Genomic DNA, 57671 nt, shown 5'->3' with positions numbered 1-57671 from the left:
GACCGGCGCCGGAGCGCACGTTCCGACAATCGCCCCTTGATGCGCGGCACCGTCAGTTCATGGAAGCGCCGGGCCTCAAGAAAATTTATCAGAAGCGGCAATGACGTGACACCGTTGAGGCTGACCGCGCAGGCAATAATGTCTTCATCCTTCGTTGCCGACAGAAGCGCGGCATACCCGCCATATGAGCCCCCCACGGCACATATCCGGCGCGGGTCAGCAACGCCCTTGTCAACCATCCATTCGAGCGCGGTGCGGATATCTGCCTGCATATCATGGCCCCATTCGGCATAACCCGCGCGGCGCCAGCGCTCACCAAACCCGCTTGAACCGCGAAAATTTGGCTGCAGCACACTATAGCCGTTGGCCACCAGCCAGCTTACCAGCGGCTTATACCCATCCGTTACGCGTTTCACCGGTCCGCCGTGGATAAGCACGACTGCGCGACCCGTGCGGCCACCTTCCGGTTCGCTAAGCAGCGCATGCATTACTCCGCGCTGCCTTGGTAAGGGTATCCACACACCGCTGGTGACGGGCCTTGGCAGGGCGTTTTCATCCTCGTCATGGGGGATGGTCGCAAGGGTCTCACTTTCCGCGTCATAAAGGTAATAGCGCGGCGGCGCGTATTTCAGATATTGCCGGTACAAAAGCCGCCTGCCGTCATAGCTCGCAGCTGCCATGGTCAACCCCTCGGCCCCGACCTCAGACGACACAGCAGCCAGCCGCGCGCGGTAAGCATCCTGCCAGATGATTTCTTGCACCTCATCATCGATATAGGACGCGCCCACCGCCATTGCCGTCACCGGATCAAGGATTGCAGACGCAATATCAAACCGGTCGTGCCCCGCGAGCCTACGTATGAAACTTCCGCTTTTAATGTCGTAGCGCCACAAGGCGCGTGTGTCGCCATCCTCGGCCGCAAGCACAAGCGCCGTCGCGCCGCCCGCTTCCACCGCCAGCAGAGAGCGTACAGTGCCGTTGAAATAATCCTCATCGCTGATCTTGCGCCACGCGCCATCCGCTGTGCTGCTAAAGAGAAGCTGACGGCGGCCATCAAAGCCTTCCCCCATCCGCACCTTACCCTCGGGCGACGCCCACCAGCGGATAACCGGCGCCCAACCGCCAATAACCTTTTCACTTTCCCCCGTGACGGCATCCACGCGGTAAACAGCGGGATAGCCCTTTACGCCCGGATCCTCCCACTGCAGCAGTATCTTGGAGGGGTCGTCCGGCAGCGCGCTTAATAGAATAGGCGGCAGCTCATCGGGGCGTGGTCCGGCGCCATCAATCAACGGACGCAGGCGCCCGATGTGGGCGTCATATAACACAAGGCCATTTTCCTTGAGCGAGATCAGCAGGCGCCCGTTCCCCACCCAGGAAATCCATCTAAGGTCGTCGTAAACATAAGGCAGTGTATCTGCGGCCGCGGACCCGGCGTCCACGTTCCAGACAATAAGCTGCGCGGCATCGCCTTTGCGCTGCAGGGCAGACAGGAAGTGACCGTCTGTCGACAGTGACACCGCCGCATACCTCGGCACACGCACCAGTCGTTCCAAAAGGGCAGCATCGCCCACTGCCTGAACATGCCCCAGCGGCATGACCATCATCAATGCATAGAGCCCTATCAATCGTGCAAGACCTGAGATCATGCCCTCATTCTAGCAGGCAAAAAATCCAGTTCAAACATTACACCACCCGATCCCCGACATTTGATGATAGCGCTGCAAGTTTGAAAGCCGCCAGTTTGAAAACAGACAAATACAGGCTAGTTTAATTCATGGACCAATGGTTCCAGTATTCACACTGCAAAACTCATGGGGATGAATTGGGCAGTTTGGGCACGTGGTCAGCGAGGGAGAGAGGGAAGCTTCATGTCCACACAGTGGCAGAACATCAAACCGTCGGACATTCTGACGAGCGAGGAATCGCACCGGCTCAGGCAGCGTTCCGACATGATGGGCGCATGGCTTCTTGCCCACTGCTGGGGCGTCATCGCGGCTTCGGTTGCCCTATACGCCCTGCTACCGAACCTTGTGACCTTTATCGTTTGCGCCATCCTTGTCGGCAGCCGCCAGCTTGGCCTTGCCATCATCATGCACGAAGGCAGCCACGGCATGTTGTTTCGCACACGCTGGATGAATGAGAGGCTGACAAGCTGGTTTGCTGCGTGGCCAATGATTCTGCGCATGCAAAACTATCGCATCCGCCATATGGCGCACCACCGCTTTACCCGCACCGATGCGGACCCCGAGAATTTCCTCTACATCCCGTTCCCGGTTTCAAAAGAAAGCATGATTCGCAAGGTGGTGCGCGACCTATTGGGCATTGTATTCCTGCGCACGCAAGTGGGCATTTTTCGTTTCATTTGGGGCGAGAGGGAAGGCAGAATGGCGAGGCTAAGAGCCTTCTACACCGGCCCCGTCATCTTTTACGCCGTTTTCATCACCGGTTTTGCACTTGCCGGACGGCTGGACCTGTTCCTGCTGTGTTGGCTTATTCCGCTGATGACCACGCAGCAGCTTTTCCTGCGAGTGCGGAACATCGCCGAACATTCCACCATGCCGGACCTGACACACCCGCTGAAGAACAGCCGCACCACCCTTGTGAGTGCATGGGAACGCATGACTTTCGCACCCTATTTCGTAAATTATCATATTGAGCACCACATGCTGCCCTTCGTGCCCTGCTGGCGCCTGCGCGAGGTTCACGACATCATGCTTGAGCGTGGATTTGGGGACGTGATGGAGATAAGACACGGTTACTGGGATGTGCTTAAGCTCAACGCTGCAGCCTGATTTTTCCAGCCTAAATATTTTCGAGGCGACCGACTGCCGTTTCGCAGTGTAGACCTTGCTCTAACACACGGCAGGATAGCCGGACACACCAACAACGGATGTAAACATGTCAAAAACAACAAAGCGGGTGGCACTTGCCCTTGTTATTCTGGTTCTGCTGCCGCTCGGCTACTATGGCTATACCTACGGCAGCGCCTTTGCGCGCATGGCGTCCTATTACGAGCTTGAGCACATCACCGAAAATTACCGGCGCACCAAAGATTTTTTCGACACCACCACCGTGCACGCAGGCGGCAAACCATGGCAGTTCACCTATGACAAGCAACCCATCCCGGACATTTATACTTATGACGGTAAGGAGCGCTCCATCAAAGACCTGATGGTCGAGACCGGCACCACCGGCTTGATTGTGGTGCGTGATAATAAGGTTTTGTTTGAGGAATATTATCAAGGCGAAAGTGCAGACGACCAGCACATCCAGTTTTCCGTCACCAAAAGTTTCATCTCCGCCCTGTTTGGTATCGCGCTTGATAACGGGCAGATTGAAAGCATAAACGATGATGTGACCAAATACCTGCCAGAACTCAAGGGCTCCGGCTATGACGGTGTCAGCCTCAGGGACATCCTGACCATGTCCTCCGGCATCCGTTTCAACGAAGACTATGGCGACCTGACATCAGATGTGAACCGCATGTCCATGGTCATTGGCACCGGTGCCAGCCTTGACGGTTATGCCGCCAGCCTTGAACGAGAGCGCGTCCCCGGCACGTTCAATGATTATGTCAGCGTCAACACCCATGTTCTGGGCATGGTGCTGGTACGCGTGACCGGCAAGTCACTGACCACGCTTCTTGAGGAACAAATCTGGCAACCGGTCGGCATGGAGCATGACGCATATTTCCTGATCGACGGTCACGGCATGGAAGTCGCCATGGGTGGCCTGCAGGCCAGCCTGCGCGACATGGCGCGCATGGGCCGGCTTTACCTGCACAAGGGCAACTGGGAAGGTGAGCAGATCGTACCCGCAGACTGGGTGACCGCCTCGGTCACACCAAGCGCCCCTCACCTTGAGGCGGGCTTTGGCAACCCGAACTCGGAAACACCCTTTGGCTACGGCTATCAGTGGTGGACACCGTCAAACCCGCACGGTGATTTCATGGCCGCAGGCATTTACAGCCAATATATCTATGTTGACCCCACCACCCGCACCATCATCGCCAAAACCAGCGCCAACAAAGGCTATAACGACCCCGCGAACAAGCTGCACATGGACATGATCATTACCGCCTTCCAGGCCATCAGCGCAGCTGTGGGAGAGATGGACGGCCGGCGCGAATTTGCACAGGGCAGGAAATAGGGACGGCGGAATTTTCCTCTTGAGCCTGTAGTAGCTACAGGCTTTACGCTTGTGCGAATCGCCGTACAATTGGCTAAGAGGAGCCACCAATGTCCAACTATGATCTGATCACCTATTATGGCCCGCTGGTGCTGATCGCGCTGGCGCTTGTCTGGGGTTTTGCCCGCATCTGGTACCTGAGCCGCGCCGAGGGGGTGACAGTGCTGGCATTTTTTGGCCGCAAGCGCACAGGACCTGAAGCGGTACTGGCGTTCGTCGCTATCGTGCTTGACCTGTACTTAATTGCGCGGCCGTTTGTGCCAGGGCTCGACCGCTTCGTGATGACCGCGCCCAACCTTTATGCCCACTTTGGCGTGGCCGTCATGGCGGTTGGCATCGCCGTCGCCGTCCTCAGCCAGGTCGACATGGGCAAGGCGTGGCGCATCGGCATACCCTCCGGCGTGGAGGAAAGCCAAAGCCTTGTCACCACCGGGCTGTACCGCTTTTCCCGCAACCCGATTTATGTCGGCATCATGCTGTTTATTATGGGTGCGGTGATCGTCGCCCCCGGGCCGCTTACTCTCCTGTCGCTTATTCTGACATGGGTTTTTACGCAAAAGATTATCGAAGCGGAAGAAGCGTTCCTGTGCGGCGCCTTCGGGCAGGACTTTGAAGCCTACTGCCAGCGCACCCGGCGCTGGATCTGACCGGCCGGGTACAATAAAAAGCCGGAGGCAAACGCGCTCCGGCTTCTGATATGGCGCAATGCCTGGTCGCCTAGTCGATATCAATCTCAACATCGGCGCCACCACCAGTGCGGCAGCCATAAACCAGCTCACCGCCCTTGTCCGTGCGGTCGCGCACAAACAGTGACGCACCCTTGGGGCAACCGAATTTCACCCGTTCACCATCAGGCAGTTTTACTGTCGCACGGCCACCGTCCCAGTCATGCTGGCGCGATGAATAATGGCTGGCATCCTCACCATCAATCGAGATGGAGCAGGCACCAAGGCCAACACTTAAAATGGATAGAATCAGAGCGTCTTTTGCTCGCATTGGGTATCTCCTCAACTGTCGTCGTTTATATTTATAGGTATTTTTATATATCGAATTGATACAAGGGCACGCCCCGCCATGCAAGCCTAAAAAATCAGAAAGCCGCATGAAGGCCCACGCGCCAGAAACGGCGCTGTGCTATGGTCTCCAGACCGTCCGCCGTCAAGGCGGAGACGACCTTGGCATCAAACAGGTTGCGCATATCTGCTAACAGGCTGATGCCATCGCTCAGCCTGTAGCCAACTCTGGCGTCAAAGGTGACGATGCCTGCCAGCTTGCGCGTGTTCAGGTCGTCATCATATTGGCCGGAGGCATACCGCATTGCCGTCACCAGGGTGAGCGGCCCACCCGCATCATAGCCGAGCGAGAGCTTCAGCCCATGCTTTGGTGTCTGCACTGGACGGTTGCCCACAAGTTCAGGCCCGGCATCAAACGCCGTGATGCGCGCGCGGGCATATTGGTAGCGCGCGCCCAAGGTCCAGCCGGGTTGCAGGTCAAGCGTGGCTTCAAGCTCAAAGCCGTCGGTGACGCTCGCGTCGATATTGGCGCGCTGGCGCAAAACGCCGCCCTCGGGCACAAACCCGCCAAGCGGGAAAAAGGCAGGGCCATAACCAATGGTCACATTGCCCACCCCGTCCTGAAGCCAGTTGCGGTAATAGGTTAAGGAGGCGCGGAAGCTATTCAGCGGTTCATAGTCCACGCCAACCTCAAGGCCATAAAGCTTTTCGGGCACCAGATCAGGGTTCGCCTCAGTAATGTCATTCACCACGCGGAAAGGCCGGTAATACTCATTGAGCGTGGGCAGACGCCAACTGCGATATGCTGCTGCACGCAGGTCAATGGCGCCCGTAAGCGGCACCTCCGCACCTAGGCGCGCGGAAGGCTGCCAGCCGCTTTTGGTCGCCACATCATCATCGCGCAACACCGCGCCGGTGGCGATATCGCTACCGGCGCGTAAGCCATTATAGCTGCGCCAGCGGTCCAGCCGAAGAGTGGCTGAAACTTTGGCGCTCCCCAGTTCAAACTCACCCTCACCATATGCGCCCAGCGTCCACTGGTCGCCGCCTGCTGTGCGCGCACGGGTGAACCCGGCGCCCAGATTGCGGAAGCGTTCATTCGTCTCGCCGCTCATGCGGCGGCCATCGACGCCAAATTCAAAAGCTTCAAACTGAAGGCGGGCCAGCATGCCAGCGCCCCACGCGGGCACATCATACTGGTCCAGCACGGCAAGTTCGGTGGTGCGTTCGTCGCGCGCGGATGCAAATACATTGGCGAAATCGCGGGTACGGTAGTAGCTGACCACCTCCCAATTTCCGTCGCCAACGCCGCCAGACAGCGTGAGCGAGGCATCCACCGCCTCCGTTTCATTGGTAGCGAGTGCGAGACCATTTACGCGCTCTTCCCTGAAATAGCGCAACGCACCACGGGCGGACAGGGTGCCAAAATCATGCTCCAGCTTCATGCTGGCGAACGAGGCATCGCTGGTGGCACGCGCATCAACCGCACCACGATCAGCGGACCCCAGCAGATAATCGCCATCCGTTTGAAAATGCCCGCCAGCCAAGGCAAGGTCCGTATCGCCAAGGTCAAGACCCGCCCGGCCCTTGACACTAAAGCTGTCATCCGCCCCAAACCAGCCCTCAACGCCCGCACGCATGCTACGGATAGCGCGGCTGCGAATATCCACCACACCAGCCAGCGCCTGCGCGCCGTAAGCGCCTGCGCTGCCGCCGGACCTGACTGTTATGTCTGCGAGTTCGAATGCATCAAGCGACGACCAGTAAACCCAACCACCAAACGGGTCGCCCATGGGCACACCATCAAGCGTGACAAGCACACGGCCCGCCGCGCTGGCGCCCACACCGCGCATGGAAAGGCCCTGTGTGGTCGGGTGGCCTGTCAGGCTGTCGGCGCGACGGAAAAGCGTAACGCCCGGCACAGACGCAAGTGCCGTATCCAGCCGGAAGCCCGGCGCCGCATCTGCGTCAAGCGTCAGCGTTTTCTGACCAACAGCTTCTGATGGCAGGCGTTTTTCCACAACGGGAATTTCCTGCCAGCCAGCGCTGGCGGGTTCACTGTCCTGCGTGGCTTGCGCGGCGGTCGCGCACATCGTCAGCAGTAACAGCGCCACCGGTATTTTCAAAATGGGTACGGACATAAGATGCAATCAGCGCAATATCTTCATCGGATAGATAATCAAAGGCGGGCATTTCATTGGAAAATTCACTGGTGTCCGAAGGCACGGCAGCACTACCCAGCAGGATCATATCAATCACCCCGCCAATGTCGCCGTTTGCCCGCTCGCTCAGGATCAGCTCGGGCTGCATCATTGGCACACCGCCGCCGTCATACTGGTGGCAGGCCGCGCAGTTGGCTTCATAAAGCGCTTGCCCGGTGCCACCATCGGCGCCCTCATCTTGTGCAGTAACTGCGCAGGACAAGGCAAGGGCGGCCAAGGCCGCCGTCACTTTATTTACCGTCATAAACCACCTTCCACACGCGGCCGCCTGACATCAGGCTGGAGATATAAATCGCGCCGTCCGCACCCTCAGCCAGCCCCGTCGGCCGGTGTTTGGCATTGCGTGGGCTCATGATTGGGCCAGCGCCTGCAAATCCGTCTGCAAACGTAATCCAGTCACTTGCAACAGCGCCGGTCTCATCCATTGGAACAAAGACAACGCGGTACCCGGCCTGCGGTTTTGGTGCGCGGTTCCAAGACCCGTGGAAAGCAATGAAGGCGCCTGTGCGCATGGCCTCAGGCAGCGCATCGGTGCGCGGGAACAACAGATCGTTCGGCGCCCAGTGTGCCGGGAAGGCGATGAGCGGTTCCTGCCCACGCTCAGACGTTTTTTTGCCGTCGCCGCCATATTCCGGCATCACCACCCGACCCTCGATATCCGGGTCCCCATAACTATAGGGCCAGCCAATGTCCGCGCCCTCATCCACCCGGTGGAATTCCTCCGCTGGCAGTTCGGCGCTTTGCTGTTCTGTGTACATTTCAGGGAAAAAACTGTGCAACTGATCGCGCCCGTGCTGCGCGATATAAAGCGCACCCGCGTGCGGATTCCAGTCGATCGCCATCGCGTTGCGGATTCCCGTTGCATAGCGCACACCGTCAGCCTGCGTTTGACCGGGCTTGTTTGCGTCAAAGCGCCAGACGCCACCATATTCTTCCAGAATAGGGCAAGGGTCCATACCGGGCGAGCCCTTGGTACGCATTTTCTCCATACAGGCATTCGACGGCGCGCCAATGTTCACGTAAAGGTGGCCCGCGCCGTCAAAGGTGAAGGGCTTGGCGGAATGCTGGCGCTTGTTGGGGAAACCGTCAACGATAACCTCTGCCAACCCCTCAGGTGCACCGTTGTCGGGCAACGGCCAGCGCACAACGCGCTCATCTTGTGCATAATAAAGGTAGCCGCCATCAATACCCATGCCCGTGCCTGTCATGCCCTTGGCAAATGGCACGGTCTCATCCGCCTTGCCGTCACCGTCGCTGTCATGGAGCGCCACGGCGCCAAAACCATCCTGCGATTTCATCAACGCAACATAGACCCAGCCACTGTCGCTGACCGCCATATGCCGGGCGGCCCCGATGCCGTCGGCAAATACCGTTGCGCGAAAACCCGGCGCCAACTTAACACCGGTATCCTCAGGAATGGCAGCCTCATCAGCCACGCCTTCAATGTCCGCATGCACCGGGGCCGCCAAGGCTGCTCCCGCCATTAAAATCGCCAGAAATTGCCGTTTCATCAACCGTCTCCCAAAAATCTTTGCCTCAGCTATACCCCATGTGCGCCCGCGTGCAAACCAACAAGAAAGTGAACAAGGGACACCTAAGACGTTAGCTAAGCTTTTGTAAAAACGCGTAAATTTTCTATGGTCTTTTATACGCTGTGCCCATAGTCTTGGTTCATAGAGGCTTTAGGCAGCCGTTTGGGGGCGAGAGGAAACGGGGAGTTCGCACCGTTTCAAGCTTTCGCTGTTTAAATTTTTAAACTTGGATTTTTCAGGCAAATGCAAGTTGAACAAACTGAAAATCTTTCGCCTTTTCTGGCGGATCTGACAGACATTCTCGTCGCCTCGGTAGCGGCAGGTGCTTCCATCGGCTTTGTTCCGCCGCTCGCGCGGCAGGTCGCCGAAGACTATTGGCTCAGCGTGCAGGAAGCCGTCAAGGATGGTCGCACCATTCTTTTGTTGGCGACCGAAAACGGCAAGGCGTATGGCAGTGTCCAGCTTGTGCCTTGCAGCAAAGGCAATGCGCATCACCGGGCGGAAGTTCACAAGCTGATGGTTGGCCCACGGTCGCGCCGACACGGCATCGGCCGCCGGCTAATGGCTGCGCTCGAGCATACAGCGTGGGAGAACGGGCGTACACTGCTTATTCTTGATACCCGCCGCAGCGATGTGGCAGACGGGCTATATGGCCGCATGGGCTACACCCGTTTTGGTATCGTACCCGCCTTCACAATTGACACCGACGGCACAAGTCATGATACGTGTTTCTTCTATAAGCACCTGACACCCGCCAAGTGAACTATCCATCACAAGCCTTTACCAAGCGAGAATATAATGCCCTTCAACAGCCCTAATCCCGAGACATATGACCTTTTGATGAACCGTCGCAGCGTTAAGGCGCGCGACATGGTTGGTCCCGGCCCCGGCGAGGGCGAGATAAAAAAGATCCTCGATGCAGCGCTCAGGGTACCCGATCACGGCAAACTGTCCCCGTGGCGATATCTGGTACTTGAAGGCAGCGAACGCGACAAGCTTGGCGACCTGATCGCCCGCGCCTTGGTGGAAGAGAATGAGAGCAGCCCCAAGGTTGCGGAAAAAATGAAAGGCTACGCCACACAAGGCCCTGTGCTGGTGGTTGCCATCTCAAGCACCAATGCGGAAAGCTCCATCCCGGTGTGGGAGCAGGAACTATCCGCCGGGGCTGCCTGCCAGAATATGATCATTGCCGCCACCGCACTTGGTTATGCCAGTTGCTGGCTGACGGGTTGGGCGTCCTACAGCCCCACAGTCAAGGGCGGGCTTGGGCTTGCGCCGCACGAGAATATTGCGGGCTTCATTTTCTTTGGCAATCAGGCTGACGAGCCAAGCGAGCGTCCCCGGCCTGAATTTGACAGCCATGTGACTTGGGGTTTCCCGTCCTGACCTGATAGGCTCATACGCCCAACAACGGTCAGAGGACAATATGCCCCTATCCAAAAGCTATAAAGCCGAGCCAGCCTTTGCCACCCTTGGTGAGGGTTTTGGCGACGAGGTGGAGGCGGCAGACTTCCCCCGCCACACCCTGCGTTACCGCAATGACCACGCTGCAGCAGAGGTGGGGCTTGATAGCCTAAGCGATGAAGAATGGGTTGCACACTGTGCAAGGTTTGAGCAACTGCCAGACAATCTGGCCACCCCGATTGCACAGCGGTATCACGGCCACCAGTTTCAGGTTTATAACCCTGACATCGGTGACGGCCGCGGTTTCCTGTTTGCACAAATGCGCGATAAGACCGGCCGCCTGATGGACCTTGGCACCAAGGGTTCGGGCCGCACACCCCACAGTCGTTCCGGCGATGGGCGGTTAACGCTCAAGGGCGGTGTGCGCGAAATCATGGCGAGCGAAATGCTTGAGGCGCTGGGTACCTACACCAGCCGCACATTCTCAATTGTGGAGACCGGCGAAAGCCTGATGCGGGGGGACGAGCCGTCACCCACCCGTTCCGCCGTAATGGTGCGCCTTACCCACGGCAATATCCGCATAGGCACCTTCCAGCGCCATGCCTATTTCAGCGATACTGATCAACTGAATACGCTGGTGAGATACTGCCTGAAATATTATTACGATACCGAAATTAATGGCAGCGACGCTGACCGCGCCCTTGCATTTCTTGGCATGGTGATGGAGCGCGTGGCGGCACAGGCCGCGGACCTGATGGCGGCGGGTTTTGTACACGGCGTGCTGAATACCGATAATATCAACATCACCGGTGAGATATTCGATTTTGGCCCCTGGCGCTTCCTGCCGCACATGGAGCTTGGCTTCACCGCAGCTTATTTTGATGAGCGTGGCCTCTATGCCTATGGCCGCCAGCCCGATGCGCTGCACTGGAATATCTACCAGCTTGGCGGCGCGCTGGCAGACATCTGTGAAGAACAGGCGCTCAAGGATGTGCTGGAACCTTTCCCGAAGGTGTATCTTTCTGCACTTCGCGCCAAGCTTTTCGCGCGCATGGGCGTGAAACCGAAGGACGACAAACGAGACGATGCCCTGCTCACGGCGGTCAACAATTTCATGCTGCGGGAAAAATTTCCCTATGAGCGTTTCTTCTTTGACTGGTTTGGCGGCGGGCAAAGCGAAAGGCGCGCGGCCAAAAGCCCGGAAGCCACACGCTATGAGGCGGACGCAGAACTGAAAGCCGCCATCACCAGCTATGAGCCAGCGCGGCCCAATGCGCTGAACCACCCATATTTCAGCGGCGTCCCCTGCACCATGCTGATTGAGGAACTGGAAGACATCTGGTCCCATATCGCTGAGCGAGATGACTGGCAGCCCCTCAACGACAAAATCGCCGCCATACGCCAGATGGGCGATGCGCTGGCTAGGTGAGACGCCGGGAGTGAGACGCCGGAAACTGGGCCACGTGGAGCCTGCCATGCCGGAAAGCGCAACACCGGGTTGCCGTAACACACCCTAGTGCCGCCACATATACACCGTATCTTTGACAAACCATTGAGGAGGAAAAGATGCCCGCCCAAAAAATTACCTTCAAAGGCGCGCTTGGCGCTGACCTGGCCGCCAAACTGGATACGCCCGATGGCACCCCGCGTGCCTACGCACTTTTTGCCCACTGTTTTACCTGCGGCAAGGACCTGAACGCCATCAACCGTATTGCAAAGGCGCTAAATGACGACGACATTGCCCTGTTCCGGTTTGATTTCACCGGGCTTGGCCGCTCAAACGGGGATTTTGCCAACACCAATTTTTCATCCAACGTGGCCGACCTGCTGGCGGCGGCTGATTTCATGCGTGATGAGCTTGAAGCCCCGGCCATCATGATGGGCCATAGCCTGGGCGGTGCCGCGACCCTTGTTGCTGCCGGCAAAGTGCCGGAGGTAAAAGCCGTCGCCACCATTGCCGCACCGTTTGACAGTGAAAATGTGCTCAAGCAATTCAGCGACGACCTCGACCGCATTGCCGAACAGGGCGAGGCAACCGTGTCCCTTGCCGGACGCCCGTTCAAGATCAAACACCAGTTTGTCGAGGACGCGCGCGCCCAAAACGTGGAAGCGGCGATCAAGGCCTTGAAAAAGCCGCTACTGGTGATGCACAGCCCGGTGGACGAAACCGTCTCGGTCGACCACGCGCGGCGCATCTTTGTCGCCGCCAAACATCCCAAAAGCTATGTCTCGCTTGACCTTGCCGACCACCTGTTGATGGAGCGCCCGCACGACGGCGTTTATGTTGCGCGTGTGCTGTCGGCCTGGGCCAGCCAGTATCTGGACGACGTCACAAGCTGATTGAAAATTACCGTATTTATTGTATAATGCCTCCCTTACGGGTATGTGCGGTATGGCGCAGCTTTGTACAGAGGTAACGCCGGAGAAATCGCATTGCCCTTATTTGACGGGGGCTTTCATCATGAGAATATTTTGTGCAGCCGCATGCCTGCTTGTCTGCCTGCAGGGCCCCATGGCGCAAGCCTTGGAAAATGAACCCGCGACTGCTGATCTCAACCAGCTTGCCAGCCAGCTTCAACAGCTTAACCCGTCAGACTTGCAGGCACTCCAAAACAAGCTGGCACCGGGGCAGAACACAACAGATATTGCCGCATTGTTGCGAAGCGCACAGAACCAGCCGCCCACTACTGTCTTTCAGCTTCCCGGCGGCCTTCAAGGGGTTTTGAATGGCAAGGCTTTGGAAGCGCTTCTAAAGGAGGCGGCCAAAGCCAAGGACGATCATTTGTCGCTTCAACTCACCCGACCGGAGGACCAATACAAGATACCCACCGTTGGCAACCCGGTCCTACCGACCCTGCCAACCCAGCCCGGCGTGGCGCTTCCCGGTGCTGGCGGGACTAGACTGCCGGCCCAGCGTTGCAACCTGCCGCCATATTGCAAGCATGTCACCATACCCGGTCCGCTTTGCAAATGTCCGGAAGAAGATGAAGACCGTAGCGGAGGCCGCCCCCAATGACACAACTTGATAAAATGATCTTGGCCATAGTGATTGCTTTTTTACTGCCTTTGGCCGCCCACGCTTCTGGGGATAACCCCTATGCCGAGAAAAGTCAGGCGGAGCTGGCCGAAATTGCCAAAGCTCAGGAAGACATTCTGAACGACCTCGCCGCCCAGCTTGATCAGTTGAAGGCCCAGCGGGCGCCAGACCCGGCGGTGCTTGCCGCCGCCAAGGAAGTCGAGATTGCTTACTATAAAGCGCAAACTCAGCAGAACAAAACCATTGCCGCCCTTCTACTGAAGCAGGAAGATATCTTCCTCTATCAGGATATCGCGTCCTATACGCTACTGGTCATGGTCGTTGTCATCACCATGGCGGGTATCGTTTTTTCCGCGAAGGAATTAAACCGGTCAATGGCAGCAGCGCCGCCCGCCGCAAATACAGATTCCACCATAGACAGGGCCACAGACAACATGACCGCAGAAACGGGGCCAAAAAACACAACAGCCCCCCAAGCGATACCAAACAATATCAAGATCGGGTTTTCCGGCATTCAGATCACGTCAGCACTCACGGGCATCACAGTCCTGACCCTTTCGCTGGCATTCCTGTACCTGTTCCTCAAGGAAGTATATCAAATTGAAGCCGTGCGCGTACCCCATATCGAGGATCAGGCGCAAACCGGATAAGCCTTAGCCGTTAGCGACCAATATGTACGGCGCCCCGCTCATGGGCTGGCAGGATATACCGCTCTATGATCTCGGTCGTGCGGGCGTGCATACCGCGTGTATTGTAGGCCGTGGCGGTAATCACCGTCACAAGCTTTAATCCCGGAATAACCACAACCTTGTTGCCGCCGTTACCCGACATATAATAGGCGGCGTGATTTTGACCTGTCGTAGCGCTTTTGAAATCCTGCACCCACCATAGATAGCCGTAGGACTGCCGGTCATTAACAGTGCGCAGCGGTTTGGTTGACCGCGCCACCCAACCCTTGGGCAGAATTCGCCTGCCATTCCAGACACCATCGGCGCGCGCCAATTCTGCCAGTTGCCAAAGATCGCGGCTCCTGAGCCGTAACCCGCCGCCGGTTTGCACTTCGCCCAAAGGCGAGCGAAACCACTCAAACTGCGTGATACCGAGCGGGCGGAAAATGGCGTTCTGGATAAAATCATCCACGGCCAGGCCTGTGGCGCGTTCCAGTACCTGTCCCAGCAGGAACACACCCGCCGTGCAGTAGCGGAAAGAACCAAGCCCCGATGCATCACGCGTGTAATTTGCCTCAGACGGTAAACCCAGCACGAAATCGGTCCAGTTTTCCTGCTCGTGCATTTTGTCTTCATACCCCGCACTGCCACTGTCATTGTCGTCGCAATCAAGTGCCGAGCTCATGGTCAGCAAGTCGCGAACCGAGATTGCGCCTTTCTGCCTGTCCATGCTGTTATGCTTTTCCGGGCTGCCGAAAAACGGGAACACAGCATCGCCCTCGCGCTCAAGCGCGCCCTGATATATCGCCGCCCCCACAGCCATGCCGGTCAGTGTTTTGGTCACCGACCGCGTGTCGTTCAGCACCTGCGGTCCACCTGAGCCAAAATAGTATTCTTCCACAACGTGCCCGTCTTTTGCGATCAACACGCTGGTTATGTCCGGGTAGATGCCCTTGCCGATTGCACGCACCAGTTCATCGGTGGTGCCGTTCGAGGCGTGAACCACCGGTGCGGTGAGGCAGATAATAACCGCTAAAAGACGTGTCATTAAGGGGGCCAAATGGCGAGGCAGGCGCATGTAATTCCTCTCTGGGTCACGAAGCAGGGCACATTTTAATCCACGTCAAGTGCGGCCAAACTATGGTTCCCCAACGGCGGTAAATCCTGAGCAGGGAGCCTACTCCGCTTTTGCCGCGGCGGCAAATATGCCTTCCAGCACCTCAAACGGTAGCATGACCGAGCCGTGCCGACCGGGGTGGTCCTGCACTGGGGCCAGCCGCGCAAGCGCTTCCCATTTTGGCGGGAAATCGGCCTCGCCGGTTTTCACCATATGGCGGAAACGTGCAGCGATGTCCGCCAGTTCATCCTCATTCAGGCCAATGACATGCTGACCGACAATGGCGGATGCCGCCTGCCCCAGCGCACAGGCTTTCACTTCCCAGCCGAAAGTCTTGATCCGCCCCAGCACAAGATGGGCATCGGCGCTGATGCGGCTACCGCAAATGCGGCTGGTCTTTGTCACCGTCACGTCTGCCGCCACCAATCGTTCCTGATGGGGGATGCGCGTGGTCCAGCGCAATATGTCGGTGTTGTAAAGTTCGGTCATGCTTCAGCCTGAACGTTGATCCGGAAAGCCCCCCTGTTCGTAAAACGACAGTGTCAGATTGCCAAGGGACAAAATTGTGATCGTTTTCGAATCTTGCCTTCGTCTTGAAATCCCGCTAATCCTGACCATATCAATCTTTGTTTGTGTGTGGCTCACCCACACCGGTTTACATACTGCCCCGGCGAAATCTCGCCACGAAGGGGTTTCATCCACAGAAAGGAATTCTTGATGGATGCCGTACTTGAAAGGGCCGAAGCTGGCTCTGAACTGAAGGTCATCCCGGATGGTGCTCGCGCGAGTTCCGGTGGCCGCCCAACGCGCGCCGAAGCTGAAGCCGCTGTCCGCACCCTCATTCGCTGGGCCGGGGATGACCCTAGCCGCGAAGGCTTACTCGACACACCAAAACGTGTCGCCAAGGCCTATGAGGAATTTTTCGCCGGCTACAAAGCCGACCCCGAAGAAATTCTCGCCCGCACCTTTGACGAGGTTGCCGGTTACGACGACATGGTGGTGCTGCGCGGCATCCGCGTGGAAAGCCACTGTGAGCACCATATGGTGCCAGTGCAGGGCACCGCGCATGTCGCCTATATGCCAAATGGTAGCGTTGTGGGCATTTCCAAGCTCGCGCGCATCGTGGAAGCTTATGCCCGCCGCCTGCAAACGCAGGAGACAATGACAGCCCAGATCGCTGACGCGATTGAAAAACACCTGGACCCCAAAGGCGTGGCCGTTGTGGTGGATGCCACCCACCAGTGCATGACCTGCCGCGGGGTGAAGCATCACGGTGTTTACACCATTACCCGCCAGTTCCGCGGTTGCTTTAAGGAAGCCGATCAGGAACGTCGTTTCTGGGATTTGATCCGCGGCTAACTTTGCACCCAAGAAACTGTGACTTGATGAAGCGGCGTGATCATATGATGATGCCGCTTCATGTATTTTGAGGAATTGCGTGTGATTAACTTCGCCGACAGAGATGATAAAAAGGCAATCGAGCACGGCCTTGGGTTTGCTCCCAAATTTGACGACCGTGGCCTGATCCCGGTGGTGACGACATGTGCCAAAACCGGCCGCGTGCTGATGCAGGCATGGATGAACGCGGAAGCAATCGCCAAAACGATCGAGACCGGACAAGCGCATTATTTCTCCCGCTCGCGCCAAAGCCTCTGGCACAAGGGCGCAACCTCGGGCGAGTTCCAATTGGTGCGCGACTTCCGCACAGACTGTGACCAGGACAGCCTGTGGCTGGTCGTGGATCAAAAAGGCGGCAAATGCTGCCATGTTGGCCACACTAGCTGCTTTTACCGCAGTATTCCCATTGGTCAAAACCTGGCTGACGGTCAGGCCGTAAAGCTTGTCAGCGATGAAGAATAAACTGCTTTCGCTTTTTGTGGCCCTTGTCCTTTGTGTGCCTGCAGCGTTCGCCCACGATGAGGCAACGATGAGCGCCAAGGAACGGCTACGCAAAATGCGCGAGGCGGGCACCCTGCCGCAAAATGTGGTCACCAGTTTCAACCGTCCAACAGTGGACAGCACCACAGCGCCGTGGCGTTCGGTCGGACGGGTCAATATTGGCGGCAGGGCACACTGCACCGGCAGCCTTGTGGGGGAACGCCTTGTGCTGACCGCCGCGCACTGCCTGTATTCCAAAGCACAGGCGCGTATGGTGGTACCGTCTATCGTGCACTTTGTGGCCGGTTATCACTCCGGCGGGTATGCAGGGCATTCAAAAGTCGCGTCCTATAAGGTCCACCCTGCTTTTGACGGCACCATCGGCGCATCGCACAAAAACCTGCCGTACGACTGGGCGCTGCTGACCCTGCATGACCCCTTGGGCAAAGATCTTGGCTACCTGTCTTTCCCCAGCGACCTTACGCTGGATGAAGACGGTAACGCCCGCAGTACGCTCTATAGCCCCATCGTCACGGTAGCCGGATACCCCGGAGACCGCGCACACCTGCTGTCGCTAGAGCAGGGCTGCAAGGTACAGGCCGTTGCGCAAAAAGGCCACGTGCTGATGACTGACTGCGTTTCGATCAAGGGCGACAGCGGTGGCCCTATTCTGCAAAACACCAAGGACGGCTGGCATATCCTTGGTATCCAGACAGCCAATACCCGCATCAACAACCGTGTTGTCAGCATGGGTGTGTCCGCGCTCGCTTTCTGGCCCAGCTACCGAGATTTACTGCAAGTGCAACAATAAACGCTATATAGTAACATTTTATCGCAGGACTAACACTTTCCGTCGCACGCCGGTTGCGAGGGGTTGTGTCTCGGCTGACTCTGTATTGGCTTCGAGTGAGTTGGTCCTAAAGAGCCCGGCTGCACAAGATGCATGTCGCGACAGCGACACGGTAAAACGAGGTCAACAACGGGGCCTCCGGCTGACTGTCCTCGCCGGGGTTCCTCCTGTCAAGCGACTGCCCCACTCCCCCCGGGTGGGGCATTTTTTCGGCTTCCTGTCTGCCCGGCTAGAACCGTCCCCCATCATAGCGGTGTGCATGTCCCGCAATTATGTGCGCGCGCCCGTCAGTTCCATATAATGTGTGATCGGCTTGGGCGAGCCGGTATAAAACCCTTGCACTTCATCGCCATTCTCCAGCCTCAGCATCGCCAGTTGCGTCTCATTTTCGACACCCTCCGCCAGCACGGGAATATTCAGTCCGTGTGCCAGTCCGATCATGCCCTTGACGATTCCCAGCGACTGGTCGTCGGTTCTGAGATTGGTGATGAAGCTTTTATCGATCTTGATCTTGTCAAACGGGAACTGCCGTAGGTAACTGAGCGAAGAATAGCCAGTACCAAAGTCATCCATCGCCAACAATATGCCTTTATTTTTCAACCGCCTCAGCATACCCAGCGCACGGGTCTCATCTTCAATAAGCACACCTTCGGTAATCTCGACTTCAAGCCGGGACGGGTCAAGGCCGCAGTCTTCCAGTATCGCCTCTATCTTTGCCGGCAGGTCATCGTCCTCAAATTGCACCGGCGACAGGTTGACCGCGATCCGCAGCGGCTTTTCCCATCGCGCCGCCTCCCGGCAGGCTTCGTGGAAAATCCAGTTGCCGACCTCGACAATCAAGCCGCTTTCTTCTGCGAGAGGGATAAACTCGGCCGGGGACACCACCCCTCGCTGTGGATGTTGCCACCGCGCCAAAGCTTCAAAGCCAGCCACAGCGCCGGTTTCAATATCGAATTGCGGTTGATACAGCAGGAATATCTGCCCCCCGGCCAAGGCGTCCGCCAGTTGATACTTCAATTTGCGTCGCTCCTCGAGCGCTCTATCCGCCTCGAGTTCGTAAAATGAAAAAGTTCCGCGTCCAATGGTCTTGGCTTTTTTCATTGCAATTTCCGCCCGTGCCAGCAGGTGGGCTGGCGTGTCTGCATCATCCGGGGCGATCGCTGTCCCGATACAGGCGGTCACGCGAATTTCCTGGCCTGATATGGTGAAAGGCTGCTCCAGCTTCTTACGCAACCGCTCCAGCAACAATTGTGCATTTTCCGACAGCTTCACACATTCCTGCACTATACAGAACTGGTCGGCACCGATGCGTGCCAGCGTCACCATCCCGCGCAGGCTGCCCTGCAATCGCCCGGCGACATATCTGAGCAATTGATCAGCGGAAGCCTGTCCAATCGCTGTATTGAGTTCCTGAAATCCGTCCAGATCCAGATAATGCAACATCACCTTGTGGTCAGCTTCCACAGCGGCCTGCATGGCATGGAGTAAACGGTCCATCATCAGGTGCCTGTTTGCGAGGCCGGTGAGGCGGTCATAATTGGCAAGGTAATTGATACGTTTCTCTGCAGCGCGGCGCTCGCTCAGGTCGCGTACAACAGCAACATTGTGCGCCTCACCCGCCACGACCGCGCATTTGAAATAAAGCTCGGTGGGTATCTCCTCCAGCGTGGCACTGACAAGCGTTGCTTCCTCAAGTTTCGCGCCTGCTTCCGCCAACTGCGTAACATTTTGCCCTGTGGGAAAGTCCCGGAAATACAGCACGAAATTTTCACCCTTGATCTTGCGCAATGGTATGCCGACAAGGCGCAGAAAACTGGCGTTGGCATTGACGATATGGCCACCATGGTCCACGACCACGATGCCCTCGATCGCGGCATCCGCCAAGCTTCTGAGCCGGTCCACCTCAATTGCGCCCCGGCGGGTAAGCCGGAAATCGGTCAGCGCCATCGCCAGACTGCCACTCAGGAGCGCAATGGCCGAAATGGAAACAACAAACCCCATGACTGTGTCTGACACCAGTTTGTCAGGAATGGGCACTGCGGGGTCAAAATGCACCATGGTACCAGCCACGGATATCTGATGCAGCGCAACCATCGCGCTGGCCAGCAAAAGTGTCGCCAGAATTTGCCGGACGCTGTCTTCCGTCTTGTTCATTACCACCATGGCAGCAGCAGAGAGGAGGAGCGCCGAAATCACCGCTACAGCGCTGTAGCCTGGATCGAACGTCAGCTCGCCCTGCATCCGGAGTGTGCCCATTTCGATAAAATGGATAACAACGATACCAACCCCCACGACAAGGCCAGCCGAAAGCCGTCCCCGAAGCGTGCGGTTATAGGTCGACAGCACGAAGCCCGCGCCTACGATCAGGATGCTGAGCGCGCCGGCAACACCACTCATGACCACGCTATGCTTGACGGGTATATTGATGTCCCAGCCCAGCGACGCCACCATATGGGTAGCCCAGATACCGCTGCCCACCGATAGTGCGGCCGTAATCAGCCAGCCCTTACGGTCACGCTCCACGCAAACCCGTGTACGCTGCAGCAGAAAAAGACAGGTCACCGAACAAAAAATCGCAAGAAAAACGGTGAGCACCATAATGCCTGCGTCATGATCGTATATGAAACTGGTGAGAATTCTCTCAATCATGACACTGTCCCAAAGCTTCAACGAGATATGCGATCATATTTTACGAAACATCGTTTGAAAAAACGTTAACCGCCCCGCCTGCCGCCACGCCACTATTAACCAGGGAAGACAATCTTGCAAACGGCGCGTAGAATGTTTTTTACCGTCATAAATGAAGGGAAACATATATGCCGTATGAGAATGCCGTTACTGCCCTTCAGGCCCGCTTCCACGATCAATTGTCCTTGCAGATGCCGGAGCGCCAAGCACACGGCCGGGACGAGGGCGGTCATGAGGGCATGCCGCCCGATGCCGTCCTTCGCGCGCACTCAACCGGCGACGTCGCAGACGCTGTCGCCATATGCTCTCGGTATCGTATGCCGGTGATTCCATTCGGAGCGGGCACTTCGCTTGAGGGGCATGTTTGCGCCCCTCTTGGCGGACTGACAATCGACCTGTCCGCAATGCAGGATATCCTCACGCTGAATGAAACCGATCAAGACGTGAGGGTACAGGCCGGAGTGACACGGCAGGCTCTCAACGCCTACCTCCGCGACAAAGGCCTGTTTTTCCCGGTTGACCCCGGTTCGGAATGCACCCTTGGCGGCATGGCTGCGACACGGGCTTCCGGCACAAACGCTGTGCGCTACGGCACCATGCGTGAGCAGGTTCTGTCCTTGCAGGTCGTCACCACAAGCGGCGAGATTATCGAAACCGGCACCCGGGCACGAAAATCAGCTGCGGGGCTGGACCTGAGCCACCTTTTCGTCGGCTCCGAGGGTACGCTGGGCGTCATCACGGAACTCAGCCTCAAACTGCACGGCATCCCTGAGAAGCAGGCCGCTGGTGTATGCCGCTTCCCCAACCTGAAAGCTGCAACTGATACAGTCATGAACACCATACAAATGGGCATTCCCGTCTCGCGCATTGAACTTCTGGATGAGCTTTCCATTCGTGCAGTGAATGCGCACGCGGGCACAACTCACATCGAAGCCCCGACACTTTTCCTCGAATTTGGCGGAACACCCGCGGGGGTAGACGAACAAATCGCCACTTTTACCGATCTGGCCCTGTCCTGCGGCGGAGCGCACATTGAATTTGCAGATAATCAGGAGAATATCAGCCGCATGTGGCATGCCCGACACAACCTGTACTATGCCACGCTTGCCATGGGGCCGGGCAAGCGGATAGTCACCACCGATGTCTGCGTGCCCATATCCCGCCTTGGTGACTGCATGCTGGAAACCCGCGGCGATCTGCAAAATAGTCCGATCATGGCCACAATGCTGGGCCATGTAGGCGACGGCAACTTCCATACCATCATGCTGGCCGACCCGGACAGCAGGGAGGAAATGGCGGCCATGCAAGCCTTGAACGAGCGTATGGTCCGGCGGGCCATTGAGATGGGCGGCACTTGCACCGGCGAACATGGCATCGGTATGGGCAAGCGCACGTTCCTTGAGTGGGAGAAAGGCCCGGCACTGGCCCTTATGCGACAGATAAAGACGGCGCTTGACCCGCATGGTATCATGAACCCCGGCAAGATGTTGCCTGACTGAAATTCCGGAGAACTGCCCTGCTGCAGGAACTATATATTGCACTGACTTCCGAAGCTGCGGCTGGCGCGCGGCAAGCCGGGCTGGTGCGCGAACTGGCAGGCATTGCCGGCCGCCACAGGCGACAGAAAAAAGCCTGGGCCCCGCATCTGCAGCACACAAAGGAATGTATCAGCGCCCACCTGCATGAGGCAGATGCAAACGAACCTGTGCTTGTACTTGGCGCCGGGCTATGCCTTGACCTGCCGCTGGATGCCCTGAACGCCCACCCTGCTGGCGCCCTGCTGGTTGATGCCGTGCTGCCGCGCCGCAGCAAACGCCTTCTGGCTGGGTACGCTAACATCGAAACCGAATGCGCGGACCTGACCGGCTTTCTTGAGACCTTCACCGCAGCCGAGGACCCTTTTGGCCTGAGGCCGCCGAAAATCGCGCCCATGCCGCTTGCGGGATACGGCCTGGCCGTCAGTTGCAATATTCTCAGCCAGCTACCGCTTGCCTTTGCGGCCAGCCCTCCCCTGAACGATGCAGAACAGGAGCTGACAACCCGGGTGCAAAAGGCCCATGTACGCGCGCTGATGGCCATGGGCTGCCCTGCCCTTCTTATCACGGATTATCAGCGCGTTGAGACACATGGCGACCACAAGCATGTTTTCACCAGTGTTGACCGCGACCTCCTACCCGGTGACCCGCTGGAAGAATGGCAGTGGCACATTGCGCCGACAGGTGAGGCGGAGCGCGGACGTGACATTACCCTGAACGTCGGCGCGTGGCTGTTGGGAAGATAGCCATAAGGGGAGATAGCCCTCAAGCGACAGAACTATATGCACCTGCGTTGTTTTTCCCCATGGCAGGGCCATATCAGGACCGTTATAGTGTGCATCAGAACCCAGGCTGTCAGCACGCCTGCCCAGACCAGATGATTGAGGCTCCATGTTAGAAACCGTGCAAATTCCCGTCCTGTCGGATAATTATATTTACCTGATCCATGAGCCCAAATCGGGCGAAGTGGCGATTGTCGACCCGGCTGTGGAGGTCGAAGTGGTTGAGACACTGGAAGCCCGCGGCTGGACACCGGATTATATCCTGAATACCCATCACCATTATGACCATGTGGGCGCCAACCTTGCACTCAAACAGCGCTATGGCTTAAAGATCATCGGCCCCGCAGCTGAGCGTGACCGCATCCCCGGCCTTGATGTAGCCGTCGCCGAAGGTGACCACGTCCACCTCGGCGACATCGCCGCCGACGTTTATGACGTGCCGGGCCACACCAGCGGCCATATCGCCTATCATTTTGCAGCCGCCCATGCGCTTTTCTGTGGTGACACCATGTTTGCCATGGGCTGCGGGCGCCTGTTTGAAGGCACGCCTGAGCAGATGTGGCAATCATTGTCAAAGCTGATGCGCCTGCCCGACGAAACCCTGATATATTGCGCGCACGAATATACGCTGGCGAATGGCAAGTTCGCCCTGTCGGTGGAGCCGGACAACCCCGCCCTTCAGGCGCGAATGGCGAAGGTGCAGGCCTTGCGCCAAGACGGCAAACCGACCGTGCCCAGCGAACTGGGCACCGAGCGCCAGACAAACCCGTTCCTCAGGCCCATGAGCGACGAGATACAGGACAGGGTCGGGCTGATTGGCGCGCCATGGCCCAAGGTTTTTGCCGAAGTAAGACGCCTTAAAGACAGTTTTTAGCCCGGAACACACCGACACGATAATCCGCGAGGGGGATAAATAAATGAAATACCTGATGACAGTAGGAGCAATAATGGCTGCACTAGTGAACACCGCCGCGTCCGCAGACGAAGACCCGTACCTCTGGCTGGAGGAAGTAGAGGGCGAAAAGGCCCTTGAATGGGTGAAAGAGCGCAACGAGCATTCGTTGGGTATCCTTAAGGAAGACCCTCGCTTTGACGATTTGATGGAACGGTCGCTGAAGGACTATAACGCACAAGACAAGATCGCCTATGGACGCCTTCTTGGTGGTGCCGTGCATAACTTTTGGCAGGATGAAAATAGTGTTCGCGGACTATGGCGCCGCGCCAGCTTAAAATCCTACAAGGCAGGTGAGCCAAAATGGGTCACCCTTCTTGACGTTGACGCGCTGGCAGAAAAAGAAAACGAGAACTGGGTTTATAAAGCGCGAGAGTGCCTCGCCCCGGATTTTGGCCGCTGTCTGGTCAGCCTCTCCCGTGGTGGCGGCGACGCAGTTGTCGTGCGTGAGTTTGACGCGGTCACAAAACAGTTTGTCAGCGGCGGGTTCGAGACCGACGAAGCAAAACAGGGTGTTGTCTGGATTGATGCTGACACCGTGCTGATCGGGACTGATTTTGGCGCCGGCACCATGACCGACAGCGGATACGCCAATCAGGTAAAAGCCTGGAAGCGCAATGAGCCGCTTGCGGTTGCCAAACTGATGCACGAGGGCGACACCTCGGATGTTGGTAGCTTCCCCTTTGCCAGCCACCGCCCAGACGGCAACTATGTTGGTGTCGTGCGTGCGCCGGATTTCTTCACCGAAGTAATTTATGTGCTGGACGGGGAAGAAAAAGCCTGGGACCAGAAGGAAATGCGCAGGCTGGACCTGCCCGAGGCCATCAGTTTCAAGGGTTTCTTCAGTGACATGGTTATCGTGCAACTGCGCAAAGACTGGGAGCTTGGGGCCAAAACCGTTGCCGCCGGGACACTGGTCTCCCTCAAGGTGGCCGATGCCCTCGCCGGGCGCGCAGCATTGAGCGTCAGCGAGATTTTTGTCCCCACAGAGCGCAGTTCAATCGACGAGGTGCAAATCGGCAAAGACCGCATTTTCCTCTCCGTTCTTGATGAAGTCACTGGCCAACTTGTTGCGGCAAAACCCGGACCCAACGGCTGGACTACAAGCAACGTTGGCATGCCGGAAAACGGCGCACTTAACGTCGTCAGCGCAGACGAATGGACCGACACCGCCTTTGTCAATTTTGAGAGCTTCCTGCAACCCGACACCCTGTATACGGTCGAACGGGGCGGCCAGCCGGAGCAGATAGCAAGCCTGCCCGCGCGCTTTGATGCCAGCAACATGGTGACCGAACAGAAGTTCGCCACATCCAGGGATGGCACCAAGGTGCCTTATTTTGTCATTCGCCACAAAGACGTGGAAATGGACGGCACAACCCCAACCATCCTCTACGGTTACGGCGGGTTTGAAATCGCGCTGGCGCCCACCTACCTTTCAGGCCCGGGCAAGCTGTGGCTTGAAGAAGGCGGCGCCTATGTCATCGCCAACATCCGGGGTGGTGGCGAATTTGGCCCCAAATGGCACCAGGCCGCGCTCAAGGAAAACCGGCAACGCGCCTATGACGACTTTATCGCCGTGGGCGAAGACCTCATTGAAACCGGCTTCACCACACCGCGTCATCTGGGTATCCGGGGTGGGTCGAACGGTGGCCTGTTGATGGGCGTGATGACAACCCAGCGTCCTGACCTCTGGAACGCTGTCATCTGTGCCGTGCCGCTTCTGGACATGATGCGTTTTAACAAATTGTTAGCGGGTGCAAGCTGGATGGGCGAATACGGCAACCCGGATGTGCCGGAAGAACGCGACTATATCCTCAAATACTCCCCGTACCAGAATCTGGATGCGGACAAGCAGTATCCGGAGGTCTTCTTCTACACCTCCACCAAGGATGACCGCGTGCACCCTGGCCACGCCCGCAAGATGGCAGCCAAGATGCTCGGCATGGACAAGCCTGTCCTTTATTATGAGAACATCGAAGGTGGCCATTCGGCGGCGGCCAACCTGAAGCAGCGTGCTTACACGGATGCCCTGCAGGTGGTCTATGCACTCAGGCAACTGAAAGACTAATTCATGAGAATAACAGAGACGAAAAGGCGGAAAATTCCGCCTTTTTTTATAAAAAGTTTTCTATGGTCTATTTCAATAAAATTTGTGGTGCCAAACTACCTCACCCGCGCTACCGTCTTTTTCATATAAAAACATTCGAGGAAACACGCCCATGTTAAAATCCCTTTCCGCGCTTGCGCTTGCTGCAAGTCTGGCTCTGCCCGCGAGCTTCGCCGCGCTCGCTGATGAAAAAGTGCCATATTCCGACAAGGCCATGGAGATCCTGCGCACGGCAGTATCCATGCGCACTGCTGAAGGCCACGGCAATGTGCCCAAGCTGGCAGCCTTCCTCGCGGAAGAATTCAGGAAAGGCGGCTTCGCGGAAGAAGATATTCACCTGCTGCCCATGGGCGAGACAGCCGCGCTTGTTGTACGCTACCGCGGGGACGGTTCATCGGGCAAAAAACCGGTGACACTTTCCGCTCATATGGATGTGGTTGATGCTCGCCCTGAAGACTGGGTGCGCGATCCCTTCACCCTGATCGTGGAAGATGGCTACCTCTTTGGTCGCGGTGTGCTTGACAACAAAATGGGCATGACATCCCTCACGACCACCTTCCTGCGCCTCAAGGCTGAAGGCTATGTACCCAAACGCGACCTGATTATCGCTTTTTCCGGCGATGAGGAAACCGGCATGGTCACCACCCAAGCCCTCGCGCGTGATTACCGCAACCTGACAGACGCCGAATTTGTGCTGATCGCAGACGCGGGCGGCGGCGCGCTGGCGGCAGACGGATCGGTCATCAGCTATAACGTGCAGGCAGCAGAGAAAACCTATATCTCGTTCGAGATGACAGCCACCAACCCCGGCGGTCACAGCTCGCGCCCACGCGAAGACAACGCGATTTATGATCTCGCAGCAGCCATCAGCAAAATTCAGGCGTACAAATTTCCCGCACGCGCCAACGAGCTAACCCGCGCCTTCTTCCGTGAGACATCCGCGCTTGTAGATGGTGACCTTAAAAAAGCCATGGCCACATTTGCGGAAAACCCGCAAGACGAATGGGCGGTGAAAACCTTGCGGTCCCGCCCTGAATATGTCGGCACCACCGGCACAACCTGTGTAGCCACCATGCTGGACGCTGGCCACGCGGAAAACGCCCTGCCACAATCCGCCACCGCGACTATCAACTGCCGTATCTTCCCCGGTGTCGGTACGGAAGCAACTATTAACCAGCTTAAGTCAGTGGTCGGTAATGACGCCATCACGTGGAAACCGCTCAAGGACGCGGTCGAAACTGCGGCTTCCCCACTGCGTGATGAAGTGATGGGTGTGGTAGACCGCGCCGTGCACGCCCGTTTCCCGGACGCCAAGATCATCCCCTATATGGAATCCGGCGGTACTGACGGCATGCACTTCCGCTCCGCAGGCATGGACAGCTACGGCATTTCGGGCATTTTCCTCAAGGGTTCCGACATGTTCGCCCATGGCCTCAATGAACGCTTGCCGCTTTCAAGCTTCTACGGCGACCTGGAGCATTGGTACATGGTCGTGAAAGATATTTCTGACGACTGATCCAGCAGCCATCCGGCAGGGTGGAGTATTTCTCCGCCCTGTTTGCCGTATCTGCCTATCTCTCAGCATTCCTGTCTCACGGCATTGCAAGCGTTTAAGGCTTGCCATAGGATGCCGACGGCAAATCCTGACAAAGGATTGCGTTGGCACAAAAGAACGATGCAGCGGGGGTTAGATGCGCACCACTTCCAAACCGGACAACCTGATGGCAAGCCCGTACCTATACCCGTTTGTGGTCAACTGGTGGGCTGACCGGGTTCAGTTAATACAGGTAAGCACCGACTTTTATACTCAGGCTGCTTTTCTTGATCAAAGGGCCTTTGCGGCAGGCACCCCTCAGCATCACTGGGCGCCGATTTCCGAACTCCGCGAACAGGTAGCAAACGCCCCGGCCCGCCCGCTCGGCCTGATCTTTCATATCGGCCACTGCGGCTCTACCCTGATCTCCCGAATGCTGGGCCTCGCGAGCGAGCAGTTTTTCTCCGTGAGGGAACCCCTGCCCCTACGCGATCTGGCCGGCATGTGGCCGGAACGCGACACCTACTGGTCGCCCCGCTCTGCCGATACTTTGCAACAGGACATGGACATGTTTCATGGCCTTTGGGCGCGCACACCCGGCCTGGATCAATTGGCCATCGTGAAAGCCACCAGCTTTTGCAGCCTGCTGGCGGAAGACTGGCTGCAACGTTTCCAAAACGACCGCGCCGTCATGCTCGCCATGGCGCCAGAAATATATCTTGCCACAGTACTGGGGGCAGAAAGCTACGTGCTCGATCTCCTCGGCGCTGCAAAGCAGCGGTTATGCTCATTGCATAGAATAACCGGGGCAGACCTGCCTGCACTGCACAGCTTGTCATCCGGCGAACTGGCAGCTGCCTGCTACCTTGCTGAAATGGTCAACATGGAGCAGGCCGCCAAGGCGGCAATGGGACGAATCCTGCGTGTTGATTTCGATTCCTATCTGAAGGATCGCCCCGCGAAACTTGCTGCAGTAGCACAGCATTTTGGCCGCCCGATCACAGATGATATGCTGGAAAGAATACTGGCAAACCCTGTTTCCAGCCGCTATTCCAAAGCCACCGAGTATGGTTTTTCCGCACAGGAGCGCCGCGATCGCCTGCAGCAATCCCGCACAAAAAATGGTGGAGAGATCAACAAAGGCCTCAGCTTCCTCACAACTTTTGCAAAAACACATGGCGCTGCAAAAGACGCTCTTATCAATTTCGGCTACGCAAAGTAAGCGACGAGGTAAACCCGCCCGTTTTACTCATATGGGCCGGGTGAGATCAGTCAGCATACCACATGCGGGTAAGGTTCTGCCTGATATACTCCAGGCGCACGTGTTCATCTTCTCCGACCTTGGCCGCATTGGCATGCAAAAACTCTGTCAATTCCACCAGAATTTCCCGCTTCTGCGTATCGCGCACCATGCTTTCAATAAAGGTGATGGCCACAAGGCGCGTCCCCTTTGTCACCGGCGCCACATGGTGGAACATGTTGGAGGGATATAAAACTGCGGCGCCCGCCTTTTCCTTGATCTTCAGTTCTTTGTCCGCCATACGCACGACGAGCTCACCGCCTTCATAACTTTCCGGTTCAGAGACAAAAACCGTACAGCTCACGTCAATCCGCAGCGGTGGACTATAAGGGATAATAGCATTATCGACATGTTCGCCGTATTCCATCCCGGCCTCATATTTGCTGAGCATCGGTGGGGCCATGGTTTTGGGGTATGTAAAATCACGGAAATATTCGTTGCGCGACAATCCCTGCTGCACAATCAGGGAGGCCTCCTTGTAACCCGGGTCGCTATGCTTGGGCTGCAGGTTTTTTTTCTTGGAAAACCCTGGGTTGCTGTGACGGCCATCCTCAAATGGCATGCGTGCTGCCAGTTCCCGTAATCGCGCGATTTCGCGTGTGTCCAGAAGGTTTGGGATTACATGGAACATAGGTTCCCCTCTCTTATGATCCATAATCTTTGATGTGCATTTTGCCTAGCACAACGGCGCGGTTGACAGCAAGGGGAGCCAGATGATTTGCCCGCTATGCTCAAATGTATTTATTTCAGATGAGGTAACCGCAGCAGCAGGCAAAACTAATCAAGGACTGGTTTTCCGTTTTCTTTATATCAGACTAGGCTGATTGCCCGGCGCCTTCACCGGTTCCAGTTGCCAGTTGATGGGCGCTTTGCCCTGACTTTCCAGATACTCATTGGCCGTTGAAAACGGCTTTGAACCAAAAAAGCCACGATAGGCGGAGAGGGGCGACGGGTGCGGGCCTTCAAGCACCAGATGGCGGTCACGGTCAATGCCGGCGCCTTTTTTCTGTGCGTGACTGCCCCACAGGATGAAAACAAGCCCGTCATGATGACGGTTCAGTTCGTCAATGATGCGGTCGGTGAACGTCTCCCAGCCCTTTTTCTGATGCGACCCTGCCTTGTGTGCCTCCACGCTCAACACCGCATTCAGCATCAGCACGCCCTGTTTGGCCCAACCTTCCAAGAAACCGTGACCCGGGTGCGTGACACCAAGATCATCTTCCAGTTCCTTGTATATGTTCCGGAGCGACCGCGGCACATCCACCCCGGGCTGGACAGAGAAACTCAGGCCATGCGCCTGCCCGTCATCGTGGTAAGGGTCCTGCCCGATGATAACAACCTTCACCTCTTCCAGCGGCGTAAGATTCAAGGCGTGGAAAAAATTTCCACGGGGCGGGAAAATACGCTTTCCCGATTTTGTTTCTTCTTCAAGGAAGGCAGCCAGCTTTTGCATATAGTCGGCGTCAAACTCGTCTGCGAGCACCTTGTACCAGCTATCACCCAGTGCTACGCCGTTCATTACATCTGCCATAATCGTCTTCCCAAAGCTTGCTCCCGCCTGTTTACACGGCAAACTGTGGCGCGAAAACCACTTTATCCCGGCGTGCCACGCAATTGTGATAATGGCGTTCCCGCACCACACCGCCAGATAAGCCCAGCTAACCGGCGATACGTTTCAGGGCAGATGTTTCAACACCAGCGGAAACACATACAGCCAGTTCTACGACACCCTATATCATGAGAATAGCGTGCCTATTTTCTCTATTAATTAGATTATTATTCCTTAATTTGCTGTTATATATTTTATATAGGGTAAAATTTTCTACTACAGGGATTCAATTCTTCTCGTTTGTTCCTCTCGTCACCGCGCCTTATCTCAGGAAGCATCGAACAGTTTCATTTGCCTGTATGAGGACGCGGTCCTGAGGCACGAGGGCCAAGACCCCGCGAGGAGTTAAATATCATGAGCAGCATTCCGGTTTTCCTGACCGCTGAAAAACACCACATCCTGATCGTCGGTGCCACGGCAGCCGCGATGGCAAAGGTTGGGCTGTTCATGCCAACAGGCGCACGCATCAGCGTCACGGGTAGCGGCGCGCAGGCCGCGCTCAGGGACGCCGGCCTGCTACCGGAAGACACCGGCGCCAAGAATATCGTGGTGCATGACCGCGCCTTCACCGAAGATGACCTCACCGGTAAGACCCTTGTTTACATCGCGCTTGAAGATGACCTAGCGGAAGAACGGGTACTGCGCCTTGCGAACGCTCGCAGACTGCCGGTCAACGTTGTCGACAAACCAGCAAAATCAAATTTCACGACGCCTGCACAGTTTGCGCGCGGGCCCCTGCAAGTAGCCTTTTCCTCGGGCGGCATGGCACCGGTTTTTGTACGCCGCCTTCGTAGCAGCCTTGAGAGACTTCTGCCCCCTTCTCTTGGCGTGCTTGCCTCTGCGGCGGGGTCCGTCCGGTCTCGCGTCAAAACCCTTATTCCAGACGGGACCCGTCGCAGGCTTTTTTGGGATAGACTTTATGATAACGCCGGTTCTTACGCCGACCTTGGCCAAGATGAGGTTGAGCGCCTGATTGTGGATGCCGCGCGCAATCACCGCGTGGGTGCCACAAGCGGGCAGGTCCAGCTTGTGGGCGCTGGCCCCGGCGATCCGGACCTCCTGACCATCAAGGCGCACCGCGCACTGCAACAGGCCGACCTGATTGTTTATGACCGGCTGGTGAGCCGTGATGTGCTGGCGCTGGCGCGCCGCGACGCGGAACTAGTGTTTGTCGGCAAGCGGGAAGGCGACCACGGCATCGGCCAGGATGGCATCAACAAGCTGATCGTGGATGAGGCGCTGAAGGGTCGCCGCGTGGTACGGCTCAAGGGCGGTGACCCGCTGCTGTTCGCCCGTGCAGGGGAAGAACTTGCAGCGCTCAGGCAGCATGACATTCATGTGGAGGTGGTGCCCGGCATCAGTGCCTTTCAAGGCATCGCTGCCACCACCCAGATCCCGCTGACAGACCGTGAATATTCAAGCTCTATCACGCTTGTCACCGGCCACCTCAGGGACGGGGCCTACAAGGACTGGGCGCGCCTTGCGGGAGACGGTCAGACGCTGGCGGTTTACATGGGCGTGCGCGGCGCGGGCAAGATCTCCGCAGGCCTCACCGGCGAGGGCGTGAAGCCTTCCACGCCGGTGGCAGTGGTTGAAAACGGCACCCGCGCCAACGAACGCCGCTTCTACGGCACACTTGCCGGCCTTGAAGAGCTGGTACAGCGCAACGCGGTGAAAAGCCCCGCGCTTCTCCTCATCGGTGACGTGGTCAATAACGCGCGTGAGCTGGCGCAGACAGAATTTGAAGCTGAGCGCCAGCGCGCGACAGCCTGAGTTTAAGGAGTACCGAGATATGGCTAAAAAAATTACCGGGCCACAGATGATTGTCGCCAACCGCCTGCTTGATGGTCGCGTGGTGTTCATGCGCACGGATGGCAGTTGGTCCACAGTCGCCGGTGACGCGGGCACCGCTGAAGACGAAGCCGGTGTCGCAGCCCTTGAAACATTGGCGCAGAAATCGGCACATGCCAACGAGGTGCTGAGTATTGAGGTGATCCAAGCCACAACCCGCGATGGCAAACCGTTCCCGGCCCACATGAAATTCGCCATGCAGGCCACAGGCCCCAGCGTGCGCACTGACCTCGGCTATCAGGTTTCCCCGAACTGGGAACGATAAGAGACACGACCAGAAGGCATCCAGACCCAAAAGGTATCCAGACCATGTACGCTTACGACAAATATGATCACGCGATCACCAACGCCCGTGTTGCGGAATTCCGCGATCAGGTGGAACGCCGCGTGAAAGGCGAACTGACGGAAGAGGAATTCCGCCCGCTTCGTCTGATGAACGGCCTTTATCTGCAATTGCATGCCTATATGCTGCGGGTGGCCATCCCGTATGGCACCCTGTCGGCAAACCAGATGCGCCGCCTTGCACATATTGCGCGCAAGTATGACAAGGGCTACGGCCATTTCACCACACGGCAGAACATCCAGTATAACTGGCCGAAACTGAGTGAAACACCGGACATATTGCAGGAACTTGCAGACGTTGAGATGCATGCCATCCAGACCTCCGGCAACTGCATCCGCAATACGACGACGGACCAGTTTGCCGGGGCGACTGCGGACGAAGTAGCCGACCCACGCCCTTATGCGGAGCTGATCCGTCAGTGGTCGACCTTCCATCCGGAGTTCTCCTTCCTGCCGCGTAAATTCAAGATCGCCATCACCGGTGCCGCGCTCGACCGCGCTGCGGTGAAGTGGCACGATATCGGCCTTATTTTGAAGAAAAACGATGCGGGCGAGATCGGCTTTGAAGTCCTGGTCGGCGGCGGCATGGGCCGCACGCCTGTGATCGGTAAAACCATCAACGAGTTTGTGCACGAACGCGACCTGCTCAGTTACCTTGAGGCCATCCTGCGCGTCTATAACGAGCAAGGACGGCGCGACAATAAATACAAGGCGCGCATCAAGATTTTGGCGGAAGATCTGGGCGCTGAGGAATACGCCCGCCAAACCAATGAAGAATGGGCCCGCATCAAGGACCAGCCGCTGGATGTGCCTGCAGAAGAAGCCGCGCGCATCAAAAGCTTTTTCTGTGCGCCGCCACTGCCTGTGCTGCCAGACGATGTGCCCGCCGTTGACGAGCTGGAAAAAAAGAACTTCCTTTTTAAAGCCTGGGTCAAAAACAACACCAATCCGCACAAGGTGCCGGGCCATGTGAACCTGACCATCAGCCTCAAACCTCACGGCGGCATTCCCGGTGATGCGACGGCGGAGCAGATGGACCTTGTGGCCGCACTGGCGGACGAATACAGCCAGTCTGAAATTCGGGTCAGCCATGAGCAGAACCTCATTCTGCCACATGTGGCGAAAAAAGACCTGCCCGCCATTTGGGCCGACCTTGACGAAGCGGGCCTTGGCACTGCCAACGTCGGGCTTCTGACCGATATCATCGCCTGTCCGGGACTTGATTATTGCTCGCTCGCCAACGCGCGCTCGATCCCGCTCGCGCAGGCAATCACGGAACGCTTTGACGACATCAAGCGCCTGCAGGATATCGGACCGCTGAAGATAAAAATCTCCGGCTGTATCAACTCGTGCGGTCACCACCACGCGGGCCATATCGGCATCCTCGGCGTCGACCGCAAGGGCGAAGAAAACTACCAGCTGCTGCTGGGCGGCTCCGGCGCGGAAGACGCGTCCAAGGCCGCCATCCTCGGCCCAGGTTTTGACGAACACGGCATCATTGACGCCGTAGAAAAAGTTGTCGCGGTTTACCTTGGCGAACGGGAAGATGGTGAAGAATTTCTTGCCGCCTACCGCCGCCTCGGCCCCGCAGTATTCAAGGAGGCGGTTTATGGCGCTCGTTAATCTTACAGGCGTCACACCCGGCACATGGGACGTGATCGACACAGACAGCGCCCCAAGGGAAGGGGCGGCCGTCGCCGTACCGCTCGCGCGTTTGGCGGACGAGGATGAAACCTTTTTCAAGGCTGTGGGCAGCGTTGGGGCAATTGTACCCACGGACGCAGCCTACACTGACCTCGCGCCGCTGGCGAACAAGCTGGCCTTTGTCGTGATCGACTTCCCCGCTTTTGGCGACGGTCGCGGTTTCTCGCTGGCGGTACGCCTGCGCAAGGACCTTGGTTTCAAGGGTGAAATCCGCGCGACCGGCCCGGTCATCCCCGATCAGGCTTTGTTCCTCAAGCGGGCGGGATTTGACACCATCGACGTCGCGGACGACCGCGAAGCGGCCTTTAAAGTAGCGCTGGAGCGCTTCGGCGCCTTTTACCAGACCGACTTTGTCGGCCAGTTGTCCGTTGCACACCTGCGGCACAGTAAAACCGACAGTTCGGACAAAGACGCAGATGGGGAACGTAAAGCATCATGACCGCAATGCCCGCCCTGAAGACTGCCGATTATTTTGATCCGCTCCATGCTGTGGACTATCTCGACGCACGTTACGGTGAAAGTGCGCCTGAGGCAGTTATCGACGGTGCGCTCAAATATTTCGGCCGCCGCTTTGCGCTGGTGTCGTCGTTCGGGTCGGACTCTGCCGTGCTGCTTCATATGGCAAGCCAGGTGTCCAGAGACATCCCGGTGTTGTTTCTCGACACAGGAAAACTTTTTGGCGAGACAAAACGCTATCGTGACCAGCTAACAGAATTGCTGGGCCTCACTGATGTGCGGTCCATCTCACCGGACCAGAATGATCTGCAAACCCAAGACCCCAAGGGAAACTTGTGGACGCAAAACACCAATAAGTGCTGCTTTATCCGGAAGGTGGCTCCTATGTCGCGGGTGCTGGAAGGCTTTGAGGGCTGGGCCTCCGGTCGCAAACGTTATCAGGGTGGTGTGCGCAGCCTTCTTCCTCACTTTGAAGCCTCGGATGGCCGGGTAAAGGTAAACCCCATGGCTTTCTGGACCAAAGATGACGTGCTTGACTATAAAAAGCGCGCAGGCCTGCCTGACCACCCGCTTGTGGCAGAAGGCTTTGCTTCCATCGGATGCATGCCGTGTACCGACCGGGTTGAGGAAGGTGAGAACGAGCGGGCCGGCCGCTGGCGCGGCCAAGCCAAAGCTGAATGTGGCATCCACCTCAGCCTAAGCGAAAACCGTCGCGTTATGACCAAAAAATAAGCCATCAAGACAAGGGTCCACAAAGGCTCCTTGTAGATTTCTCATGTAAGATTTTCTTGGCTATAGGCGAACAAATGCCTATGATCAGCCCGATAAGACTTTCTAACGCAGGATAGTTTATGAAACGCTCCCTGTTGCCATTGAATGCCCTGCGCGCCTTTGACGCTGCGGCACGTCACATGAGCTTCAAACTGGCTGCCGATGACCTGTCGGTAACGCCCGCTGCCATCAGCCAGCAAATTCGTTCGCTCGAGGAATTCCTCGGTATTGAGCTTTTCCGTCGCACCAACCGATCGCTGGTACTGACGGAGGCCGCGCAGCTTTCGCTCGCACCGCTCAAGGAAGCGTTTGAGAGGATGGAAGAGGCTGTCGATATCCTGACCGAGTCAAAAACATCAAATGTTCTCAAGGTCAGCGTATCGCCGTCGTTTGCCAGCAAATGGCTGGTGCCCCGTCTGGCTTCCTTTTACGAGCGTCGCCCTGATGCCATCGTCAAAATCTCCGCGACCATGCACCTCACAGACTTCAAGGCGGAAGATGTGGATATTGCCATTCGCTATGGCCTGGGCGGCTATAACGGCATGTATGAGGAAGAGATCCTGCGAGAAACCGTATTCCCGGTGTGTGCGCCCGGCATCATCAATGAAGACAACCTGACAGACAGCGCCTGCGCGGTTCTGAAGCACACGCTGATCCATGATGACAGTACGGTCGAAGATGACAGTGTACCCACATGGGCCATGTGGCTGAAGGCAGCCGGGGTTGAAATGCCGGACGGCATGCCCGCCATGCACTTCAACAACCACGCGTTGGCTATTGAGGCTGCTGTTGCAGGGCGCGGTGTCGCACTGGCCCGCTCCGCCATCGCGGAGGAAGACCTGAAAGCAGGCAGGCTGATAAAGCCGTTTGGCGAGGCAGTGCCGATCAACTTTGCGCATTATATAGTTTGCCCGCAGGACAAACTTAAAAATGAACGTGTACAGGAATTCATAGAATGGCTGCGCACTGAAACGGGCAAAGTGTAAAGCCAGCGATGTCACAGGCACATTGGGGGGCCTGTCAGGGGGTGGAGGAAGACCGTGCTGAGACACGCCTTTCTTGGTGCTTTGTTGTGCGTTGTCCCTGTAACCGCACATGCGCACGGGACGACGTACAGAGATGCGAACGAGGCAACGCGTCACGCCCCTTGCCTGAAGCTGGGTGCGGATGAAAGCCTCGGACCGAGTTATGCAAAATTCGAAGCGTTTTTCACCGCGCTATACGAACACGCCGGGCTTTGCACCACGTCCATTGCCATGGCCCCAAAACGGATTGAACAGCTTCTGGTACGCGGTGAGTTGGACGGAGACTGGTTCAGGCCCAGCGATTATGCCACGCAGTTCTCCGACCGACTGACGGCCCTGCCACAACCTGTTTTTGGCCTTGAAGCCCATTTGATATGGCTGAAACGGAACAGCTTTTCTGGCAAACCGGAAGACCTCAAAGGCCTTACCGTCGGCCACCAGGCTGGTTTTCGCTGGCTGGAAACACATTTGCCGCAGATGGGCGCAAGGACAATGGCGGTTCCCAGCACCACCCATACATGGAACATGCTTGACCGGGGTCGTATCGATGTTTTTGCAACCAGCGGGGTACACAAAGCCGCCTTGACCGCCGCGTGGCAGGATAAAACCAACAATATGAATAGCGCCTTGTGGACAACTGTGTCCTTTTACCATCTGCTGCACCCAAAGCATAAAGACAAGGTGGAGCAGTTGAATTCAGCCCTGCGAGAGATGATCATCACCCACCACAGCGCTGCTGACCTGCAAATCCCCGGTATCCAGCCCGCGAAGCTCGCCGATTAGCAAGCGCCTGCAATATATATTGTGGCGATTCTCAAAAACTGTAGCCGACCCCCAAGCCTATGGTCAGATCATACTTTTTGGTAATACCCGGGTTCTCACGGACCTTTGAATCAAGATATGTGCTGTTGGCAAAGCCAATCACCGACCAGCGGTCATCAATGCGGTACAAAGCCATCAACTCAGCCGAATAGTTAATAACATCATCGCTCAACTGATAGACCGGCAATATCGCATCCTTGCCGTCTTCGATCATCTTCTCGCGCTGCCGCGCCGTGACGCCCCACATATGGTTCGCCAGCTTGCGACTTTGCCATTTCACACTGATACCTGGCGTTATGACAAGCTTGTCCGACCGGAAGCTATAATTATAGCCAAGCGACACTTCCTGCCCATTATGGGTGTCCGTGATATCCTGCAGCACCGTAGCCGTAACTGAGCCAAAGCTGCCATGCAGCCCGGCTTTGATGCCGGCATCCGCCGTTATTTTATCGCGACTTGACCCCGCGAGGGTGCGCGCTGCCACAATGACATTCAACGAAAGATGCAGATCATCCTGATTTTCAGGTGGCGGCAGCAGACGGTAGCCAGCCTCCAGCCCTTGCAGGTAAAACCGGTCCCCACGGTAACTGATGTATGGAAAGGCATTGAAACTGGTTCCTTCAGCACCAAGCGGGCTTTCGTTCACCAGCGTGAGACCGCCGACCGTCCATTTTGGCGGCCCATCCTGCGCGGTGGCAGCAGAGGTCAGCACCGTACTACCCAGCGCCATGAAAGAGGACACAACGAGCGCCCCACACAAATTCATCGCGGTATTTTTCATTTTTGCCCCTTGTGTCAGCAATCGAAAGGCTGACGAGATTTGAACCTGCATTTATTACGTGGAAAAGGGGAAGATGGTTCAAACGCAAGAGATAATTTCTGGCCCCGCATGGTTTTCGCCCTTAAAAACACCGTCAATACACAGCGATAGTATCGGGCCAAGCCGACGGCCCGATACTATCGCCTTATCGTTTACTCTTCGGTCGCCTGTTCTTCCGCCTCATTATCGGCGTAAGACTTGTCAAACGCCTTCGAGAGGAACAGCGCATTCAGGAACAAACGTTCCGAGCCCAGATAGGTTGCGCGGAAGTTGGGGTCATCAGCAAACAGGATGACCGCACCGTCACCAACACGCTCAGCCGTCATCATGGGTGAGCCCTTGATCTCACCAAGGCGGCGGTCGGACGAATAGCCACTGACAAGCGGGCTATCTGTATACACCGCAACCTGTGCGTAAGGGTCCTTCGGCACTGGAAGCGTGAAAGTGGAGTTTTTATTAGTCGCCACCTTACGGCGGACAAGGCCAAAACCAAGCGGGTGAGTGATATCAAGATCGCTTTCAAACACCGCGCCGCCGATCACGTCTTCTGCGTCTTTCTGGCCTTTCTGCGCATAGGACAGGCGTTCCACCTTCTTCTCAGGCTTGTCGTCTTTTTTCCTGTCCTTTTCGGCCGCAGTCAGGTTCTTCGCGGCCCATTCGGCACCCTGACGGCTGGCGACGACAGTACCACCAGCCTTCACCCATGCCTTGAGGTTACCCACCTGTTCTTTCGGGAAGCCCGAGCGCCCCCCCACCAGAATGACATGGGTGTACCGGTTCAGGTCAATACGCGACAGCCGGTCCTGACGCACAAGCGTCACCGGCATCTGCATGCGGTGATCCAGCACATGCCAAACCTCGCCAGCGTCATAAGACGACACCCGGCCGCCGACCACCAGAAGCGGCTTGACCGGCTTGAGGTCAGCAACCGAGTTGCGGCCCCCAAGGTCCGCCCCTGCATTCAGGGTATGGCCAGACGTTGCCGCATGCACTTCAATGCCGTCTTCTTCAGCAATTTGCTGCATCATGGCGTAGATATTGGCGCCCCGCACGGTTTGCAGGTCATTGGCGACAATCACCGCGCCGCGGTCAAAGCTCACCACACCGCGTGTGGTCTGCACATTGGTGGGTTCCTTGGTGATACGCGCCATCACACCCGCCTCAAGCAAACGTCCGACGGCACGCGGTGCATAATAGTCCGACCAGCGGAAAACATAGGCATAAGGCGCCCTGTCGACAGCCTTCATGGCCGCAACCGCGCTACCATCTGCCACCGCGCCAAGCTTACCCCTCAGGCCAGACGTTACGGATGCGTAATCAAGGCCGTAAGCCGCCGGAAGCGTCCAGCCCGATACATCGTAGAACACCTTGTCCGGAAATTCGGTGATGCGGCCAAACACCGCCTTGGCCATGCGGTACTGCGGCTGGTTCATCGGCACAATATACGCGCCCTTGCCAAAGGTCCGTTCGCCGGCTTTCACGTCACCCTCCAGCTTGTGCGCCACCACCTGGTGCCGCGCAAGGAACTGCAGGAACATGTTCTCCCGTGTCGGGTCCTCAGGTGCGCTGAAGACATAACCGGTGACCTTGTCGTCTTTCACCAGACCCGCTACCCTGCGGTAAAAATCACGCTGATAGGCATGCAGTTTTGTCCGCATATCCACCGCGCCCTTGATGGTGGAAAGGCTGGTGCGGAAGTGCTTCAGCACATTGTCGGCATAGGTTTTGATGCCCTGGTCGCTTTCCCGCGCGATGCCCATCTGCGCACCGGCCTCGTAAAGAATGCCGAGGGATCCATTGATCTGCGGGTACGTGGAGCCCTTGCCGACATAATAGTTGTCAAACCCCTCTTCGGAGAAATAGAGCGTTCCGGCTTTGTCGAGCGCGGCGCGGTGATAATCCGCGATCTCAACCAGAAGCTCGCGACCCTTCGCCGGGATAAGCGGGTGCTTACGTGTCGGCACACCGGGGTGGAAATAATAAGTGCTGTTGCCGCCCATCTCGTGAAAGTCCCCGGATACCTCAGGCTTCCACTTGTGCCACTGGCTAAGCCACGCCTGGCTTTCCGGCTGCGTCTGCAACAGCCACTGACGGTTAAGGTCAAACCAATAGTGGTTGGTACGCCCACCCGGCCACACCTGATTGTGCACCTCATGTGCAGGGTCCAACGCGCGAACCTCTGAGCCATACTGCGTGACCCACGCCGCACGCCGGGCATGCCCATCCGGGTTGAAGACGGCAGTGATCAGGATCACACTGTTTTTCAGCGTGTCCTCAATCTCCGCCCCTTGCGCGGATGCAAGGTGATAGAGCGTGGGGATGGCGGCATCCATGCCGCTCGATTCCGCGCCATGCACACCATAATTCAGCCATGTGATAACCGGCAAGTCATCAGACGCCTCTTCCGCCGTATCGGGGTTCGAGCGCTTCACGTGATTTTCGCGGATCTCATCAATACGCGCGAGGTTTTCTGCACTTGAAACAGTAATGAACAGGATCGGGCGACGCTCATGCGTATACCCAATGGTCTCAACCGTCATGCGCGGGCTTTGTTCCACCACTTCGCGCATATAGGAAACCATCAGGTCATGACGCACCGGCTGGTCGCCGATGTCATGGCCAAATACCTCAGCCGGCTTCACGATGGCCTGATTATAGTCCACCCCCGGCACGAGAAAATAATCAAGCGGTTCGGCCTCGGCAGCGGTGAAGACAAAGCCTGCCCCCGCCATCAGACCTACCGCCCATTTCAGCATGCCGCGTTTTAACAATCCCTCTCGCATTAAAATCCCCTATTTTTTTAAATCTTTGTAATTGATCGGTGCTGTGCAGTTCAGGCTTTTCACCGTCTCCGGCATGTCATATTTGAGCCCGTTTCCACAGTTGAACAGCACTACCCGGTCGCCCGCTCCCACACGGCCGTCCTTCAGCGCTTCTTTATAGGCTGCGTAAGTTGCGGCACCTTCCGGGCAAATCAGCACACCTTCCCGCGCGCCAACCTCACACCGGGCCTGTTCAATTTTGTCATCATCAACGGCAATGGCAAATCCACCACTGTCACGCACCGCATCAAGGATGAGGAAATCCCCAACTGCAACCGGCACCCGAATGCCGCTCGCAAATGTATGCGCGCCTTGCCAGAGCTCGGCATGGCGTGTGCCCTCGTCATAGGCTTTTACAATAGGCGCGCAGCCCGTGGCCTGCACCGCCACCATACGCGGTCGCTTCGAACCTATCCAGCCGAGCGCCTCCAGCTCATTAAATGCCTTCCACATGCCGATCAGACCAGTGCCACCGCCCGTGGGGTAAAAAATTACATCCGGCACGTCCCAGCCAAGCTGGGCCGCCAACTCCAGCCCCATAGTTTTTTTGCCTTCAATGCGGTACGGCTCCTTGAGGGTGGACAGGTCAAACCAGCCCATGGCGTCCTTGCCCTCGCCCACGATCTTGCCGCAGTCATTGATCAGCCCGTTCACCCGCCAGACCTTACCACCCTGAAGGGCAATTTCGCGTACGTTGGCGGCGGGCGTGTCGTCGGGGCAGAAGATATAACTTTCCATCCCGGCGCGGGTGGCGTAGGCCGCCATGGCCGCACCCGCATTGCCGTTGGTGGGCATTGCAAGGCGGGTGATGCCAAATTCCTTTGCCATAGAGACCGCCAGCGCCAAGCCGCGTGCCTTGAAGCTGCCTGTTGGCAGGCGACCTTCATCCTTAATGATAATCTCGCCCGAAACGCGCAAATCCTGTGCAAGGTTTGGGCAGGATATGAGCGGCGTATCGTCTTCGCCCAGTGCGATGACATTGTCGGTTTTGGTGACCGGCAACAGTTCGCGCCATTTCCAGAAACCACCGCCGCGCGCCCAGATATCCTCTCGGCTGACGCGCGACCGGATACCCTCAAGGTCGTAACGCACCAGAAGTGGGCGTCCAGCACGGGACAAGCCATGCACTTCGCCTGCTGCATAGTCACGCTCGCCTGTCAGGCCGCATTCAAGATGGCTCACAAATGTAGAAAATTCTGACATCTTCCCCCCATACGATTAGGCCCTGCAGCCTAAAACCTTAACCAGACTGAGACAAGGGCTTGACGCCGCAGCCTCAACAATAAATTTTGCGCGGCATGGAAAAGAAAATCACTTGTGCGTTATGTGGGCGCAAACTCGCATAATGCGTTGAGATGTATCACCTTACCCGAACACCTCGAACTGCCAAGATGACAATTCCATGACATCCCATTTGCCACGGTAAGGTTCGCGCCCTATTTAACGGTGGGCAACCAGAGAGATACGACGCCACCATCGCCCCAAAAAAGGGGGAAAGTCGGCGCTAACGGGCGCCACGCACAGGACGAACATGGGTATTTTATGATCAGCCGGCCACCAATTTCCTATAAAAAATGGGGCCAATGCGGCAAATATTTTGAGTGGCAGGACCACCACGTCTTTTACCAGCGTGGCGGCAATGGTGAAGCCCTGCTCACAATCCACGGCTTCCCGACGTGCAGTTGGGACTGGGCCTGGGTCTCGAAAGCACTTGTTAGCCAGTTTCACATGATTGTGCCCGACCTCCTGGATTATGGCCGCACACTCAACAGCCTGAAAAAAACCTGCACCATTATGGACCAGGCAGATATGCTGGATGCACTGATGGCCCACCGCGGTATGGACGAGGTACATATTCTGGCGCATGACGTGGGGGACACGGTCGCGCAGGAGCTGATCGCCCGCCACAATGAAAGCTCGCTTTCCTTCCGCATCAAAAGTGCGCTTTTCCTCAACGGTGGCATGCTGCCCGCGCACCACAGACCGCGCAAGGTGCAAACGCTGCTGGCTGGCCCGCTTGGGCCCGTCATCTCGCGCGTGGCCGGCAAGGGTAAAATGCTGGACGGGTTTGCCAGTGTCTTTGGTCCACACACCAAACCGACCGATGTGTCGCTTGATGAGTTCTGGCCCGCCATGGTTGGCGTTAATGGGCGCGGTGCCTTCGCGCGGCGCATCCGTTACATGGCGGAGCGTATCATGCACGCTGAGCGCTGGAAAAATGCGCTGAGGGACGCCCAACTTCCGATGATGCTGGTCAATGGTGTGGATGACCCGGTGTCGGGCGGACACGCGGCAGATGCCATTGAAAAGGAATTGCCCAACATCAAGGTGGTGCGACTGCCCGGCATTGGTCATTTCCCGCAAATCGAAGCGCCTGAGGCAGTCGCTGAACTGGTGGATGAATTCCATAAATGTATTGTGCGCAATGGTTATGTCCGGCCGTCTGAACTCAAGGCCGCGCAAGGCTTTTCGCTTTAGGCTTGTTCTCCCGTCATTTCCGCTTGACCCCCTTGCCAAATTCATCAAATTTGGGCGCCGTAAAACAAAGGCCCCACAATGACCGACGCACGTGCACCCCACCCCAACACCGGCAGCCCCAAGGCTGGCGGATCACAAGCCGTGATCGCCTTCCTGACCATTGTTGCGGGTACGGTGCTGGGCCTCGCGGGCATTGACCTTGTGCTGCCTTCCGTGCCTGCCATGCCGCAGATATTCGCCACGGACACCGCCACGGCACAACTGGTGCTGGCCACTTATGTGGCTGGCATGAGCCTTGGCCTGTTGATGTTTGGCGCGCTGGCATCCCACTTCGGCAGGCGGCGGCTGTTCATTGGCTCGCTGGCGGTCTATGGTGGGCTGTCGCTTCTGGCCGTGATGACAGACGACATCCATGTGCTGAACGTTATCCGCTTTTTCCAGGGTGCTGCGGCCAGCGGCGGCGCTGTGCTCGCTCCCGGCCTTATCCGCGCACTGTTTTCCGAACTGGGGGCCATTCGGGCCGTCAGCGCCATGGGCAGTATCGAATCGCTGGTGCCCGGCCTCGCCCCCATTGCCGGGGCATGGCTCTTTGACGCTTACGGCTGGGAAGCCAGCTTCAAGATCACCGGCCTACTGGTGCTGGCCATCTGTGCGCTGGTACTGGCGCGGCCGTCGCTGTTGCCGCATATTGGCCAGAAGCGCAGCGGCTCACCCGCAAGCTACTGGCGGGTGATGAAAAACAAGGTGTTCATTCGCTATGGGCTGAGCCATGCGCTTATCCTTGGTGGTTTGCTGGTGTTTGTCTTTTCCGCCCCTGCTGTGGTCATTGAAACCATGGGCGGCGAGATTGAAGACTTTATCCGCATGCAGTTTGTCGGGGTTTGTTTGTTTATCGTCTCGGCCAACATCAATGGCAGCCTTGTCAAACGGTTTGGCAATGAGACAGTGATCATGGCAGGCACCGCGCTATCGCTGCTCGGTTGCTGCGGCTTGCTCGGCTATGGGCTTTTTGGCCCCAACAACCCTTACCATTTGGTCTATCTTTTCTGGGTGCTGAACCTTGGCCACGGTATTCGAAGCGGGCCGGGTTTTGTCCGTGCGCTGCAGGCCACACACGGGGAGGATGACAAGGCATCCGCCCTCATTATCCTCTGGACCATGCTGATCGCCGCCGTAGGCACCGCCATTGTGGCGCCCTTTATCAAATTTGGCCTCGCGGCGCTGACATTTGCGCTTGTACTAATCGTGCTGCCGTCGCTTATCCTTATGCTTGTGCTGCCACCCTACGCGGATAACAAGCAACCCGGCCCTCTCAGTTAAGGAACCGTCATGTCCCGCATTTCTTACGTCAATGGTGCCTATGTCCGTCATATGAATGCGGTCGTTCATATCGATGACCGCGGGTATCAATTCGCCGATGCCGTCTATGAGGGTATCACGGTGCGCCATGGCCGCATGGTAGACCTTGAACCACACCTTGACCGGCTGTGGCGTTCCATGGGGGAACTGAGGATCGCGCCCCCGATGCTGCGCCGGCCGATGCGGTTTGTCTTCCGCGAGGTGATCCGCCGCAACCGAATTGAAAATGGTTTCCTTTATATCCAGATCAGCCGCGGTGTAGCGCGGCGCGACCACGCCTTCCCTGCCGCGCCCTTGCAGGCAAGCCTGATCGTCACACTGAAGCGTCTTGATGTGGACGGTATAATCCGCCGCGCAGAGGTCGGTGTGAAAGCCTTCTCTGAAGACGATATTCGCTGGGGCCGCTGTGACGTGAAATCCACCTCGCTTTTGCCCAATATACTTGCCAAACAATCTGCCAAGGAAAAGGGGGGCTTCGAGGCCGTGTTGGTAGATGTTCAAGGATTTGTCACGGAAGGCAGCAGCACCAACATGTGGATCGTGCGCAGGGACGGCGTGGTGCAGACACGCTCAACAGCAGACAATATCCTGCCCGGCATCACCCGCGCCACCCTCATGAGGCTCGCACGTGAACTGCAAATCAAGGTGGTGGAAGAAGCCTTTACCCTGAAGGATGCCAAGGGTGCGGCAGAGATGTTTCTCTCAAGCTCCACCGGTTGCGCAACACCGATCGTGGAACTGGACGGGCAGAAAATAGGCGACGGCACCCCCGGCCCCGTCGCCACACGCCTCGTCGAGGCTTATCGCAAATATATGGACGCCTGATCAGGCGTCGGCTTTGACTAGGGCGTTCCCGCCCCAACCTTTACCCGCCATGAAGGCTAGCACCGCCCCCACGACGGCATTGATGACCAGATGCATGATCATCAGTGGCATCCGTGTTGCCTGTGGAAAATCAGCCAGGCTGGTGTACCAGACACTGTCAGTGGCAACAGCATATAGGCCAATCACGAAGCCAAAAACCACGCCAGCCATTATGTCACCTGACCCGACCGCTTTGCCAAACAGCCACACAACCACAACGGTTTGCACAAAGTGATATGTCATGACCGCCACTGCGGTTTCTTCCATTGGCTTCATTGCAGCTTCTGCAGCGGTGAAAGCCTCCGGCATTATAAACATCGGCCCTACAGTGTAGAGCAGGCCATACACAACAAACGCGACAACAATATTCAGGATAAATTTACCAATATTCATCGGCCCCTCCCCTTGTGTTGGTGATGAAAACCTCGCTGTATAGAAATTTATACCTCGACAGCCCCAAGCTCTCGGGGTTCGTATAGTTTGGCCAACACCAACCCCACAACGGCGCCCACAAACAAATGAATGACAATGGAGTATGGCAGCGGCGAGATATCGACGTCGAGCCCTGTGTACACTGACAGATGAGTGGCGGCCAGATAAGCCCCGATCAGCAAGCCGAAACGCGCCCCGGCCCTGATATCCGACGAAGCAACAAAAATATTGAACAGCAACACCACGACGGTGGTTTGCAGCAGGTGCCCCAGCATCTGGTAGGGCGCCAAACCATCAGCGGGTGAGCGGATCATATCAACGTTCGCCGTGTAGATATCGGCAAAGATGACACCCATCGTGATCAAGTAAAGCACTATATATACAATAAATACAACGCCCACACTCAGGATAAACCGTCCGATGCTCATTCCCGTCTCCCTTATAAGCAATTGAATGTCGACTAGCCTTTCTTGCTGTCCCCATCTTCAGCTTGTTCTTCGGCTTTGGCCGCTTCGGCTTCCGCTAGAATGGCGTCGTCCGTCTCCACTTCGCCTTCGTCCGTGTCGCCCTCAGCCGTGACAATGGCGATCTTGGGTGTCGGGCCGTCTGTTTTAAAGTGTACCACACGCTGCGGATACGGAAATTCGATGCCGTCTTCGTGGAACTTGTCCCATATGTGCAGCATCACGTCACTGGCGATGTTCGAGACCCCGTTTTGCGGGTCTTCAATCCACATCCTCAGTTCAAGGTTTACGCCGTCGGCAGCAAATTCCTTAAGAAGCGTGCGCGGTTCAGGGCTTGATAGCACACGGCTTTCCTCGCCCGCGGCTTGCACCATCAATTCCATCGCACGGCGGATATCACTTTCATAGCTTACCTGAACCGGAATGCGGCGGCGCACAAGACGGTGGCTGTGCGACCAGTTGACCACCGGCTGGGTGATCATGTCCTCATTGGGAATGAGAAATTCAGTGCCGTCGCGGGTAATCACGCTGGTGTATCGCGCGGCCAGCCGGTTAATGGTGCCGTACGTGCCCTGTGTCTCAATCACGTCACCGGGTTTGATGGAACGGTCCATCAACAGGATAATGCCGGAGATGAAATTACCCACCACCTTCTGCAGACCAAAACCGATACCAACACCAAGCGCACCACCAAAGACCGCAAGGGCAGTAAGGTCGATACCGGTGGCATTCAACGCTGTGAGGAAGGCGATGGAAACCAGCAGGATTTTACCTGACTTGGTGACAAGCACCCGCGCACTTGGCGGCAGGGTCGAAAAGTTGACGATCTGCTTTTCCATCAGGCCAGAAATCGCAAGCGCTGCCCACAACAGCGCGCCGAACGTCACAATGCCCTGAAAAATATCCAACACGCTGACGGAGGCATCGCCAAGTGGCAGGTGCGCGCCTTCAAGCACGGTCAGGATAGGGTCAAGAAGCCCGATAATATTTAGCGCCGCCAGCGTCCAGGCGATACCAGCGATCAACCGCGCCAACTCCCGATTTGCAATGACGCTGACCGCAATGCGGATAACAAGCCAGGCAGAAAACAGGCTGGTGGCAATCGACAGAATGTAAGGCCGCCCAATGAGTGGCTCCAAAAGCAGCATCGCCGTCCATATCAGCAGGATCGCCATCGCTGTCGACATAACGGACAGCAGGAAACGGTCGCTGAACTTGCGAATGACAGGCTTGTCGCCAAAGGCGCGCAACAGCCCCTTGAGCATCTTGCCGCACGCAAAACGCGACGCCATATAGGCTATAATGACGATGGCAAGCTCAACAAGGCGTAGGGGCGCAAGCAGATTTGCTTGCAGCCAAACCCAGCTTTCATTGGCAAATGCCAGTAATTCCGCCCTAAGTTCCTCTTCCATATGAGGAGTTTAGCGTCGTGCGCGGAAAAAGTCTCTAAGCAATTGCGCAGCCTCTGCTTCACAGATACCGCTATAAACTTCAGGTCGGTGGTGGGTGGTGCTTTGGCTGAAAATGCGTGCGCCCACGGTCACCCCGCCGCCCTTGGCATCGTCGGCACCGTAATACAGCCGCCTTATGCGGGCGAAGGCGATGGCTTGCGCGCACATGGCACAAGGCTCAAGCGTGACATAGAGGTCGCAGCCTTCAAGCCGCTCCGAGCCGAAAGCGCGCGCGGCTTGGCGAATGGCAACCAGTTCAGCGTGGCCTGTGGGGTCATGGGGGCCGACAACATCATTGCCGGCTGCAGCCAGCACACTGCCGTCCGGCCCCACGACCACAGCGCCAATGGGGACTTCACCGCGTGCGGCGGCTTTGCGGGCCTGATCAAGCGCCCGGTGCATATGCGGAAACTGGTCAATCATGCATGAGTGTTAGCGCGAATTGTCTTCCACGCCAAGACACCCTTCACTTGTGACATGGTCAAACGTACCGCCCTGCCACGTAAAGCTCGGCGCGGCCGCTCCCGTTTGTTGCTTTATCTTCAGTTTTGAGGGTTCGCCGAAGGCGCGCTCCAGCATATATGCCGTGTTGTCCCGACCTGCCAGTATTTCCGCTGCGAAATGACCAATCTTCAATGTGAGCTTGCCGCCCACGTCGCACAAGCTGGCGTCACCGTAGGCGGAGGAGCGATACGTGCCCACAAGCTTGGCCCTGAGTGCTGCGGCCTCCGGGCTTGTCGCTTTTCTCAGCGCGTCTTCGCGGATGCGCACACGAAAATTGGCATAGCGTGCCTGACTAGCGACCCGCCCTTCAAGTCGCTTGGCTGCGTTCGCATCTGCGCCCTTGACGTTCAGCGCATAATCAATCGCCTGCTGCAAAGCGCTCCAGCCAAAGGTCCAGCCAAAAGCGCGCGCACCGTTGACGGATGAGACAACAAGGTCATCATCCGGCAGAAACACCATGAAGATCATCATGCCGTCATAGGTGCCACCATGATAGAAAACCCGGTGGCCGTTATAGTCGCAGCTTTGCCAACCAAGGCCGTAGCCGTCACATGTCATGTCGGCATATTTCTTGGCCGGGTCGCGCTTGGCATAGGCCGTTTGTGCGGTCTCATATATAGCAGGGTCAAATAGCTTCCTTTTCATATTGGCCTGCAACCACTTCATCGCATCAGCGGTTGAGATGAAATGCCCCCCCGCCGGGTGCATCATGTCATCCTGTTTTGCCGGTGCCACGTCCCAACCTGTTGTGGATAACGGGTTGAAATGGTTGCCAAGGCCAATATCCGCTACCGGGATTTCACTGGGCACATTGCTGGCGCTTGTTAGCCCCAGCGGGCCGTGAATATCGCTTTTGAGCCAGTCTTTCCAACTGCGGCCGGTTTTCCTCTCCAGCACCGCAGCGTAAATCAAATACCCAAGGTTGTCGTATGAGAACCCCGGTCCGGTTGGCGCGGAATGCTGTTCCAGTATTTCTTCATAGTCCGCGACGGGTGTGCCGCCAATATAAGCTGTGCGCACCACCAGCGGGGCGTTTTCAAAACCAAAATCATGCGACAATAGCTTGCGCATGGTGATCTTCGCTGGGTCAATCGGCTCAGGCAGGTCAAGGCCCGGCCATTCCGACGCCAAGGTGGCATCAAGCGACAGTACGCCATCAGCGTCCAGATTGGCAGCAAGAAGCCCCATGAAGCTTTTGCTGACAGACGCGATATAGAGCGGGGTTTCCATGCTCAGCGGTGCGTCGGACCCAGCCACTTTGTTACCGTGCAGACGGCTGTATAGCAGCCCGTCACCACTGGCAACTGCCAGGCTGTAACTGGGTGGCGCGTAGGGGCTCTGCTCCATCTCCGCCATGAAAGCATCCAGCTTTCCAGGCAGGTCATCCCCGGTGGCGGTGGCAGAAAAAGCCAATAACAGACCGGCCCCCAGCAACCGCCGAGGGAAGGATTTATATTTAGGTGTCATTGTTCAGTCCTCGTTATCGTCGTGTTTTATTTATCGTTATACCCGCTTGGTGCGAGCTTTTACTACAGTTGTAGTAAATGAACTTCCGGTCAAGTATAAATTTGCTCGCACCGATAAAGCGGCGGATTCTGTTGCACGCTGTGGGGCACAGCCCTATTGTGCGCGCAAACAGACAAGGCATGAATGATATGAGCGACGAGTTGGAAAAAAAGGGTGAACGCATCGCCAAGGCGCTGGCACGCGCGGGCGTGGGCTCGCGCCGCGATGTGGAGCGCATGATCGCTGAAGGCCGGGTGTCGCTTGATGGCAAGAAGCTCGAAACCCCTGCCGTGCTGGTTGAGAGCCTCAAGGGCATCATGGTGGACGGCGAGGCCATCGGCGACGTGGCCGACACCAAGCTGTGGCGCATGAACAAACGGCGCGGTACACTGACAACCCACAAAGACCCCGAAGGCCGCCGCACCGTGTTTGATCAATTGCCGGGCCACGTGGGCCGGGTGATTGCGGTCGGGCGCCTTGACATGAACACCGAAGGGCTGCTGCTGCTGACCAATGACGGCGAACTGGCCCGGTATCTTGAACTGCCCGCCAATGAGTTGATCCGGCGCTACCGCGTACGGGTGTATGGCCGGGTGAATGAAGACGAGTTGAAGAAACTGGCAGACGGCGTCACAATCGACGGCACCCACTACGGCGCCATCGACGCCAAGCTTGAGCGTGAACAGCTAAGCAACGCCTGGCTGACCGTGGCCATTCGTGAAGGCAAGAACCGCGAAGTGCGCCGCGTGATGGAGCATCTGGGCCTGGTGGTGAACCGGCTTATCCGCACGCATTATGGCCCCTTCACCCTCGGCAGCCTGAATGACGGCGCCGTAGCTCAAGTGCCAGAGAAACAGCTTTACGATGTGCTGGGTGATTTTTTCACGGATGTGACGCAGTCAGTCGCCGCGCCGGAGAAAAAACGCGATCCCAGCAAATGGGCCAAGGCCAAGCCACCCAAGAAGGTGCGCCTGGGGGCAAAACGCAAGCCCCGCAACCGTGACGATGAAGACAACCGGCGCGCCAACGCCAAGCCCGGTGAAAAACCGTTGCGACGTGGTGGACGCAAGTCTGAAAGCAGACTGAGGGCCGAACGGGCAGGCACTGATGCAAGAACGGCACGCGCCGGAGAGCGTCCAAAGACCGAAAAACAGCGGCCGAACGAAGGTCGCCCTGCGTCTTCGCGCCCGGCTTCCCGTCCACCAGGAGCCAACCGCCCCGCCGGGCAGGGCCGCCCACAAAAGCGGGGCCCTAAAAAATGACCCGCATCATCGCCGGGCGCTTCAAGGGACGGCGGCTTGAGGTTCCGGCAGGGAGCGACATCCGCCCCACGACAGACCGCATGCGCGAACGGCTTTTCTCCATGCTGACGCATGCGCGCTATCCCGATATGGTGGGCGCAAACGTGGCAGACCTTTTTGCCGGCACCGGCGCCCTGGGGCTTGAGGCGCTGTCCCGTGGCGCGGCGCATGTGACCTTTATCGAAAAAGCCCGTGGCTCGCTTGACTGTCTCAAGGCCAATATCGATCATCTTGGCGTCCGTGATGAAGTGGCGGTGCTACCGGGCGACGCCAGTACGCTGCCTGCTGCCAGATCCCGTTTCGATATTATCTTTATGGACCCGCCCTACCGCATAGGACTGGTACGCCCTGCTCTTGACAGCATCCTCGCTGGTGGCTGGCTGACACAAGACGGGGTTCTCGTTTGTGAACTGGCGAGTGATGACAAAACCGAAATTCCCGGTACACTTGAGGTCGTTGATGACCGCAGTCAGGGCCAGCAGCGTATTTTGTTTCTGCAACAGAAAACATAACCCCACCCCCTGCCGTTTCCGAAAGCCCACCCACCATGTACGCGCGTTAACCCTCATAACGTAAAATAAACACAAATAGGTTGTTTTTGTTTCGAATAAATTGTTCTTCTATGCAGCGGTGCCGAGTTCTTTTTAACAATCTGCTCACGAGGAAAACTTTATGAATATGCTCAATAACAACCATGGGTGTTTGCGCCGAGCCACGAAGATGGCCTTCTTTACTGCTGGTATGGCAACCATATTGTCGGGCGCGGCGTTCGCCGACTGCGGCGTGGATGGTACCACAGGCCAGATTTGTATGATGGCTGGCACCTATTGCCCAGTCGGTACAGTTGATGCAGCCGGAGGGACGCTGAAAATAGCAGACTATCCGTTGCTTTACTCTGTTATCGGCATCTCATACGGCGGCGACGGCAGAATAGGCTTTCAAGTGCCTGATCTTCGTGGCCGTGTCCCTGTCGGTGTTGGCACGGGTTACGGCCTGGGCCCTGTGGAATTAGGACAGCAACGCGGCGCTGAATTAGCAGATGTGCAGCAGGCCGGTGATGTGGCCGCGGCGACAAGTGGCGATAAAATCGCCGTTGCCCAACCGGGTAACGTCAACGTGGTGAGCCCACAACTGGGCATCCGCTACTGTATTGTCACAAACGGCAACTTCCCCCAGCGCTCAGAATAATATTTTTAGCTGGCCGGCAAAGGACAGGCGCGCCGCCCTCCGTATAACAGGTATGACATGGCCTCGGGCAAAGCTTCCCGGGGGCATGTCATATGTCAGGGCTCTTCATTACCTGTCGTGTCCATTTCCGGTCGGAGGGCTCTGGCACACATTCTCGTTCACATTCCGTCTCACCGGGTTCGCCCATGCGGCGGCTTGAACAACCTCACTCTCGGGCATGCACCTAAAGTGCATGCCCGTTTTTTATATAACCAGACGCGACACACCCGTTGTGGTTTATATCCCCCGGTCTAGACCAAAAGAAAACCCCCGACACAGATGCCGGGGTTTCCAGAGAAAGAGGGAAAGCCCCGAAGGGCCGTCCCGATCATGTAATCGTGCTTAGAACTTCACGCGTGCGCCAACGAAGAAACGGCGACCGAATGGGTCGTAAACGTCTGCTGCCGTATCGGTGCCGGTTACGTTGAAAGTCGTACCCGACAGGAGGTTTGGCGCTTTGTTATCGAGCAGGTTGTCGATACCACCAAAGATCTCAAGGCCATCAGCAAGGCGGTACGTTGCGTTCAGGTCAACATAGACTTCTGCACCAACCGAGATATCTTTCGGCCCAAGGTCGAAGGCAGCCAGGAACTGGTCGTCTTCATAAGACTTGCCGAGGTAAGTCGCTGTCACACCAACATCAAACGCGTCTTGCGAGTACGTCATGTTCGCTGTGAAACGGTGTTTCGGATCACCGATTTCGCCAACAAAGGGATCTTTGTCCGCACCCGGGATCGGAATGTCATACCCTTCAAAGTAGTTGGTATAGACAATCCGCGAGTTCAACGTACCGTTCAGCAGGCTTGTCGAGTGACGAACCGTGATATCGAGACCTTCGGTGAAGCGCTCACCCGCGTTGAAGAGCGGCGCGTCGATCAGGTCGATCGAACCGATGCTGTTTGTTGCAGTGGCGGTCGGACGACGGGTGATCAGGTCACAGAAAGCGGCTTCGCCCTGGTTGTAGCACTGGTCCAGAATGAACTGGCGTGGTGGTGCAACAATCGCATCTTCAATTTTGATACGGAAGTAATCGGCCGTAATCGTGAAGTTGCGCAGGAACTCTACGCTCGACGGCGTGATAACAACACCGACTGTATAGCTGTCAGATGTTTCTTCGAACAGGTCAGCATTACCGCTGTTGAAGCCACTGATGCCCTGAAGGTCAGCCTGGTTGATGGTGTAAACACCGTTTGCAGCAATGTTGGCAACAACGCCGGCATCCGCACGACAGTTATCACCGAGAGCACCGCCACCGCTCGCGCCAACACCCTCACACGGATCACTCAGGCCTGACGGGAATGTTTGTGATGGGCCGGTATAAAGCTCACCAATGTTTGGCGCCCGCACCGAACGCGCGTAAGTGGCGCGGAACTTGATATCCTCAATCGGTGACCAGTCCATGCCCACGGAGTAGGTGTAAACTGTGCCAACGGTGGAGTAATCAGACACACGACCAGCGCCGCGCAGGTTCATGCTTTCTGCGAAAGGCAGATCAGCAAGGATCGGGATGTTCAGCTCTGCGTACAGTTCTTTCACATCGAAATCGCCTGCCGTATCCGGCGTTGCGTTACCAGCATTGAGGCCAGCGTTGGTCAGCGCATCGTTGTTGGCCGAGCTGGACTCTTTGCGGTATTCACCACCCAGCGCGAAGCCAAGAGGCCCTGCCGGCAGATCCATCACCGAACCGGAGATGTTGGCGTTGATCACTTGCTGCGTGATACGAGTATCAAGCGTTGCGTCGGCTGCAATGTAGTTGATCGCATCCTGTGACACCGAACCGTTACCAAACAGGTTGATCGGCACACAGCCCTGAGCGCGCGCATCAGCGCTTGCACATACTACGTCATTAACGTCGCCATTGTTGTTGGCATCATTCACGTCGCGAACACCACGCAGGGCGTTTGCGAAGTTGAGAACGTTCACCTGACCGTTTGACTGCTGGCCCTCAGAGGTACGACCATAAACATAGCTGACATCCCAGTTGAAACGGTCGTCAAACACCGTGCCGTCGAAGCCAACTGCAAAGCGGAAGAAGTCACGGTTCACCGAACCATTCCGTGTACCAAATTCCAGCAGGCGGCGAGCGAAGCTGATGTCGCGCAGACCGTCGCCATCGCTGTCAACAGCATCGGCAACGATTGCACCCGGCACCAATGGGTTAACCATGGTTACGCCGTCAACAACGGTTTCGATCGGAACGAGACCACCGGTGGATGGGTAGATGTCTTCCGAGCTAAGGGCAAACGGCTCGATCTCACGCGAGGAACGCGTGTTGGCGTAGGTGCCTTCCGCGAAGAAGTTGATGTTTTCCGTTACTTCATAGTGACCGCGAGTCGAGAAGAGGAAACGCTCAACCGGAACAGCAATCGTGCGGTAGTTCTGGCGGTTGAAGCCGTCAGGGCCGATTTGCTGACCAGCAAAGTCACCACAGCTATCCGGCGCAGTGCCGCCATTGGTGCTGAAGCAGGGACGCAGAGCGCCGTCCTGACCATAAGTCCAGGTTTTGCCGGAACCGGTCGAGAAACGACCCTGTGTCGGGTAACTGGAGAAATATGGCTCGGAAGGTGTGCCGAAATCAGCCGGGTCGCCGGTCAGGCGGAACAGGTCGATATCGTCAACCATGGTGTTGTCGCGTTCGCGGGACAGAACACCGTTCTGGTTGGAGTAACCGAGGTGAACCATCATGTTACCACGACCGTCCGCGAAGTTACCGCCTGCGGTTACGTTTGCCTGGATCTGCTCATCGTCACCTTCTTCGGTGATGCCGTATTGTGCGCTGGCTTCTACGCCTTCAAAGTCTTTCTTGAAAACGAAGTTAACAACACCTGCGACAGCATCGGAACCATACAGGGATGATGCACCACCTGTCAGCACGTCAACACGTTCGATAAACTGGGTCGGGATCACGTTAAGGTCAACAGTCGCGGTACCCGGGCGACCGGAAACAACGCGGCGGCCATCAAACAGTACGAGGGTACGGTCGGAACCGAGGTCACGTAGGTCAACTGTCGCAGCACCCGTACCTGATGTCAGGAACGCGGAGTTGGAACGGCTAAGGCCCGGAACACCGAACTGTGGGCTCTCAAGCAGAATTTCCTGAATGTTTGTCGCGCCCGACTGACGAATAAATTCACCACCGATCACATGGACAGGCGAAACAGACGCAATATCTGGGGAGACAATACGCGAGCCGGTAACGACCACTTCTTCAAGGGTCTCGTCTGCGGCTGCGTCTTGCGCCGCTGCTGCACCCGTCAGAGCAAGCGCAAGAGCGGCTGCAGTGCCACCCAAAAGCTGTGCCCGAAGAGCATTTTTGGACAAGTTTTTCACTTTTCTTTCCTCCTGAATAGTTGCCCTCAGCGAGGGGCTGCACCAGAAGTACTCGCCGGCATTTTTTTTAAAAACTGCAATCCATAGTAAGTAATTGTTTATTTTTTATGTAATTTGCAGATGTGTCATTAATAACACATGAAACTAACCTAGTAATTAACACTTTTAGTTTATACACTTACTAAGGTTTATAACTTTTATATTAAACCCATGACAAGAAGAGCAACCAGTGTGTTATGCCGTTTATGACTCAGGTGCTAATCTTCATGGGTGATTCAAAAAAAGAGACGATTCAAAAGCGGGTGATTCAAAATTTTACCGTGTCATCGGGCAGGAACGATATCAAACGGCGTGGTCAGGCGCGGTGCATTCTCTGTAAATGGCTCGGTGCCGTGCCACATGTAGGACGGGAACAACACCACAAGCCCGGTTTCGGGCCTTATGCGGCGAGCGACAACCTCGCGTCCGGCACCAAGGCCTGCACCGCTTTCACCAAACTTGATCCACCCCTGATGGTCAGCGTGCCCCTCAGTCACAGACGGCGGCACAGAAACGTATAATGATGAACTGATCCAGCCGTTCGGATGCACGTGATTGACGTGAAAACCACCCTCTTTCAACCGCACGGACCACGACCCGCCAAACGCAAACCCCGGGGCTTTACGACCAAGGAAAGGATGCGCCGGGTCATCTGGCAGATCCGCGATATAGGCGGCCACGGCCTTCTCCACCTCGCCGCGCAAGGCTTGCACCTGCGCTTCAGGTCTGGTGAAGAGAGCGCCGTTGCTTTGCGTGCCGCCCCGCAAGGTCTGATCAATCGGCGCCTGCATGTCACGGTGCAGACTGCCAAGCACCTCTTCAAGATCGACGAGAAAATCCGCGAGGCAATTATATCCCTCCGGCACGCCGATCTGTCGAACACCGATGAAGCGGTCATAATCGTTCAGCCACGCGGCGCGGCTGTCACCTGTCAGCCGCCAGCAAAGGCCCCGGTACGCCCACATCTCTTGGTCAAAAGGGGCCGAAACCGCCACATGATCAAGCGCAGATAGCGCGTCTTCATACCGTCCTAGTCTGGTGAGCAGTTTCGCGCGGTCAAGACAGATGGGCGCCGCCGCCCGGGCCGGGGCCAGCGTGATGGCTTCCTCATAAGCTTCAAGGCTGGCCTCCGTATCACCAATACCGGCAAGGAGCCGAGCCTGACTGTGCTTGAGCGACGGCGTCGCCCCTATAAGGCGCAACGCCTCCACTGTGGCATCAAGGGCGGCGGCAGACTGCCCTGCCAGCTCAAGCGCGTGGACCTGCGCCTCGCGTAGGGAGGCCGACAAAGGCGCGTCCCTCAACGCCACCTCATATGATCTGCCATAGAGCGCGCGCTGACCGCCCTGCCAATAAAGTCGGTTCAGCGCGTCATGTGCCTCAATGTAATCCGGTTTGAGGGCGATGGCCGTTCGGAACTCACGGTCCGCGCCGTCCACATCGCCAAGATCATAGAGCGCGGTTGCATAAGCATATCGCAACTCAGGCACTTTGGGGCCAATGCTCAAGGCCTGCTCATATATCTCTTTGGCCTCCCGCGCTCGGCCTTGCTGCATCAATACGCCGCCAAGGTTATGCAATGCCGCGAAATGCCCCGGTTTACACTCCAGCGCCTGCCGGTAAGCGCACTCGGCCACCGCAGGGCGGCCCAATTCTTTCAATGAAAGGCCCCGCGCCGTCAACG

51 protein-coding genes (1 of these 51 running past the window's edge) are annotated in these 57671 nt (G+C 57.0%); 31 read left to right on the top strand and 20 right to left on the bottom strand.

The window, feature by feature from the left end:
• On the bottom strand, positions 1-1649 hold the 5' portion of the coding sequence (locus ACN0VM_RS02735) for an alpha/beta hydrolase family protein (protein WP_417449306.1). It extends 241 nt beyond the left edge of the window; 1649 of the gene's 1890 nt are visible here — the first part of the coding sequence; it begins with the start codon at positions 1647-1649; its stop codon lies off the left edge, out of view.
• Positions 1650-1871: 222 nt separating this feature from the next.
• On the opposite strand from ACN0VM_RS02735, the gene ACN0VM_RS02730 reads away from it, so the two are divergent.
• The 3 genes from ACN0VM_RS02730 to ACN0VM_RS02720 all read left to right on the top strand — a co-directional run bounded on the left by ACN0VM_RS02730 (position 1872) and on the right by ACN0VM_RS02720 (position 4838).
• The gene (locus ACN0VM_RS02730; RefSeq protein WP_417449305.1) at positions 1872-2795 is read left to right on the top strand and encodes a fatty acid desaturase family protein; all 924 of its coding nucleotides are present in this window, start codon (positions 1872-1874) and stop codon (positions 2793-2795) included.
• 106 nt (positions 2796-2901) lie between these two features.
• Positions 2902-4152 carry a serine hydrolase domain-containing protein gene (locus tag ACN0VM_RS02725; protein WP_417449304.1) on the top strand — a complete coding sequence of 417 codons (1251 nt, stop codon included), beginning with the start codon at positions 2902-2904 and terminating at the stop codon, positions 4150-4152.
• 89 nt (positions 4153-4241) lie between these two features.
• On the top strand, positions 4242-4838 hold the full coding sequence (locus tag ACN0VM_RS02720) for a methyltransferase family protein (RefSeq protein ID WP_417449303.1): 597 nt from the start codon (positions 4242-4244) through the stop codon (positions 4836-4838).
• 70 nt (positions 4839-4908) lie between these two features.
• Here the strand turns inward: ACN0VM_RS02720 and ACN0VM_RS02715 are convergent, their stop codons facing one another.
• The 4 genes from ACN0VM_RS02715 to ACN0VM_RS02700 all read right to left on the bottom strand — a co-directional run bounded on the left by ACN0VM_RS02715 (position 4909) and on the right by ACN0VM_RS02700 (position 8937).
• The gene (locus tag ACN0VM_RS02715) at positions 4909-5187 is read right to left on the bottom strand and encodes a hypothetical protein (protein WP_417449302.1); all 279 of its coding nucleotides are present in this window, start codon (positions 5185-5187) and stop codon (positions 4909-4911) included.
• 94 nt (positions 5188-5281) lie between these two features.
• On the bottom strand, positions 5282-7318 hold the full coding sequence (locus ACN0VM_RS02710) for a TonB-dependent receptor (protein ID WP_417449301.1): 2037 nt from the start codon (positions 7316-7318) through the stop codon (positions 5282-5284).
• Positions 7260-7670 (bottom strand): c-type cytochrome, encoded by a 411-nt coding sequence (locus ACN0VM_RS02705; protein ID WP_417449300.1) that lies wholly within the window; start codon positions 7668-7670, stop codon positions 7260-7262. The genes ACN0VM_RS02710 and ACN0VM_RS02705 overlap by 59 nt, the downstream gene beginning before the upstream one ends.
• Entirely contained in the window at positions 7657-8937 is a 1281-nt protein-coding gene (locus ACN0VM_RS02700; protein WP_417449299.1) for a PQQ-dependent sugar dehydrogenase, read from the bottom strand. Before ACN0VM_RS02700 ends, ACN0VM_RS02705 begins: the two co-directional genes overlap by 14 nt.
• Before the next feature lie 264 nt (positions 8938-9201).
• On the opposite strand from ACN0VM_RS02700, the gene ACN0VM_RS02695 reads away from it, so the two are divergent.
• From ACN0VM_RS02695 to ACN0VM_RS02670, 6 genes are all read left to right on the top strand, one after another.
• Positions 9202-9720, top strand: a complete 519-nt coding sequence (locus tag ACN0VM_RS02695) for a GNAT family N-acetyltransferase (RefSeq protein ID WP_417449298.1) — start codon at positions 9202-9204, stop codon at positions 9718-9720.
• Positions 9721-9756: 36 nt separating this feature from the next.
• The gene (locus tag ACN0VM_RS02690; RefSeq protein WP_417449297.1) at positions 9757-10344 is read left to right on the top strand and encodes a nitroreductase; all 588 of its coding nucleotides are present in this window, start codon (positions 9757-9759) and stop codon (positions 10342-10344) included.
• A 40-nt stretch (positions 10345-10384) separates the two neighbouring features.
• Positions 10385-11791 carry a protein adenylyltransferase SelO family protein gene (locus ACN0VM_RS02685; RefSeq protein WP_417449296.1) on the top strand — a complete coding sequence of 469 codons (1407 nt, stop codon included), beginning with the start codon at positions 10385-10387 and terminating at the stop codon, positions 11789-11791.
• Between the two features lie 137 nt (positions 11792-11928).
• Positions 11929-12702: an alpha/beta hydrolase family protein gene (locus tag ACN0VM_RS02680; protein ID WP_417449295.1), complete on the top strand. Its 774-nt coding sequence runs from the start codon at positions 11929-11931 to the stop codon at positions 12700-12702.
• 121 nt (positions 12703-12823) lie between these two features.
• Entirely contained in the window at positions 12824-13378 is a 555-nt protein-coding gene (locus tag ACN0VM_RS02675; RefSeq protein ID WP_417449294.1) for a hypothetical protein, read from the top strand.
• Positions 13375-14049, top strand: a complete 675-nt coding sequence (locus tag ACN0VM_RS02670; RefSeq protein ID WP_417449293.1) for a hypothetical protein — start codon at positions 13375-13377, stop codon at positions 14047-14049. Before ACN0VM_RS02675 ends, ACN0VM_RS02670 begins: the two co-directional genes overlap by 4 nt.
• 10 nt (positions 14050-14059) lie before the next feature.
• On the opposite strand, the gene ACN0VM_RS02665 is transcribed toward ACN0VM_RS02670, so the two are convergent.
• Both ACN0VM_RS02665 and ACN0VM_RS02660 read right to left on the bottom strand, forming a co-directional pair.
• Positions 14060-15115, bottom strand: coding sequence for a serine hydrolase domain-containing protein (locus ACN0VM_RS02665; RefSeq protein ID WP_417449292.1), 1056 nt, complete (start codon positions 15113-15115; stop codon positions 14060-14062).
• Positions 15116-15244: 129 nt separating this feature from the next.
• Positions 15245-15673, bottom strand: a complete 429-nt coding sequence (locus ACN0VM_RS02660; RefSeq protein ID WP_417449291.1) for an iron-sulfur cluster assembly scaffold protein — start codon at positions 15671-15673, stop codon at positions 15245-15247.
• 228 nt (positions 15674-15901) lie between these two features.
• On the opposite strand from ACN0VM_RS02660, the gene folE reads away from it, so the two are divergent.
• From folE to ACN0VM_RS02645, 3 genes are read left to right on the top strand one after another with little or no spacing between them, the layout of a single operon-like run.
• The gene (gene folE, locus ACN0VM_RS02655) at positions 15902-16543 is read left to right on the top strand and encodes a GTP cyclohydrolase I FolE (protein ID WP_417449290.1); all 642 of its coding nucleotides are present in this window, start codon (positions 15902-15904) and stop codon (positions 16541-16543) included.
• Positions 16544-16603: 60 nt separating this feature from the next.
• A complete protein-coding gene (hisI, locus tag ACN0VM_RS02650) occupies positions 16604-17044 on the top strand; it encodes a phosphoribosyl-AMP cyclohydrolase (RefSeq protein ID WP_417449289.1) in 441 nt (146 codons plus the stop codon).
• Positions 17034-17873 carry a trypsin-like serine peptidase gene (locus tag ACN0VM_RS02645; protein ID WP_417449288.1) on the top strand — a complete coding sequence of 280 codons (840 nt, stop codon included), beginning with the start codon at positions 17034-17036 and terminating at the stop codon, positions 17871-17873. The genes hisI and ACN0VM_RS02645 overlap by 11 nt, the downstream gene beginning before the upstream one ends.
• A 309-nt stretch (positions 17874-18182) precedes the next feature.
• Here ACN0VM_RS02645 and ACN0VM_RS02640 read toward each other — a convergent pair whose 3' ends face one another.
• On the bottom strand, positions 18183-20561 hold the full coding sequence (locus ACN0VM_RS02640; RefSeq protein ID WP_417449287.1) for an EAL domain-containing protein: 2379 nt from the start codon (positions 20559-20561) through the stop codon (positions 18183-18185).
• A 167-nt stretch (positions 20562-20728) separates the two neighbouring features.
• On the opposite strand from ACN0VM_RS02640, the gene ACN0VM_RS02635 reads away from it, so the two are divergent.
• The 6 genes from ACN0VM_RS02635 (at position 20729) to ACN0VM_RS02610 (ending at position 28732) form a co-directional block, all read left to right on the top strand.
• A complete protein-coding gene (locus tag ACN0VM_RS02635; protein ID WP_417449286.1) occupies positions 20729-22099 on the top strand; it encodes an FAD-binding oxidoreductase in 1371 nt (456 codons plus the stop codon).
• Between the two features lie 83 nt (positions 22100-22182).
• Positions 22183-22881 carry a hypothetical protein gene (locus tag ACN0VM_RS02630; RefSeq protein ID WP_417449285.1) on the top strand — a complete coding sequence of 233 codons (699 nt, stop codon included), beginning with the start codon at positions 22183-22185 and terminating at the stop codon, positions 22879-22881.
• A 145-nt stretch (positions 22882-23026) separates the two neighbouring features.
• Positions 23027-23791: a hydroxyacylglutathione hydrolase gene (gene gloB / locus ACN0VM_RS02625; protein ID WP_417449284.1), complete on the top strand. Its 765-nt coding sequence runs from the start codon at positions 23027-23029 to the stop codon at positions 23789-23791.
• A gap of 73 nt (positions 23792-23864) precedes the next feature.
• Positions 23865-25937 carry a prolyl oligopeptidase family serine peptidase gene (locus ACN0VM_RS02620; protein WP_417449283.1) on the top strand — a complete coding sequence of 691 codons (2073 nt, stop codon included), beginning with the start codon at positions 23865-23867 and terminating at the stop codon, positions 25935-25937.
• A gap of 151 nt (positions 25938-26088) precedes the next feature.
• Entirely contained in the window at positions 26089-27492 is a 1404-nt protein-coding gene (locus ACN0VM_RS02615) for a M20/M25/M40 family metallo-hydrolase (RefSeq protein ID WP_417449282.1), read from the top strand.
• A 175-nt stretch (positions 27493-27667) separates the two neighbouring features.
• Complete coding sequence (locus tag ACN0VM_RS02610) at positions 27668-28732, top strand: hypothetical protein (RefSeq protein WP_417449281.1); 1065 nt, start codon at positions 27668-27670, stop codon at positions 28730-28732.
• 46 nt (positions 28733-28778) lie between these two features.
• On the opposite strand, the gene ACN0VM_RS02605 is transcribed toward ACN0VM_RS02610, so the two are convergent.
• Positions 28779-29441 (bottom strand): Fe2+-dependent dioxygenase, encoded by a 663-nt coding sequence (locus ACN0VM_RS02605; RefSeq protein ID WP_417449280.1) that lies wholly within the window; start codon positions 29439-29441, stop codon positions 28779-28781.
• A gap of 174 nt (positions 29442-29615) precedes the next feature.
• Positions 29616-30341 carry a uracil-DNA glycosylase gene (ung, locus tag ACN0VM_RS02600; RefSeq protein WP_417449279.1) on the bottom strand — a complete coding sequence of 242 codons (726 nt, stop codon included), beginning with the start codon at positions 30339-30341 and terminating at the stop codon, positions 29616-29618.
• 432 nt (positions 30342-30773) lie between these two features.
• Between ung and cysG the strand changes: the two genes are divergently transcribed.
• The 7 genes from cysG (at position 30774) to ACN0VM_RS02565 (ending at position 37351) form a co-directional block, all read left to right on the top strand.
• The gene (cysG, locus tag ACN0VM_RS02595) at positions 30774-32192 is read left to right on the top strand and encodes a siroheme synthase CysG (protein WP_417449278.1); all 1419 of its coding nucleotides are present in this window, start codon (positions 30774-30776) and stop codon (positions 32190-32192) included.
• A 19-nt stretch (positions 32193-32211) separates the two neighbouring features.
• Positions 32212-32535 carry a DUF2849 domain-containing protein gene (locus ACN0VM_RS02590; protein WP_417449277.1) on the top strand — a complete coding sequence of 108 codons (324 nt, stop codon included), beginning with the start codon at positions 32212-32214 and terminating at the stop codon, positions 32533-32535.
• Between the two features lie 44 nt (positions 32536-32579).
• Positions 32580-34235: a nitrite/sulfite reductase gene (locus tag ACN0VM_RS02585; RefSeq protein ID WP_417449276.1), complete on the top strand. Its 1656-nt coding sequence runs from the start codon at positions 32580-32582 to the stop codon at positions 34233-34235.
• Positions 34222-34755, top strand: coding sequence for a DUF934 domain-containing protein (locus ACN0VM_RS02580; protein ID WP_417449275.1), 534 nt, complete (start codon positions 34222-34224; stop codon positions 34753-34755). Before ACN0VM_RS02585 ends, ACN0VM_RS02580 begins: the two co-directional genes overlap by 14 nt.
• A complete protein-coding gene (locus ACN0VM_RS02575) occupies positions 34752-35504 on the top strand; it encodes a phosphoadenylyl-sulfate reductase (RefSeq protein ID WP_417449274.1) in 753 nt (250 codons plus the stop codon). The genes ACN0VM_RS02580 and ACN0VM_RS02575 overlap by 4 nt, the downstream gene beginning before the upstream one ends.
• Positions 35505-35623: 119 nt before the next feature.
• Complete coding sequence (gcvA, locus tag ACN0VM_RS02570) at positions 35624-36529, top strand: transcriptional regulator GcvA (RefSeq protein ID WP_417449273.1); 906 nt, start codon at positions 35624-35626, stop codon at positions 36527-36529.
• 54 nt (positions 36530-36583) lie between these two features.
• Complete coding sequence (locus tag ACN0VM_RS02565) at positions 36584-37351, top strand: hypothetical protein (RefSeq protein WP_417449272.1); 768 nt, start codon at positions 36584-36586, stop codon at positions 37349-37351.
• Between the two features lie 31 nt (positions 37352-37382).
• On the opposite strand, the gene ACN0VM_RS02560 is transcribed toward ACN0VM_RS02565, so the two are convergent.
• The 3 genes from ACN0VM_RS02560 to ACN0VM_RS02550 form a co-directional block, all read right to left on the bottom strand.
• Positions 37383-38171, bottom strand: coding sequence for a MipA/OmpV family protein (locus tag ACN0VM_RS02560; protein ID WP_417449271.1), 789 nt, complete (start codon positions 38169-38171; stop codon positions 37383-37385).
• Between the two features lie 191 nt (positions 38172-38362).
• Positions 38363-40993 (bottom strand): M14 family zinc carboxypeptidase, encoded by a 2631-nt coding sequence (locus ACN0VM_RS02555; RefSeq protein ID WP_417449270.1) that lies wholly within the window; start codon positions 40991-40993, stop codon positions 38363-38365.
• Positions 40994-41002: 9 nt separating this feature from the next.
• Positions 41003-42235 carry a threonine synthase gene (locus tag ACN0VM_RS02550; RefSeq protein ID WP_417449269.1) on the bottom strand — a complete coding sequence of 411 codons (1233 nt, stop codon included), beginning with the start codon at positions 42233-42235 and terminating at the stop codon, positions 41003-41005.
• 339 nt (positions 42236-42574) lie between these two features.
• On the opposite strand from ACN0VM_RS02550, the gene ACN0VM_RS02545 reads away from it, so the two are divergent.
• The 3 genes from ACN0VM_RS02545 (at position 42575) to ACN0VM_RS02535 (ending at position 45694) form a co-directional block, all read left to right on the top strand.
• Positions 42575-43510, top strand: a complete 936-nt coding sequence (locus tag ACN0VM_RS02545; RefSeq protein ID WP_417449268.1) for an alpha/beta fold hydrolase — start codon at positions 42575-42577, stop codon at positions 43508-43510.
• Positions 43511-43588: 78 nt separating this feature from the next.
• Positions 43589-44830 (top strand): MFS transporter, encoded by a 1242-nt coding sequence (locus ACN0VM_RS02540; protein ID WP_417449267.1) that lies wholly within the window; start codon positions 43589-43591, stop codon positions 44828-44830.
• Between the two features lie 9 nt (positions 44831-44839).
• Positions 44840-45694 (top strand): D-amino-acid transaminase, encoded by an 855-nt coding sequence (locus tag ACN0VM_RS02535; RefSeq protein WP_417449266.1) that lies wholly within the window; start codon positions 44840-44842, stop codon positions 45692-45694.
• Here ACN0VM_RS02535 and ACN0VM_RS02530 read toward each other — a convergent pair whose 3' ends face one another.
• Genes ACN0VM_RS02530 through ACN0VM_RS02510 form a run of 5 tightly spaced genes read right to left on the bottom strand, consistent with a single transcriptional unit; the run spans position 45695 to position 50051 of the window.
• The gene (locus ACN0VM_RS02530) at positions 45695-46126 is read right to left on the bottom strand and encodes a hypothetical protein (protein ID WP_417449265.1); all 432 of its coding nucleotides are present in this window, start codon (positions 46124-46126) and stop codon (positions 45695-45697) included.
• A gap of 47 nt (positions 46127-46173) precedes the next feature.
• Positions 46174-46593 (bottom strand): hypothetical protein, encoded by a 420-nt coding sequence (locus tag ACN0VM_RS02525; RefSeq protein WP_417449264.1) that lies wholly within the window; start codon positions 46591-46593, stop codon positions 46174-46176.
• Between the two features lie 32 nt (positions 46594-46625).
• Positions 46626-48041: a mechanosensitive ion channel family protein gene (locus tag ACN0VM_RS02520; RefSeq protein ID WP_417449263.1), complete on the bottom strand. Its 1416-nt coding sequence runs from the start codon at positions 48039-48041 to the stop codon at positions 46626-46628.
• A 9-nt stretch (positions 48042-48050) separates the two neighbouring features.
• Positions 48051-48503, bottom strand: coding sequence for a nucleoside deaminase (locus ACN0VM_RS02515; protein WP_417449262.1), 453 nt, complete (start codon positions 48501-48503; stop codon positions 48051-48053).
• Between the two features lie 9 nt (positions 48504-48512).
• Positions 48513-50051 carry a serine hydrolase domain-containing protein gene (locus ACN0VM_RS02510; protein ID WP_417449261.1) on the bottom strand — a complete coding sequence of 513 codons (1539 nt, stop codon included), beginning with the start codon at positions 50049-50051 and terminating at the stop codon, positions 48513-48515.
• A 188-nt stretch (positions 50052-50239) separates the two neighbouring features.
• Here ACN0VM_RS02510 and ACN0VM_RS02505 point away from each other — a divergent pair, with 188 nt between their 5' ends.
• The 3 genes from ACN0VM_RS02505 to ACN0VM_RS02495 all read left to right on the top strand — a co-directional run bounded on the left by ACN0VM_RS02505 (position 50240) and on the right by ACN0VM_RS02495 (position 52579).
• On the top strand, positions 50240-51352 hold the full coding sequence (locus tag ACN0VM_RS02505; RefSeq protein WP_417449260.1) for a pseudouridine synthase: 1113 nt from the start codon (positions 50240-50242) through the stop codon (positions 51350-51352).
• A complete protein-coding gene (rsmD, locus tag ACN0VM_RS02500) occupies positions 51349-51903 on the top strand; it encodes a 16S rRNA (guanine(966)-N(2))-methyltransferase RsmD (protein ID WP_417449259.1) in 555 nt (184 codons plus the stop codon). Before ACN0VM_RS02505 ends, rsmD begins: the two co-directional genes overlap by 4 nt.
• A gap of 160 nt (positions 51904-52063) precedes the next feature.
• A complete protein-coding gene (locus tag ACN0VM_RS02495) occupies positions 52064-52579 on the top strand; it encodes a phage tail protein (RefSeq protein WP_417449258.1) in 516 nt (171 codons plus the stop codon).
• 381 nt (positions 52580-52960) lie between these two features.
• Here ACN0VM_RS02495 and ACN0VM_RS02490 read toward each other — a convergent pair whose 3' ends face one another.
• Together ACN0VM_RS02490 and ACN0VM_RS02485 are read right to left on the bottom strand one after the other, a co-directional pair.
• On the bottom strand, positions 52961-55948 hold the full coding sequence (locus tag ACN0VM_RS02490; RefSeq protein ID WP_417449257.1) for a TonB-dependent receptor domain-containing protein: 2988 nt from the start codon (positions 55946-55948) through the stop codon (positions 52961-52963).
• Positions 55949-56271: 323 nt separating this feature from the next.
• Positions 56272-57671 (bottom strand): putative 2OG-Fe(II) oxygenase (locus ACN0VM_RS02485; RefSeq protein ID WP_417449256.1); only part of this gene is annotated, 1400 nt, incomplete at its 5' end.

Source organism: Kordiimonas sp., assembly GCF_048260245.1.
Classification (GTDB): domain Bacteria; phylum Pseudomonadota; class Alphaproteobacteria; order Sphingomonadales; family Kordiimonadaceae; genus Kordiimonas.
Note: the sequence above shows the minus strand (reverse complement) of the source record. Positions and strands in the feature narration are given on the sequence as shown.

Coding starts and splice junctions, on each gene's coding strand:
- ACN0VM_RS02730 (WP_417449305.1), top strand. CDS start 1,872: ATGTCCACACAGTGGCAGAACATCAAACCGTCGGACATTCTGACGAGC.
- ACN0VM_RS02725 (WP_417449304.1), top strand. CDS start 2,902: ATGTCAAAAACAACAAAGCGGGTGGCACTTGCCCTTGTTATTCTGGTT.
- ACN0VM_RS02720 (WP_417449303.1), top strand. CDS start 4,242: ATGTCCAACTATGATCTGATCACCTATTATGGCCCGCTGGTGCTGATC.
- ACN0VM_RS02715 (WP_417449302.1), bottom strand. CDS start 5,187: ATGCGAGCAAAAGACGCTCTGATTCTATCCATTTTAAGTGTTGGCCTT.
- ACN0VM_RS02705 (WP_417449300.1), bottom strand. CDS start 7,670: ATGACGGTAAATAAAGTGACGGCGGCCTTGGCCGCCCTTGCCTTGTCC.
- ACN0VM_RS02700 (WP_417449299.1), bottom strand. CDS start 8,937: ATGAAACGGCAATTTCTGGCGATTTTAATGGCGGGAGCAGCCTTGGCG.
- ACN0VM_RS02695 (WP_417449298.1), top strand. CDS start 9,202: ATGCAAGTTGAACAAACTGAAAATCTTTCGCCTTTTCTGGCGGATCTG.
- ACN0VM_RS02690 (WP_417449297.1), top strand. CDS start 9,757: ATGCCCTTCAACAGCCCTAATCCCGAGACATATGACCTTTTGATGAAC.
- ACN0VM_RS02685 (WP_417449296.1), top strand. CDS start 10,385: ATGCCCCTATCCAAAAGCTATAAAGCCGAGCCAGCCTTTGCCACCCTT.
- ACN0VM_RS02680 (WP_417449295.1), top strand. CDS start 11,929: ATGCCCGCCCAAAAAATTACCTTCAAAGGCGCGCTTGGCGCTGACCTG.
- ACN0VM_RS02675 (WP_417449294.1), top strand. CDS start 12,824: ATGAGAATATTTTGTGCAGCCGCATGCCTGCTTGTCTGCCTGCAGGGC.
- ACN0VM_RS02670 (WP_417449293.1), top strand. CDS start 13,375: ATGACACAACTTGATAAAATGATCTTGGCCATAGTGATTGCTTTTTTA.
- ACN0VM_RS02665 (WP_417449292.1), bottom strand. CDS start 15,115: ATGACACGTCTTTTAGCGGTTATTATCTGCCTCACCGCACCGGTGGTT.
- ACN0VM_RS02660 (WP_417449291.1), bottom strand. CDS start 15,673: ATGACCGAACTTTACAACACCGACATATTGCGCTGGACCACGCGCATC.
- folE (WP_417449290.1), top strand. CDS start 15,902: ATGGATGCCGTACTTGAAAGGGCCGAAGCTGGCTCTGAACTGAAGGTC.
- hisI (WP_417449289.1), top strand. CDS start 16,604: ATGTATTTTGAGGAATTGCGTGTGATTAACTTCGCCGACAGAGATGAT.
- ACN0VM_RS02645 (WP_417449288.1), top strand. CDS start 17,034: ATGAAGAATAAACTGCTTTCGCTTTTTGTGGCCCTTGTCCTTTGTGTG.
- ACN0VM_RS02640 (WP_417449287.1), bottom strand. CDS start 20,561: ATGATTGAGAGAATTCTCACCAGTTTCATATACGATCATGACGCAGGC.
- ACN0VM_RS02635 (WP_417449286.1), top strand. CDS start 20,729: ATGCCGTATGAGAATGCCGTTACTGCCCTTCAGGCCCGCTTCCACGAT.
- gloB (WP_417449284.1), top strand. CDS start 23,027: ATGTTAGAAACCGTGCAAATTCCCGTCCTGTCGGATAATTATATTTAC.
- ACN0VM_RS02620 (WP_417449283.1), top strand. CDS start 23,865: ATGGCTGCACTAGTGAACACCGCCGCGTCCGCAGACGAAGACCCGTAC.
- ACN0VM_RS02615 (WP_417449282.1), top strand. CDS start 26,089: ATGTTAAAATCCCTTTCCGCGCTTGCGCTTGCTGCAAGTCTGGCTCTG.
- ACN0VM_RS02610 (WP_417449281.1), top strand. CDS start 27,668: ATGCGCACCACTTCCAAACCGGACAACCTGATGGCAAGCCCGTACCTA.
- ACN0VM_RS02605 (WP_417449280.1), bottom strand. CDS start 29,441: ATGTTCCATGTAATCCCAAACCTTCTGGACACACGCGAAATCGCGCGA.
- ung (WP_417449279.1), bottom strand. CDS start 30,341: ATGGCAGATGTAATGAACGGCGTAGCACTGGGTGATAGCTGGTACAAG.
- cysG (WP_417449278.1), top strand. CDS start 30,774: ATGAGCAGCATTCCGGTTTTCCTGACCGCTGAAAAACACCACATCCTG.
- ACN0VM_RS02590 (WP_417449277.1), top strand. CDS start 32,212: ATGGCTAAAAAAATTACCGGGCCACAGATGATTGTCGCCAACCGCCTG.
- ACN0VM_RS02585 (WP_417449276.1), top strand. CDS start 32,580: ATGTACGCTTACGACAAATATGATCACGCGATCACCAACGCCCGTGTT.
- ACN0VM_RS02580 (WP_417449275.1), top strand. CDS start 34,222: ATGGCGCTCGTTAATCTTACAGGCGTCACACCCGGCACATGGGACGTG.
- ACN0VM_RS02575 (WP_417449274.1), top strand. CDS start 34,752: ATGACCGCAATGCCCGCCCTGAAGACTGCCGATTATTTTGATCCGCTC.
- gcvA (WP_417449273.1), top strand. CDS start 35,624: ATGAAACGCTCCCTGTTGCCATTGAATGCCCTGCGCGCCTTTGACGCT.
- ACN0VM_RS02560 (WP_417449271.1), bottom strand. CDS start 38,171: ATGAAAAATACCGCGATGAATTTGTGTGGGGCGCTCGTTGTGTCCTCT.
- ACN0VM_RS02555 (WP_417449270.1), bottom strand. CDS start 40,993: ATGCGAGAGGGATTGTTAAAACGCGGCATGCTGAAATGGGCGGTAGGT.
- ACN0VM_RS02550 (WP_417449269.1), bottom strand. CDS start 42,235: ATGTCAGAATTTTCTACATTTGTGAGCCATCTTGAATGCGGCCTGACA.
- ACN0VM_RS02545 (WP_417449268.1), top strand. CDS start 42,575: ATGATCAGCCGGCCACCAATTTCCTATAAAAAATGGGGCCAATGCGGC.
- ACN0VM_RS02540 (WP_417449267.1), top strand. CDS start 43,589: ATGACCGACGCACGTGCACCCCACCCCAACACCGGCAGCCCCAAGGCT.
- ACN0VM_RS02535 (WP_417449266.1), top strand. CDS start 44,840: ATGTCCCGCATTTCTTACGTCAATGGTGCCTATGTCCGTCATATGAAT.
- ACN0VM_RS02530 (WP_417449265.1), bottom strand. CDS start 46,126: ATGAATATTGGTAAATTTATCCTGAATATTGTTGTCGCGTTTGTTGTG.
- ACN0VM_RS02525 (WP_417449264.1), bottom strand. CDS start 46,593: ATGAGCATCGGACGGTTTATCCTGAGTGTGGGCGTTGTATTTATTGTA.
- ACN0VM_RS02520 (WP_417449263.1), bottom strand. CDS start 48,041: ATGGAAGAGGAACTTAGGGCGGAATTACTGGCATTTGCCAATGAAAGC.
- ACN0VM_RS02515 (WP_417449262.1), bottom strand. CDS start 48,503: ATGATTGACCAGTTTCCGCATATGCACCGGGCGCTTGATCAGGCCCGC.
- ACN0VM_RS02510 (WP_417449261.1), bottom strand. CDS start 50,051: ATGACACCTAAATATAAATCCTTCCCTCGGCGGTTGCTGGGGGCCGGT.
- ACN0VM_RS02505 (WP_417449260.1), top strand. CDS start 50,240: ATGAGCGACGAGTTGGAAAAAAAGGGTGAACGCATCGCCAAGGCGCTG.
- rsmD (WP_417449259.1), top strand. CDS start 51,349: ATGACCCGCATCATCGCCGGGCGCTTCAAGGGACGGCGGCTTGAGGTT.
- ACN0VM_RS02495 (WP_417449258.1), top strand. CDS start 52,064: ATGAATATGCTCAATAACAACCATGGGTGTTTGCGCCGAGCCACGAAG.